Below are 57,671 nucleotides of genomic sequence, written 5' to 3' on the forward strand. Positions count from 1 at the left end.
GGTGCACATGATCATCTATGGGCACAAGGGATAGGGCGTATGGACTTTCACGAGCTTGCTAGGCTGAGGGGGCCGGGCCATCCCACCGAGGATGGCCTTCGTCGCGCCAGACCACGATAGGGCGGGGCAGCGATAGCGAACGGGGCGCACCCCGCGGCCGGAGACCGCCCGCACAGCGAATCGTCCCATCCATATGAGGAGACGGGACGCGCTCGCCGAGTGAGCAAACGAATGGACCAGAAGTGAACAGTGATAACGGGCGCGACGACGCGGGCCGAGGCCAAGAAGGCGAAAGCCGCGGATCTGGCGGTCAAGGAGGCCAGCGCGGCGACCGCGCAGGTAGCGACAGGGGGCGGCCAGGCGATGGCCCCCGATATGGCGAGCGCCGCGAAGGGAATTCGGGCGGTTCGTATGGGTCTCGCGATCGGGGCGAAAGGCCGCCGTTCAACCGCGACAACCGTGGTGGGGATCGTCCGCCGTTCAACCGCGACAACCGTGGTGGGGATCGTCCGCCGTTCAACCGCGACAACCGCGGTGGTGACCGGCCGGCGTTCAACCGTGATGACCGTCCCAGCGGCGGGCAGAGGCCCCCGTTCAACCGGGACGACCGTTCCGGTGGTGGCCAGAGGTCTTCTGGGCCGCGTTACGGTGACCGTGATCAGTCCCGTAGCCAGTACGGCGGCGGCACCGGCGGTGACAGGCCCAGCGGTGGTGGCCAGAGGCCTCCGTTCAACCGCGACAATCGTGGCGGTGACCGTCCGCCGTTCAACCGTGATCGTCCCAGCGGGGGTGACCGTCCCCCGTTCAACCGGGATAGCCGTGGTGGGGATCGTCCGCCGTTCAACCGGGATAACCGCGGTGGTGACCGGCCGGCGTTCAACCGTGATGACCGTCCCAGCGGCGGTGACCGTCCCCCGTTCAACCGCGACAATCGTGGTGGGGATCGTCCGCCGTTCAACCGTGACAACCGCGGTGGTGACCGGCCGGCGTTCAACCGTGATGACCGTTCCAGTGGTGGCCAGAGGACCCCGTTCAACCGTGATGACCGTTCCAGCGGCGGGCAGAGGCCCCCGTTCAACCGCGATCGTCCCAGCGGGGGTGACCGTCCGCCGTTCAATCGGGATAATCGTGGTGGGGATCGTCCGCCGTTCAACCGGGATAACCGTGGTGGGGATCGTCCCCCGTTCAACCGCGACAATCGCGGGGGTGACCGTCCCCCGTTCAACCGCGACAATCGTGGCGGGGATCGGCCTGCGTTCAATCGCGATCGTCCTAGCGGCGGTGACCGTCCCCCGTTCAATCGCGACAATCGTGGTGGGGATCGTCCCCCGTTCAACCGCGACGACCGTTCCAGTGGTGACCGGCCCGCGTTCAATCGCGACGACCGTTCCAGCGGCGGGCAGAGGCCCCCGTTCAACCGCGATCGTCCCAGCGGGGGTGACCGTCCCCCGTTCAACCGTGACAATCGTGGTGGGGATCGGCCGCCGTTCAACCGTGATCGTCCTAGCGGTGGGGATCGTCCCCCGTTCAACCGGGATAACCGTGGCGGTGACCGTCCCCCGTTCAATCGCGACAATCGTGGTGGGGATCGTCCCCCGTTCAACCGCGACGACCGTCCCGGTGGTGGCCAGAGGTCTTCTGGGCCGCGTTACGGTGACCGTGATCAGTCCCGTAGCCAGTACGGTGGCGCCGGTGGTGACCGGCCGGCGTTCAACCGTGATGACCGTCCCAGCGGCGGGCAGAGGCCCCCGTTCAACCGGGATAACCGTGGTGGGGATCGTCCGCCGTTCAATCGCGACAACCGTGGCGGTGATCGGCCCGCGTTCAACCGCGACGATCGTTCCAGCGGCGGGCAGAGGCCCCCGTTCAACCGTGACGACCGCGGCGGGCGCCCTTTCGGCGACCGCGACGGTGGATTCCGCGGCGAGGGCGATGGTTCTCGCACCCGCTACAGCCGGGACGAACGGCCCAGCAACCGTGATGAGGCCCCGAGCCGAGAGCGTGAGGAGCTGCCTCCTCTCGCCCCGGACATCACCGCGGAGGAGCTCGACAAGGAGATCCGTGACGAGCTGCGTTCCCTGCCGCTCGACCTTGCCGACCTGATCTCCCGTCACCTTGTGGCGGCCGAGCGGGCCCTTGGCGACGGCAATGCGGAAGAGGCGTACGAGCACACCAAGGTAGCCCGTCGCTTCGCGGCCAGGATCGGTGTGATCCGCGAGGCCGTGGGCATCGCCGCCTACCATTCGGGACACTTCGCCGAGGCACTCAGCGATCTGCGCGCTGCCCGCCGTATGACGGGTTCCGACTCGTTCCTCCCGGTCATGGCGGACTGCGAGCGCGGCCTCGGACGTCCTGAGCGCGCCCTCGATCTGGTCCGCTCCAAGGAGGCCGAGCACCTCGACCGCCTGGGCAAGATCGAGCTCGCCATCGTGGAGTCCGGTGCTCGCCGGGACCTCGGGCAGAAGGACGCCGCGGTCATCACCCTCCAGCGCCTGCCCGAGCTGCGTGACACCCGTCCGCAGCCCTGGTCGGCCCGTCTCGCCTTCGCCTACGCCGATGCTCTGGCGGAAGCGGGCCACGAAGGTCCTGCCACCGAGTGGTTCGGTCGTTCGATGGCCTTCGATGAGGACGGCGAGACCGACGCGGCCGAGCGTTATGCGGAGCTGACCGGTACCGTGATCGAGGACCTCGAAGAAGACGAGGACGACGAGAGCGACGAGAGCGACGAGGCCGTCGACGACGAGCTCCCCGGCGAGGATGACGCCGATGAGGGTACGGATATCGATGACGAGACGCACCTCGACGCCGACATCGACGACGTTGCCGTTCTCGACGCGCAGATCGAAGACGATGACGAGCTCGACGACGAGGACTTCGACGAAGACGAGCCCGTCGTCGACAGCACTCCGGAAGACCAGGCTCCCTCCGTCGAGCAGAAGACCGAGGAGAAGCCCGAAAGGGTCGAGGCCGGCGTCGGCCCAGCCTTCATCGAGCCTGACTTCGGCGACATTCTCAGCGATCCCGCCAATATCGACGACGACCTCGATGACGAGGACGACGACGATGATGACGACGAGGACGAGGACCGGAGCAAGGTCGAGAAGAAGTAGTCACGCGTCCGTCTTGGGTGAATGAACCGTTCACCCAAGACGGGCAGCCGGGCCCTCTACGGCTGGACTCGATCCAGCCAGTGCAGGATTCCGGCCACGTTGGACGGGGCGCCGCTGAGCAGCTCAAACTGCTCGGCGGTGGCCTCGTCGGCTTTCATCGCCGCGTAACGCTCTTGTGTGCGTTCCCTGACCATGGCTACCGTGTGGTCCAGGTCCATTCCCTGCGAACGGGCCTGACGGGTCAGGTCGACCCAGATGCGTAGCTCCTCCGCGGAGCGCCCCAGGATCTCCTCCACGTCCGTGACCGGTCCGTAGTGGCTGAAGAGCAGTCGCTGCGGGCCCAGCGCCTCGAACAGGGCGATCGAGTCCAGCGCGGTCTGCAGGTCGAAGTCCGGCGGCGGCGTGGCGGGGCGCAGATCGCCCGTCTGCGGCAGGTAGACCCCGGCGGCGTCGCCGACATAGAGGTCGCCGGTGCCCGAGTCGATCAGTCCCACGTGATGCTTGGCGTGTCCGGGAGAGTAGTAGCTGCTCAGCGTGCGCCCATTGCCGAGATCGATGGCCCCGGTGTCGCCCAGCGCGCGGATTCGTGCGGGTTCGGTGGGGGAGAGTTCGCCGAACAGGGTGTCCAGCTTGTCGCCCCAGACCATCCGGGCGCTGGACATCAACCGGGACGGGTCGGCGAGGTGCCGGGCGCCCTTCTCATGGACCACGATCTCCGCCTCCGGGTAGAACCCGGCGATGTCGCCGACCCCGCCCGCGTGGTCCAGATGGATATGCGTCACAACGACCGTGGCGAGGTCACCCGCACCGACGCCCAGGGCGGTCAGGGCGTCGCGCACCACGGGGGCGGAAGTGGAGGTACCGGTCTCCACCAGGCAGGGGCGGTCTCCGAGAATCAGATAACCCGCCGTGATACCGGAGTATCCGGCCATCCTTGTGTCGATCTCATAGACGTCTCCGCCGAGAGCGGTGATGTTGTCCACAGGCCACCTCAGAACTGGAACCGGCGTCCCCAGAACGGCATTCGGCCATTCCGGCACAGCTCACATCGTAGAGAGTCTTCCTCGATTGGCAGAGATCGAAGGAGGATTCGATGGATCGCAACGAGGTCACCCTGGTGGGCCGCCTGCCTGAAGCGGCGCACCTCAGGTTGCTGCAGAGCGGAAGCACTCTCGGCACCTGGCGATTGATCGTCCGGCGGCAGCCCCGTGGCCGCGGCGGCCGGGTGGACACCATTCCCTGCGTGTCGTTCGAGCCCGAGGTCACTGCGGCCGTGACCGACTGGTTGCCGGATGACATGATCGAAGTGGCGGGTTCGCTGCGTCGCCGCTGGTGGGGGAGCGAGGGTTCCAAAGCGTCCGGCTACGAGGTCGAGGTGAGCTCGGTGAGACGCCTCGAACGCCAGGTCACCCCGGTCCCGACCGGCGATGAGGCCGGCCCGGTTCCAACGCCGGCCCCGCCCAGGCGGGTGAGTTCGCTCCTGCGCACCGGGAGCGCCCTCGCCGAGGGCGACGGAGCGTCCGCGCTCGTCAGTTCGGAGCCGGGCCGTCGCGGCCGGGGATGACGGGCTGGAGTCCGTCTCGCGATGCCTGCGAGCCTCGGCCCCCGGGTGACGAATGTCCATGGCCGCTCAGTCGATGATCGCCAATTCCCGGGTGTTCGGCTGGAGAGTTCACATGGTTTTGAGGATCCACGCGTTCAGGTGGCCCGCGGTTCCCGGGTCTCCGGCTTGAGAGTTCAAGAGGCGTGAGGGGCCAGGTGTTCAGCGGCGGCCCCTCACGCCCTGAGGGCTCAGTCGAAAGTGAACGTGCGCAGGACCAGTCCGGTGCGAGGTTTGGGGCCGAAGGAGGTGGACTTGCGTGGCACCCGTTCCCCGTGAGCCGCGACCAGGAGCACGTCGTCGACCGCCAGGGGGTTCATCAGCACCGCCGTTCCCCCGGACTCCTGCGCCAGCCGTACCGCGGTCTTCGGGTCATGGTGCACGATCCGCACCGCCTGCTCGTCGTCGCGCATTCCCCAGACCTTGGGAAGCAGGAACTCCGCGAGGATCGAGGTGTTCAGCGCGCGCCACCCCGCTGAGCGCTCGGACGGCATGGCGTGCTCGAGCTGGGCCGGATCCGGTTGGGTGAGCAGATGCGCGGAGTCGCCGGCGGACAGCAGGTAGGCCGGTCCTGGGGCCTCCTCCAACGCGATCAGCCCCTCGGCGAGATCCGTGAGATCGTGCACCTGCCACGAGCCCCTGGCCCTGGCCAGCGCCTCTTCGAGGGGTAGCCCGGGGATAACCCGGTGGATGGCCTTGAGGTCCGGCGGATAGGAGCTGGAGTCCACCAGGAGGGCGAGACCGAAATCCCACGGCCCTGGTTCCACGGGGCGGTCAGGCGTAATCTCGGTGCTGTCGCCGTCGGTCGCGGCGTGATGTTCACGCTGAAGGGCGAGGTAGGTGGCGTAGCGGTGGTGGCCGTCCGCGATGAGGGCCTGACGGGGACGGAGGTCGGCATCGAGGGAGGCGAGTTCGCCGGAGTCGGTGATGGCCCACAGCCGGTGCCTGATCCCGTCGCGGGTCTCCGTCTCCATCAGCGGAGGACGAGAGCCGGCGACCTGATCGACGAGGCGGGTGGCGGCGCCGTCCGTGCCGTCGTAGAGCAGGAAGATGGGTTCCAGGTTGGCCTCGGTCGTGCGCATGAGGGCCAGTCGGTCGGCGACCGGCCCCGGCATCACGTTCTCGTGAGGCAGGATGATGCGCAGTTCGGGACCGGCCAGGCCGACGTCGCCGATGAGACCACGTTGCAGGACTCCCGGGCCGGACTGTTCGTAGACGTAAATCGCGGGTGTTTCGTCGGCGGCGAGAACCCCGGAGGAGAGCCATTGATCAAGGGTTTTCCGCGCTTCGGCGTACCGGTGACGGTCGGCGCCGGGAAGGATCAGACGCACCACGTTGTTGGGATGAGCATCGAGCAGAGCTCGCACATCGGCTTCTCCGATGAGGTCGTAAGGCGGGGAAGTCACCTCGGCCAGATCGTTGACCGTGAACCGTACGCCGTGAAACGGGCGTAGCACCAGCCCATCGGGCACCGGCAGTTCAGGATTCGCCATAGGGGGCATGCTGCCATAAAGGCCTGAAACGTCTAGGGGCCACCCCGAAGGTGCGGTGGCGCCTGGTCCGTCAGGGAATCGGTCAGATCTGTCGTCTGTCGATGAAGGAGGCCTCACATAATGGTCCAAGGACGTGGTGGTCCGTCTGATTCCCCCAGCCCTGAGACGGGCGCTCCGGTCGGGGACGTATACGAATGGTTCCAACGAGGGATGAAACTTCTGGCGGAGGGTAGTCCGGCGGCGGCTGCCGCGCTGCTGGAGCGCGCGGTCGAGGCCGAGCCGGAATCGCGGAGCGTCCGTGAGGCGCTGGCCCGTGCCCAGTTCAACTCGCGGCAGTACGCCGACGCCGCCGACAGCTTTCGCCGGATCATCGACGCCAATCCGACCGAGGATTATGCCTATTTCGGGCTCGGCCTCGCCCTGTGGCGGACCGGAGACATGAAGGGGGCCCAGGAGCCCCTGGCCATCGCCGTCGCCATGCGGCCCGACCACCGACATTACGTGTCGGCGCTGAGAAGCGTCCGCGCCACGTTACGCGCCCGGCGGATGTGATCCGGGTGGGTGATGGAATGGGTCAGTGGACATACATGCGCTGATCTACCCGTATGACACCCTTCTCCTCGATCTAGATGGGGTGGTCTATCTCGGGCGCAACGCCGTACCAGGAGCTCCAGAGGCACTGCGCCGGGCGGCGGAGAGCGGTGTACGGCTTGCCTACGTCACCAACAACGCCTCACGCACCCCCGGCGCCATCGCCCAGCACCTGAGCGCGCTCGGCGCCCCGGCGACCCCCGACGACGTGGTCACCTCGGCCCAGGCAGCCGCACGGCTGGTGGCCGAGCGGGTCGAGCCGGGGGCGGCGGTGCTGGTGGTCGGCGGGATGGGGCTGCGCAGCGCTCTGCGTGCTCACGGCCTGCGCCCGGTCAGCACCGCGATGGACGCGCCTGTCGCGGTGGTTCAGGGCATCGCGTCCGATCTTTCGTACGGCCTGCTGGCCGAGGGCACGCTCGCCGTGCGGCAGGGTGCCCTCTTCGTGGCCGCGAACGCGGATCTGACCATGCCGACGGGTCGGGGCGAGCTGCCCGGCAACGGCGCCATGACCAAGGTCATCGCCGCGGCGACCGGTGTGGAGCCGATCGTCGCGGGAAAGCCCGAACCGCCCCTGCACCGCGAGTCGATCCTGCGGACCGGGTCGAAACGACCGCTGGTGATCGGCGATCGGCTCGACACCGACATCGAAGGGGCGACCAACGCGGGAGTGGACAGCCTGCTGGTGCTGACCGGAGTGGCGAGCCCGCTGGACGTGCTGACCGCCGCTCCCCGGCACCGGCCCACCTACGTCTCCGATGATCTTTCGGCTCTGCGGCTGCCGTACCCGCAGGTGCGGCGTGGTGAGAGCGGATGGACCTGTGAGGGGTGGACGGCTCGCTGGGAAGAGGGCCGTCTCCGTCTTGACGGCGGGGGAAAGCCACTCGACGGGCTCCGGGCGGCCGCCGCGGCGACCTGGGAGGCCGCCGGCGACGGGCAGGCGGAGGAGGACGCGGTGAAGGCGGTGCTTGACTCCTCGCTTTCAGAGCGGGCGTTCCTTTAGCTCCTTCAGAGCGGGCGTTCCTTTAGGTAACGGGTATCTCAAGTACACGTTTCACCGTTCGCGGACGAAAACGTGGTCGGCAGAGGCAGAGGCAGAGGCAGCGAAAAGCGAGGAAGACGCGGTCGGCGAGGGGCGTGCACCAGGTCCCGCGCCGACCGCGTGGAGCCTTTAAAGGAGCTTGCGGAGGCGGAGAAGGTCGCCGAAGCTGGCGTCGACCTTGATCCGGCCGCCGAACACGGCCCTCCCCATGTCGAGCTCGCCGTTGACCAGAGAGATCAGGTCGTCGCTGCCGATGGTCAGCTTCACATCGGCCGATTTGCCATCAGGCGAAGGCAGATCGTCGAATGGGCCGAGACCGCCGTGGTGGATGCGGCCGTAGAAGGTGACGCCGAGATCGCTGATGTGGCAGCTGATACTGCGTTCGACCACGTGCTTGGCGCGACTCTCCTGATCAACCTCGTCGTACTGCTCGCCGAGCTTGCGTAGTGCCGCCCGGCACTCGTCGACGGTCGCCATCGCGTGGCACTCCCTTCCGTTCAGGACCGGTCCGAATCCCCTGCATCTACGGACGGTAGCGTTTCACATGGGTAGGACACGTAATCCGGCACGCGGGGGTGTGCCGGAAAGGGGGCGTCTGCCATGGCGTTTGAAGCATTGCGGGGGTATGTGCGAGAGGTTACCGGCCTTACGGAGATGACAACGAACAGGGCACATGCGATAGTTCGCGATTTGCTCACTTCTGGAGAAGCAGGTCTGTCCCAGATGTCCGACCAGGTCGACAAGCTGGCCGGAGAGCTCGTCGCGGTGAGCAAGGCCAATCGGAGGGAGATCGAGGAGATCGTCAAGGCCGAGGTGAGCCGCCTGTTCGGCGTGCTCGATCTGGCTCGTGCCGAGGAGGTCGACCGCCTGCGGAGCCGCGTGGCGGAGCTGGAGGCCAGGCTTGCCGCCGTCGAGGCGACGAGCGCCTCGGGTTCCGATACGGTCAGGGAATCTACGGGCAAGGCGGCTCGCGCGCCGCGTGCCCGTGGGACGACCAAGACAGCGAAGAGCACCTCCGGAGGGGGCGCATGACAGACCTGCCGGAAGAGACAGGCGACGAGCGGGCGGACGCCGCGCTGGGCGGGCTCGCCCAGCTCGGGACTCTGCCCGTGTCGGCGCACGTGGGCGTGTTCGAGGAGGTGTTCACCGGGCTGGAGCAGGCGCTCGCCTCGGTGGACGACACCCCGGACCGGCGCCGGTGAGCCGGCGGATCCGTCTCGACAGCGAGCTTGTGCGCCGGAGGCTGGCCCGATCCAGGGAACAGGCCGCCCAGCTCATCGAGGCCGGTCGGGTCAGTGTCGGCGGTCAGCTGGCGGCGAAGCCCGCGACCCAGGTGGACACGGCCTCGGCGATCGTGGTCTCAGAAGCCGCCGAAGGGCCCGACTACGTGTCGCGGGGAGCGCACAAGCTCCTCGGCGCGCTGAAGGCCTTCGGGCCGCGGGGCCTCACCGTCGCGGGGCGTCGCTGCCTGGACGCCGGAGCCTCGACCGGCGGCTTCACCGACGTGCTGCTGCGCAACGACGCGGCGCACGTGCTCGCCGTCGACGTCGGGCGCGGCCAGCTCGCGTGGTCGCTGCAGACCGACGAGAGGGTCACGGTGATGGATCAGGTCAATGTCAGGAACCTGACCCCTGACATGGTCGGCGAGCCGCCCACACTGATCGTCGGCGACCTCTCCTTCATCTCGCTGCGCCTGGTGCTGCCCGCCCTGGCCGAGTGCGCCGCCGAGCATGCCGACTTCGCGATGCTGGTCAAGCCCCAGTTTGAGGTCGGCAAGAAGCGGGTCGGCGCCGGCGGGGTGGTCCGGGATCCCGAGCTGCGGGCGCAAGCCGTACAGGATGTGGCCGAAGCCGCGCAGACGCTCGGCCTGACCGTGCGGGGTGTCACCGCGAGCCCGCTGCCGGGTCCGGCGGGGAACGTGGAGTACGTCATCTGGCTGGGCAAGGGAGAAGGCGCTCCTCCGGTTGCGGATCTCGCCGCCGAGGTCGAGCGAGCGGTAGCGGAAGGCCCCCAGTAGTTGTGGCTACCAGGAGTGGAATATGACTGCTAAGCGCACGGTGCTGGTCACCGCCCACACCGGGCGGGGGGCGGCCGTCGACAGCGCTCGCATGGTGATCGGCAGGCTTCTGAAGGCGGGGCTGGCCGTCCGGGTTCTGAAGGCCGAGGCCGAGGAGATCGCGTGCGCGGGCGTCGACGTGGTGCCCACGGGGTCGGCGGCGGTCGAGGACACGGAGATGATGATCGTGCTCGGCGGCGACGGGAGCCTCCTGCGGGCCGCCGAGCTCGCCCGTCCGGCCGGGGTGCCGCTGCTGGGCGTCAATCTGGGACACGTCGGCTTCCTGGCCGAGGCCGAGGTGGAGGATCTGGCCGACGCGGTCGACTCCGTGGTCGACGGCCGCTACGACGTCGAGGAGCGGATGACCATCGAGGTCACCGCCCGTCTCAACGGTCAGGTGCTGGCCGACACCTGGGCGCTCAACGAGGCCACCGTGGAGAAGCGTGAGCGGATGCTCGAGGTGGTCGCCGAGATCGACGGGCGGCCGCTGTCGCGCTGGGGATGCGACGGGGTGATCTGCGCCACGCCGACCGGCTCGACCGCGTACGCCTTCTCAGCCGGAGGGCCGGTCGTCTGGCCCGAGGTGGAGGCGCTGCTGCTGGTCCCGATCAGTGCTCACGCGCTGTTCGCCCGGCCGCTGGTGGTCTCCCCCCGCTCCAGGCTCGCGCTGGAGGTTCAGCCGCACACGGCGGGGGCAGTGCTGTGGTGTGACGGTCGCCGCAGGTACGACCTGCCGGCCGGGGCGCGGGTCGAGGTCCGCCGGGCCGAGGTGCCCGTACGGCTGGCGCGGCTGCACGGCCTGGAGGACACCGGAGCGCCGTTCACCGACAGGCTGGTCGCCAAGTTCAACCTTCCGGTCCAGGGATGGCATGGCCGTGTGAGGCAGTAGTGTGTCCGGCGATCCGCGCCTCAAGAGCGTAGGATCGTGCCCGCGCACCGCACTGATGTTCGGTGAATTCGATGTGACGGGAGGGACCAGTGCGACCCAGAGTCGAGGAGGTCCGCATCCAAGGGCTCGGCGTGATCGACGAGGCCGTCCTGGTGCTATCACCGGGATTCACCGTGGTCACGGGTGAAACAGGTGCGGGAAAGACCATGGTGGTGACCGGTCTGGGGCTGCTGTTCGGCGGCCGGGCCGACCCCGCCCGCGTTCGCCCCGGCTCGGACAAGACCACCGTCGAGGGCACACTCCTGGTCGACCCGGCTGGCCGGGTGGCCCAGCAGGTCCAGGATGTGGGCGGTGAGATCGAGAACGGCGAGCTGATCATCTCGCGCACGATCTCCGCCGAGGGGCGCAGCCGCGCCTGGCTGGGCGGGCGTACGGTCCCCGTCGGGACACTCACCTACCTGGCTGAGGATCTTGTCGCCGTGCACGGTCAGATGGACCAGCAGCGGCTGCTCCAGCCCAGTCGCCAGCGTGCGGCCCTCGACCGTTACGCGGGCGAGGAGCTGGTCAAGCCGCTGCGCGCCTACGAGCAGGCCTACAAACGGCACAAGAAGATCGCAGACCAGCTGGCCGAGCTCACGACCAAGGCCAGGGAGCGGGCTCAGGAGGCCGACCAGCTCAGGTTCGGGCTCGGCGAGGTCGAGAAGGCCGACCCCAAGCCGGGTGAGGAGGCCGAGCTCCGCGAGGAGCAGGAGCGGCTCTCTCACGCCGACTCCCTCAGAAACGCGGCGGAGACGGCGCACCGGGCGCTGCTCGGCGATCCGATGTCCGGTGAGCAGGCCATGCAGGACGCCATCGCGCTGGTGGGCGAGGCGCGCACGGCCGTGGAGGCGGTGCGCGAATTCGACCCGACGCTCGGCGGAATCGCCGACCGGCTCGCCGAGGCGGGATACCTGATCTCCGATGTCGCCACCGATCTGGCCGCCTACGCCGAGTCGGTCGAGGCCGATCCGGGCAGGCTCGCGGTGGTGCAGGAGCGTCAGGCCGTGCTCACCCACGTCATCCGCAGATATGGCGAGGACACCGGCGTGGTGCTCGCCTGGGCCGCGAAGGCCGCGCTGCGCATCGCCGAGCTCGAGGGCGACGACGAGCGCATCGGCGAGCTCACCCGTGAGTACGAGGAGCTCACCGTACGGCTCACCGAGCTGGCCGCCGAGCTGACCAGGATCAGGACGGCCGCCGCCGAGCGGTTCGGGCAGGCCGTCACCGAGGAGCTCACGGCGCTGGCCATGCCGCACGCTCGGGTGGTGGTCATCGTGGCCGCCGCCGCCGACTTCGCCGCGCACGGCGTCGACGAGATCGAGCTGCGCATGGCGCCGCATCCCGCCTCGCCCCTCCTGCAGCTGAACAAGGGCGCCTCCGGCGGTGAGCTGAGCCGGGTGATGCTCGCCATCGAGGTGGTGTTCGCCGGGGCGGACCCGGTGCCGACGTTCGTGTTCGACGAGGTCGACGCGGGTGTGGGCGGTAAGGCCGCGGTGGAGATCGGCCGTCGGCTGGCCCGCCTGGCCCGCACCGCCCAGGTGATAGTCGTCACCCACCTGCCCCAGGTCGCGGCCTTCGCCGACCAGCATCTGGTCGTGGAGAAGGCGGATGACGGCAGCGTGGTGCGCAGCGGGGTGATCGCGCTCGACAAGGACAGCCGGGCGCGGGAGCTCTCACGCATGTTCGCCGGCCTTGAGGATTCGGAGCTGGGCCGGGCGCACGCGGAGGAGCTCCTCGCGATCGCGGCCGCCGACAAGGCGTGATTGGCAGGGTGTGACGGTAAGGACTATTTGGGCCGCTCTGGGGGAGCAGGATCGCTGGGGGATCTCGGTGACGAATCTGACACGCCGCCGAGTGCTTGGCTTCCCCGGTCGTTCACTCTGGCAGGATGGTCGTAATGAAGGTGCCGATTGAAGGGCTTCAACGCAAGCTCAACGGTTACCTCCGCCGTAGGAAGGTCACGGACCTTCCCGGGGTGACGGCAGTGGCGAGAATCGATCGGCGGACCAAGGGGCTGACCAAGCGTCTCAGGTCGGGGGAAGTCGCGATTATCGATCACGTTGACGTTGACCGGGTGAGCGCGGAGGCGCTTGTCGCGTGCGGAGTGGCAGGCGTGGTCAACGTCGCCGCGGGTATCAGCGGCCGTTACCCCAACCTGGGCCCGCAGATCATCGTCGACGCCGGGGTGCCGTTCGTCGACAACGCCACCGCCGAGCTGTTCGAGCGGATCAAGGACGGCGACCTGGTCAGAGTGCACGAGGGCGTCATCTACCTCGACGACGAGGCGGTCGGCAAGGGCGACGTGCAGACGGTCGAGTCCATCGAGGCCGCGATGATCGAGGCGCGGGCCGGGCTGACCGTCCAGATCGAGGCGTTCGCCGCGAACACGATGGAATACATCAAACGCGAGCGTGACCTCCTCATCGACGGAGTCGGCGTGCCCGACATCCGGACCGTGATGGAAGGGCGTCACGTCCTCATCGTGGTGCGTGGTTACCACTATAAGGAGGACATCGCCGCCCTTCGCCCTTATATCCGGGAGTACCGCCCGATCATGATCGGGGTGGACGGAGGTGCCGACGCGCTGATGGAGGCCGGTTACATGCCGGACATCATCGTGGGCGACTTCGACTCGGTCTCCACCAAGGTGCTCCTCTCGGGCGCAGAGCTGGTCGTGCACGCCTACCGGGACGGCAGGGCGCCGGGCCTGGAGCGGGTCCAGCAACTAGGCCGCACCGCCGTGCTCTTCCCCGCGATCGGCACCAGCGAGGACATCGCCATGTTGCTCGCCGACGACAAGGGCGCCGATCTGATCGTCGCCGTCGGCACCCACGCGACCCTGGTGGAGTTTCTCGACAAGGGCCGCTCGGGGATGGCCAGCACCTTCCTCACCCGGCTGAGGGTGGGCAGCAAGCTTGTCGACGCCAAGGGCGTCAGCCGGCTCTATCGCAGCCGGATCTCCACTCCGTCCCTGCTCCTGCTCGTCGCCACCACGCTGATCACCATGGGGGTGGCGATCATCGTCTCTCCGGTGGGCAAGATCTGGCTGGACAGTGTCCGCGACGTCTGGAACGGCTTCATCTTCTGGTTGGTCGGACTCTTCTCGTGATCGATTTCCGCTATCACCTCGTCTCCATCGTTGCGATCTTTCTTGCGCTCTCGGTGGGCATCGTGCTGGGCACCACCCTGCTGAAGGAGCCGGCCATAGACGCGGCCGAGACCCTTGCCAACCAGCTGCGCGAGGGAAACACCGCGCTCCGCGACGATTTGCAGGTGTTACAGAAGCGCGGGGCGGCCAATGACGCCCTCATCCTCGCCGACACCCCCAAACTCGTGAAGGACGAGCTCATCGGCAAGCGCGTCGTGATCGTGGAGTCCCCGGGCACCACGGCGACCATGCGCGAGGCCGTGCAGCAGGTGATCCTGGAGGCAGGGGCGACCGTGACCGGCCGGGTCGCCCTGGCCGACAGATACGTCGACGTCAGCCAGTCGGCCTTCGTCGACAAGCTGGCCACCGCGGCCAAGCCCGCAGAGATGATCTTCCCTGTCGCGGGCACGGCGTACGACAAGGCGGCCGCGGTGCTCGCCAGCGCGATTCTGACCAGCGACCCCGCGCAGGTGGGCAAGGAAGATCCGGCCGCCGCCGAGGTCCTTGACGCCTTCCAGCGTGGCGGGCTGCTCACCGTCACCGACAAACCCGCCGAACACGCGGATCTGGCCGTGCTGACCGCTCCGGCCGAGCCGTACGTGGGGGAGACCGCCGCCGAGCAGGCGATCGCGGCCGAGCAGGCGGGTGCGATCGTGGCGATGGCCCTCGGCCTCGACGAGGCCGGTCAGGGGGCCGTGCTGGTCGGTCCGCAGAGCGCCGCCGCGGCCGGTGGGACCATCACCGCACTCCGCGAGGACACCTCCTTCGAGGAGAGGGTCTCCACCGTCGACACCGCCGATATGCCCGCAGGCCGGGTCGTTGTGGTCTACGCTCTGCGGGAGCAACTGTCCGGACTCGCCGGTCAGTACGGCATCGGCCCCGGTGCCTCGGGCGTCGAGCCCAGTGCAACCCCGGCCCCCACGGCCACTACGGCCACCTCCGGAGGATGACCCGATGGCTCGTCGCGCTTTTTTCGGTGCCCTGGCCGGCGCCCTCCTCGGAGCGGCGGCCGCACGTGCCGCGTATACGGCATTCACCCGAAAGCCGCCGGTCGGTGACGTGGAGACCTGGACCCGGACCAACCACCGGGGTGAGCCGATCACCCTGCTCGAAGGTCCGGCCTTCGTCGCTGGCGCCGGTGCGGCCGCCGCGGTGATCCCCGGTCTGCCCGCCAGGGTCCGGGCGGCCGTGCTGCTGGCCGTGGCCGGCAGCGGCGGTCTCGGCGCCTACGACGACCTGTACGGCGCGACGTCGTCCAAGGGTTTCAAGGGACACCTGAGCGCTCTGGCCAAGGGCGAGGTCACCAGCGGCGCGGTGAAGATCCTCGGCATCGGCGTGACGGGCCTGGCCGCCGCCGCCCTCACCTCCCGCGGCCCCGTCGACACCGTGATCAACGGTGCGCTGGTCGCCGGCGGCGCGAACCTGGCCAACCTCTTCGACCTGCGGCCCGGCCGTGCCGTCAAGGTCGGCCTGCTCACCGGTGCGCCCGTGCTCGCGATGGGTCTCTACCGCGACGACCCGGTCTCGGCCGCCCTGGCCGCGCTTCCGATGGGCGCCGCGGCCGCGCTCCTGCCCGAGGATCTCGGGGAGCGGGCGATGCTGGGCGACGCGGGGGCCAACGCGCTGGGCGCGCTTGTCGGCCTGGCGGCCACCATCACCCTGGGCCGCCCCGGACGCCTGGCCGTGCTCGGCACCGTGGTCGCGCTGACCGCCGCCTCGGAGAAAATCAGCTTCACCCGGGTCATCGCCGGTAACCCGGTGCTCAATCGCATCGACATGCTAGGCCGTCGCCCTGTGGAGCAGGCCCCCGTAAAGCGATGATCACCAAGGTCGGGCAGGGGGTCGCGGGGGCGGCACTCCTCATCGGAATCGTGACCATGGTGGCCCGAATTGTCGGATTTAGCCGCTATCTCTTCCAGTCGCAGAATGTCGGCAACCTCTGCCTGAGCACCGCCTACAACACCGCCAACTACGTGCCCAACATCGTCTTCGAGCTGGTGGCGGGCGGTGCGCTGGCCGGGATGGTGGTGCCGGTGCTGGCCTCGGCGGCGTCCCGGGCGGATTCGGATCCCGAGGCCAGGGCCGAGGTCAGCCGGACCACCTCGGCGCTGCTCACCTGGGTGGTGCTCGCCCTGGTGCCGCTGACCCTGCTCATCATGGTGTTCGCCGGGCCGATCGTCGCGCTGCTCGTGGGCGACCCGAACCCGTGCGGCCTGGCCGAGGTCGTCAAGGTCGGTACAGGCATGCTCGTCGTGTTCGCCCCTCGAATGATCTTCTTCGGGCTCGCGGTGGTCCTGTACGGCGTGCTCCAGGCCCACCGGCGTTTCATGGGTCCCGCCCTGGCACCACTGGTCTCCAGCCTGCTCATCATCGTCTCCTACCTGGTGTTCGATCAGATCGGTGACGGCGGGGCCCACGATCTGGCGGATCTCACCACTCCGGGACAGCTGGCGCTCTCGCTCGGCGCCACGATCGCCGCCGCCGCGATGGTGCTCACCGTGATCGGTCCGGTGACCGGGCTCGGCCTGCGCCTGCGGCCCTCACTGTCCTTCCCGCCGGGCGTCGCCGCCCGGGCGCGGGGGCTCGCGACCGCGGGCATCGCCGTACTGATCGCGCAACAACTGGCGTTGATCATCGTGGTCCGCCTGGCCAACGATCTGGGCGGGAAGGGGGCGGTGGGCGTCTACACCTACTCCTGGGCGCTGTACCAGCTTCCCCTCGCGGTGCTCGTGGTGCCGATCGCCACCAGTTCCTTCCCTCTGCTGTCCACCCGGGCCACCGACGGGGACACGGCCGGCTTCGACGGCCTGACCTCCTCCACCACGCGGGTCGTCCTGCTGGTGACGGGACTCGCGGCCGGGGTGATGGCGGCGGTCGCCGGGCCCGTGTCCCGGGTTTTCCTGGAGGGCACGCCCGGCGGAGGGGCAGTGGAGGTGGCGGAGATGGCCAGGGCCGTCACGCTTTTCGCGCCCGGTCTGATCGGATACGCCCTTCTGTTTCACCTCGCTCGGGTCCTGTACGCCTGCGGAAGGGGCCGGTCGGCCGCCGCGGCCTCGGTGATCGGATGGGGGATCGCGCTCGCAGCCCAGGTCCTGCTCACCCACGTCGCGGACCGTCCGTCGGAGGTGGTGGGGCAACTGGCGCTGGGCAGCACGATCGGCATGACAGTGGGCGGCGTGCTGCTGGGTTTCGCCGTGTTCCGGGCCAGGGGGGCGACCGCGCTGTACGGGACGTGGCGCGCCCTGCTCGCCGCCGTGGTCGGTGGCGTCGCAGCCTGGGGAGCCGGGCTGGCCGTGACGACGGTCTTCAGTGAAGTGTCCAAATGGGAGTGCGTGGTGGTCGGGGTAGGCGCGGCGGTGGTCGGCATGGCCGTGTTCGCGGCCGTGGCCGTCCTGATCGACGGACCCGACGCCCGGGTGATGCTGGGGCGGCTGCGGCGGGTGTCCACTTCAGAAGGGAATCGGTCGGATGGCTGACCAGGGATCGCGCGTGGCGTTCGTGCTGGGGACGAGCGCGGGCGGGGTCGGGCGGCACGTGGCCATGCTGGCCGGGGGGCTGGTGCGCGGGGGACATCGCGTGGTCGTGGCCGGACCTCCGAGCACCGAGGAGGCATTCGGGTTCGGCGGTCTCGGGGCCCGGTTCGTGCCCGTGCCGATCTCCGACCGGCCTCATCCACTCAACGACCTGCGGGCGGTGCGAGCACTCAGGGCGTTGCGCGGGGCTCATGCCGTGCATGCCCACGGGCTGAGGGCCGGAGCCCTGGCCGCGCTCGCCCTGACCGGGACCCAGACCGGCCTGGTGGTGACTCTGCACAACGCCGCCACCGCGAGCGGTGCGATCGGCGCGATCTACGGCGTCCTCGAACGGATCGTCGCCCATCAGGCTGACCGGATTCTGGTGGTCTCTCCCGATCTGGGGGAGCGAATGACCGCGCTGGGCGCGAGACACGTCGAGGCCGCCGTCGTCCCCGCGCCCGCGCCGGCCCTGCCGGACCGCGAGCCGCGCGAGATCAGGGAGGAACTCGGCACGGGCGACAGGGCCGTCTTCCTCACGGTGGCCAGGCTTGCCCAGCAGAAGGGCCTGGAGACCCTTCTCGACGCCGCCGCCGCTCTCGCCTCGGGTCGGCCCCCCGGGGAGCTCGCGCGGCGGCTCGTGTTTCTGGTCGCGGGGGAGGGGCCGCTGCGGGAGGCGTTGCAGGGGCGGATCGACGGGGAGAACCTGCCGGTGCGGCTGCTGGGCAACCGGAACGACGTCGAGGATCTGCTCCGGGTGAGCAGGGCCCTGCTGGTGCCCAGCCGCTGGGAAGGGCAGCCGCTCAACGTGCAGGAGGCGCTGCGGGCGGGGACACCGATCATCGCCACCGCGGTGGGCGGGATCCCCGGGATGGTGGGCGACGCCGGGCTGCTGGTGCCGTACGGAGACGTCGGCGCGATGTGCGACGCGATCGGAAGGGTGCTCGCCGACGACGACCTCACCCGAGCCCTGGCCGAGGCGGCCGCCAGGCGGGGCCGAGAGCTACCGGGAGAGGAGAGGGCGCTGGAGGCCGTACTGGCGGTTTACGGCGCTCTGTAGTGGCGGTTCGAAGATTCCAACGTGCTCTCTCGCGAGCGGTATGGCAAGCGGAACAAGGGATTGCGTCGCGGAGTTGGATTAGGCGAGACCATGCCGGACGCCTATACTGGCATAGTTGAGGAGGGGAGTATCCCTTCGTGACAGTCTCGTCATCACGGTGCTGCCTCGCCCCACGAGGCCCCCGGGGCTGTCGGTCCACGCAGATGTCGCGCGGGCGGGAGAGACCTCCGGCAGTCTGTCATGCATTCCGCCGGAGGGTTGTTAATTGTGACTGTTCCTGTCTGGGCATGGTTCGCCGTCATCGGCGGCCTGCTTGTCGTCCTTGCCTTCGACCTCTGGATCGTCGATCGGGGTGAGCCTCGAGAGTTCTCCTTGAAGCAGGCCGGCTTCTGGGTTGGCTTCTACGTTGCGCTCGCCATAATTTTCGGCATCATTCTCTGGGTTTTTGACGGGCCGACTCCAGCGGGTCAGTTTTTCGCCGGTTATCTCACCGAGTACAGCCTGAGCATCGACAACCTCTTCGTCTTCTACATCATCATGACCCGCTTCGCGGTGCCGAAGATCCATCAGCACAAGGTGCTGCTGGTAGGCATCCTGATGGCCCTGGTCATGCGAGGCATCTTCATCGCCATCGGCGCCGCGGCGCTGGCGAACTTCGGCTGGCTGTTCTACGTCTTCGGCCTGTTCCTGATCTACACCGCCGTGCAGCTCGTCCGCCAGCACGGCCGTGACGAGGAAGAGGTCGCGGAGAACGCGGTCCTGCGCTGGGCCCGGCGGGTGCTGCCCCACACCGACGACTACGTGGGTTCCAAGGTCATCGTCAAGGTCAACGGCAGGCGCATGGTGACCCCGCTGCTGATCGTGATGATCGCGATCGGCACCACCGATCTGCTGTTCGCGCTCGACTCGATTCCGGCGATCTTCGGCCTGACCACCGACGCCTTCATCGTCTTCACCGCGAACGCGTTCGCCCTGATGGGCCTGCGTCAGCTCTACTTCCTCCTGGGCGGCCTGCTCCAGCGCCTGGTCTACCTGAGCTACGGTCTTGCGTTCATCCTTGGTTTCATCGGGGTTAAGCTGATTGCGGAGGCGCTGCACACCAGCGGCGTCTCGTGGGCGCCTGAAGTGCCGATCTGGATGTCGCTGTCGGTCATTGGTGTCACCATGGTGATCACCACCGTGGCCAGCCTGATCAAGGCCCGGCGTGACGTACGTGTAAGCAAGGGAAACACCACCCCCGCGAGTGCCAAACAGGGCTAGCGGATTGGCGCGTGAGACGCTTTGCTTGTCTCGTTCCGCCATATAAGGGCTGAGAGATAGGTAGCATCCTGCCCCAGCGCGGGTAGACATACCGGTCTAATGCCGCAAGACATCACAAAGGTTCCCTGTGTCCCACGATTCAGCAAGCCACCAGTCAGGCCGGGTACGGCTGGCACGTGGCGTCTCCCCGTGGTTGCTTCCTACCGCGGCCGCTGCCGCTGTGACATCGCTGCTCAGCCGCCGTGACCGGCGCTGGGCGCTGGCGGCGGTCCCGCTGACCGCGCTTACCGGCGGCATGCTCTGGTTCTTCCGCGACCCCGAGCGCACGCCCGGCACCGGGCGGATCCTGTCGCCCGCGGACGGCGTGGTGCAGAGCATCGACCCATGGCCGGACGGCCGTACGAGGGTGGCCATCTTCATGAGCCCACTCGACGTGCACGTCAACCGCGCACCGCTGGCCGGTACGGTCACCTCGATGAAGCACATGCCCGGGGGGTTCCTGCCCGCCTTCAACAAGGACAGCGACACGAACGAGCGGGTCGTGTGGCATCTGGACACCGCGCTCGGCGACATCGAGCTGGTCCAGATAGCCGGCGCGGTCGCGCGCCGCATCGTGCCGTACGTGACCGTCGGTGCGAAGGTGGGCAGGGCGGAGCGGATTGGGCTCATCAGGCTCGGCTCGCGCGTGGACGTCTACCTTCCCCAGGGGATCGCTCCCGCGGTGTCCGTCGGCGATAAGACCGTTGCGGGGGTGACCGGTCTTGACCACGGCTGACGCCAGCTGGCCGATGGACGAGACCGACGACGAACCCCGGGGACCCGTCGGTAAGGCCTTTCGTCTCTCCGCCGCTGACTCTCTCTCGCTCGGCAACGCTCTCTGCGGATTCCTGGCCGTCTGCATACTCGCCTGGTCGGCCATCAGCTCGCTGCAGGAGGGCAAGGGCTTCGCGGCAGACCCCCGCTTCTTCGGCACCGCCGTGGTGCTGCTGCTGATCGGTGCCATCTGCGACCTGTTCGACGGCCTGGTCGCCCGCAAGTTCCGCGCCTCGGCCATGGGCGCCGAGCTGGACAACCTGGCCGACGTGATCAGCTTCGGCTTCGCGCCCGCCTTCATGGTGGTCATCTGGGCTGGATTCAACCAGCAGATCCCGTTTCTGCTGGTCATGGTCGCGGCGGCGTCGGTGCTGCTGGCCGGGGTCATCCGGCTCGCGCGTTTCGCCTGCGTCAAGACCACGAGCGGCGACTTCATGGGCCTGCCCATCCCGATGGGCGCCATGACCGTGGTCTCCGTCGTATTGCTGTTCCCGCCGTCGATCTGGACCGTGCTGCCGATCTTCGGCGTGGCCTACCTGATGGTGAGCCGGATCGAATATCCCAAGCCCAAGGGCAACCTGGCCGCGGCCGTGCTCGCCTGGATGATGATCAACGTCGCCTGCCTGACGATCTGGGCCGCGGGCCTGGCCGGCGGTGACACTTTGATCAAGGTCGGGGCCATCATGCAGATGACCATCGTGGCCACGATTCCGTTGCGCGTCCTGATGTTCAAGCGGGAGAAGCGCAAGGAGCGTAAGGAATCCGAGAGCATCACCTGATGCCGGACGGGCCGCGTGAGCACACCCGCACCTACTTCCTCGGCAGGCTCGCCCGCGAGCTGGAGCTGAGGGGAATCAGCGTGACGCTCAGGCAGAGCCCGCCGTCGCTGCGGGTCGCCGATCCCGACGCGGCGATGTTCAGCGAGACCGTGGACTGCGTGTCGCTACCCGGGGGCTGGTTCTACCGGTGGTCCTGGGGCGACGTCTTTGAGCGGGTGGAGGATCCGTCCGGCGCGGCGGATCGGATCCTCCGGATGTTCGGCGGCCGGACGCACGGCTGACGCCTCCAGGCGCCGGCCGTGCTCGGAGAAGAGCAGGCCGTACGCGAAGAGCCGACGCCCTGACGCGGAACGTATCCGTCCCCCGGGGCCCGGAAAAGAGCCGATGACCGTGCACGAGGACTCTCCGTGCACGGGAAGGGTCACCAGCCGCGTTCGCGCCACTCGGGCAGGGACGGGCGTTCGACGCCGAGCGTGGTGTCCTTGCCGTGGCCCGGATAGACCCAGGTGTCGTCGGGCAGCCGGTCGAAGATCCGCTCCGACACATCCGTGAAAAGCTGGGCGAACCGCTCGGAATCCTTGTTGGTGTTGCCGACCCCGCCGGGGAAGAGCGAGTCGCCGGTGAACAGGTGGCCGGAGTGGTACAGGGCGATCGAACCCGGCGTGTGCCCGCGCAGGTGGATCACGTTCAGGGTGACCGCGCCGACGGTGATCTCGTCGCCGTGTTCGACCTGCAGGTCCACCGGCACCGGCAGAGCCGGGGCGTCGAGCGGATGGGCGATCACCGTGGCGCCGGTCTCCCCGGCGACCTCCTGCAGGGCCTGCCAGTGGTCGCCGTGCTGGTGGGTTGTGACGATCTTGCTGATCGGCTGTTCGCCGATGAGCGCCAGCAGCCGGTCGGCCTCGGCGGCGGCGTCGATGAGCAGGCCGTCGCCGGTCGCGGTGCACCGGAGCAGATAGGCGTTGTTGTCGAACGGGCCGACCGCCAGCTTGGCGATCGTCAGGGCGGGCAGTTCGCGCACGTCGGCGGGGCCGCCGACCTGCACGTCACCTGTGTACGTCACGGATACTCCTCGGGCGGATTGGCGGGAAGGCGAGGGGGCGCGAGCATGACCGGCCGGGGCGGGCGGCGCGGGCAGCGGCCCGTGTCGGCCGCGGCGGGCCGGTTGCCCATGGTCCCCGTGCATCACCCTAAGCCCGGCCGGTGGCCGATGGTCGTTCGGCCGTGCTCCGCGGCGGCGGCGAGCCCTCGGCGAGTTCGCCCGCGAGGCGGAGCCGAGGGGAGCCGGCGTGGCGCTGGGACGGCCGGTGGAGGTGGCTGGTCCGGCCGGGAGCGTGTCCGGGACATCCGCCTTCACACTTCGTGATCCCGTCCAAGGCCGGGTGGCAGGGTGTGTTCAGGCGTCGGCCAGGGCATATCCGGACGTTCAACGCGGGCAGTATGTGACAGTTGTGCCAGGGTGTGGGGGGTGTGCCGGGCATAAACGGCGGTGTTCACGTGGTTGAAACCACGAACGCCCCGTCGCGCTCCGGGGAGGACCGTAGTCTGGAGATGGCGGGGAAATCCTGAGCCCCGACGAGGCTCCGGAAAATGTCGGACCCCATCGCTATCCTTCCCGCGACTGCTTTTGACCCTTCTACATCGACGTCGGGACTGCCGTGGCTGACCGCCTCATCGTGCGTGGCGCACGTGAACACAACCTCAAAGACGTCTCGCTGGACCTGCCGCGAGACTCTCTGATCGTCTTCACCGGACTGTCCGGCTCGGGCAAGTCCAGCCTGGCCTTCGACACTATTTTCGCCGAGGGGCAGCGTCGCTATGTCGAATCGCTGTCGGCCTACGCCAGGCAATTCCTCGGGCAGATGGACAAGCCCGACGTCGACTTCATCGAGGGGCTCTCGCCCGCGGTGTCGATCGACCAGAAGTCGACGAGCCGTAACCCTCGCTCGACCGTCGGCACGATCACCGAGGTCTACGACTACCTCCGCCTGCTCTGGGCGCGCATCGGCAAGCCGCACTGCCCGCAGTGCGGGCGCACGATCGCCAGGCAGAGCCCGGAGCAGATCGTCGACCGGGTGATGGAGCTTCCCGAGGGCACCCGCTTCCAGGTGCTCGCCCCTGTGGTCCGGGGCCGCAAGGGCGAATACGCCGAACTCTTCGGTCAACTGCAGGCCAAGGGCTTCGCGCGGGCCCGCGTCGACGGCACGGTGGTCCGGCTGGACGAGCCGCCGACGCTGAAGAAGCAGGAGAAGCACGACATCGAGGTGATCGTCGACCGGCTCGCGGTGAAGGAGAGCGCGAGCAGTCGCCTCACCGGCTCGGTGGAGACCGCCCTGCAACTGTCGGGCGGCACGATCACGCTGGAGTTCGTCGACCTCCCCGAGGACGACCCGAACCGCGAGCGCTTCTACTCCGAGCACCTCTACTGCCCCTACGACGACCTGTCGTTCGAGGAGCTGGAGCCCCGCTCGTTCTCCTTCAACTCGCCCTTCGGCGCCTGTCCCGAGTGCACGGGTCTGGGCGTCCGGATGGAGGTCGACCCCGACCTGATCGTGCCCGACCCGGAGAAGACCCTGAGCGAGGGCGCGATCTCCCCGTGGGCGGGAGGTCACACCAGCGATTACTTCATCCGCCTCGTCGAGGCACTCGGCCTCGCGATGGGATTCAAGATCGACGCTCCGTGGGAGCGGCTCCCCAAGAAGGCGCAGAACGCGCTGCTGCACGGGCACGACGAGCAGGTCCACGTTCGCTACAGCAACCGCTACGGCCGCCAGCGCTCCTACTACACCACCTTCGAGGGGGCGATCCCCTGGGTGCAGCGCCGTCATTCCGAGTCCGAGAGCGACGGCACGCGCGAGAAATACGAAGGCTACATGCGGGAGATCCCGTGCCCGGCCTGCAAGGGGGCCAGGCTCAAGCCGGTCTCGCTGGCCGTCACGGTGGACGACCGCTCGATCGCGGACGTCTCGGCCATGTCGATCGGTGACTGCGCGGCGTTCCTGTCGAAGCTGAAGCTGTCCGACCGTGACATGCACATCGCCGAGCGGGTGGTCAAGGAGATCAACGCCCGGATGAGCTTCCTGCTCGACGTCGGCCTGGACTACCTGACCATGAACCGCGCCTCGGGCACCCTCGCCGGTGGCGAGGCCCAGCGCATCCGGCTGGCCACCCAGATCGGCTCCGGCCTGGTCGGCGTGCTCTACGTGCTCGACGAGCCGTCCATCGGCCTGCACCAGCGGGACAACCATCGGTTGCTGGAGACCCTGATCAGGCTGCGGGACATGGGCAACACGCTCATCGTGGTCGAGCACGACGAGGACACCATCGCCGCCGCCGACTGGGTGGTGGACATCGGCCCCGGCGCGGGTGAGCACGGGGGCCAGGTCGTCGTCTCCGGCACGGTGGCGGACCTGCTGGCCTCCGAGGACTCACTGACCGGCGCCTACCTGTCCGGCCGAAAGAACATCGTCATCCCCGCCCACCGTCGCAAGCGCGACAAGAAGCGGCAGATCACGGTAAAGGGCGCCCGCGAGCACAACCTCAAGGGCGTTGACGTGGAGTTCCCCCTCGGGGTGTTCACCGCGGTCACCGGCGTGTCCGGATCCGGCAAGTCCACGCTGGTCAACGACATCCTCTACAACGCCCTGGCCAAGGAGCTGAACGGCGCGCGCACCGTTCCCGGCCGCCACTCGCGGGTCAACGGGATGGACCAGGTCGACAAGGTCGTGCACGTGGACCAGTCGCCCATCGGCCGCACGCCCCGCTCGAACCCGGCGACCTACACCGGGGTCTTCGACAAGGTGCGTGATCTGTTCGCGCAGACCACCGAGGCCAAGGTCCGCGGTTACCAGAAGGGCCGGTTCAGCTTCAACATCAAGGGCGGCCGCTGCGAGGCCTGCTCGGGAGACGGCACCCTCAAGATCGAGATGAACTTCCTGCCGGACGTTTACGTGCCGTGTGAGATCTGTCACGGAGCGCGATACAACCGGGAGACCCTGGAGGTCCACTACAAGGGCAAGACGATCTCCGAGGTGCTCGACATGCCGATCGAGGAGGCCCTCGACTTCTTCGACGCGATCCCGGCCATCAAGCGCTTCCTGAAGACGCTCAACGACGTCGGCCTGGGCTACGTCCGGCTCGGCCAGCCCGCCACGACCCTGTCCGGCGGCGAGGCCCAGCGGGTCAAGCTCGCCTCCGAGCTGCAGCGCCGCTCCACCGGCCGGACGATCTACGTGCTGGACGAGCCGACCACCGGCCTGCACTTCGAGGACATCCGGCGGCTGCTGAGCGTGCTCGGCAAGCTCGTGGACGGCGGCAACACGGTCATCGTCATCGAGCACAACCTCGACGTGATCAAGACCGCCGACTGGGTGATCGACATGGGCCCCGAGGGCGGTTCCCGGGGCGGCAGCGTGCTCGCCGTGGGCACGCCCGAGGAGGTCGCCCTGGTCGAGGAGAGTCACACCGGTCGCTTCCTGCGCAAGATTCTCGGCAGCTGAGACCGGATTCGGGACCGGGTTCCCAGGTCAAATACCCTTGACGTGGGAACCCGTCCCCGACGGGGAGACCTTGCGAGAAAAGCTGCGGTGAGCAGCGAAGACGGTTCCGGCCTGCCCGCACGAGGGCATGTGACCGGCGCTGCGGAGGGCCGTGGTGTGCCGAGGGGCGCTCACCGGGTGCGGCGGGCCGGGGGTCCCTGCGTGCGGTGGCGGGCAGCCGGCGCAGACCGGGGCACGGGCACGAGGGCCCGGGGATGCGAGCCCGGTCACCGCCAGGGACAGCGGCCGAAGGCGTAATTCTTCATAGTCACCCAACAAGCCTTGCGACAGGCTGAACCGTCATCGGGGGTTTGGCCGTACTAAATGATGATGAACCTGGGAGGGTGACCATGACAGATACAACACGTCGTGCGGTAATGCTGGGCGCTGGAGGCGTCGGGATGGCCGCTGTGCTGACCGCATGCACGGGCTACGGCGATACGTCCGCGAGCAGTGGGAATGACGGTGCCGCGGCACCTGCGACCTCGGACGCGCCCAAGGCCGACTCGGGCGCGGGAGACGCCGCGGCGGAGGGTTTCGCCAAGACCGGTGACATTCCGGAGGGCGGCGGCAAGATCTTCAAGAGCGAGAAGGTCGTGGTGACCCAGCCGAAGGCCGGGGAGTTCAAGTGCTTCACCTCCGTCTGCACTCACCAGGGATGCGACGTCGAGGCCGTCGAGGGCGGAACGATCAACTGCCCGTGTCACGGCAGCAAGTTCAACATCGCCGACGGCTCCGTGGCGAACGGCCCGGCCAGCAAGCCGCTCGCCGAGAAGCCGATCAAGGTCACCGGCGAGTCGATCAGCCTCGCCTGAGGACGGCCGTGCTACCGCCGCCGGGCTGTGATCCCGGCGGCGGTGCCGTGCGGATCTCGTGAAACGCGGTGCCGTTGGATCTCGTGAAACGAGGAAGGGATCCTGTCGGTGAAGGCCGATAGGCTTGCAGGGTGGCGAGATCTATGGGTGGCCCGGTGGGTTTCCGGCCGAAGTCGGGGTCGATCCCCGAATCGCCCGGTGTCTACCGGTTCAAGGATGCCGATGGCCGGGTCATCTATGTGGGCAAGGCCAAAAGCCTGCGCCAGCGGCTCAACTCCTACTTCGCGGACTTCGCCGGGCTGCATCCCCGCACCCAGACCATGCTCACGACCGCCGCCGCCGTCGACTGGACGGTCGTCGGCACCGAGGTCGAGGCCCTTCAGCTCGAATACTCCTGGATCAAGGAGTACGACCCGCGGTTCAACGTCAAATACCGCGATGACAAGTCCTACCCCTACCTCGCGGTGACCATGGGGGAGGAGTTTCCCCGGGTCCAGGTGCTGCGCGGAGCCAAGCGCAAGGGCACCCGTTACTTCGGCCCCTACTCCCATGCCTGGGCGATCAGGGAGACGGTCGACCTGCTGCTGCGGGTGTTCCCGATCAGGAGCTGCTCGTCGGGGGTGTTCAAGCGGGCCGCGCAGATCGGCCGGCCGTGCCTGCTGGGTTACATCGACAAGTGCTCCGCGCCCTGCGTCAGCCGCGTGACCGCCGAGGAGCACAGGGCGCTGGCCGAGGACTTCAGCGACTTCATGGCGGGCAACACGGGCCGCTTCATCAAGCGGCTGGAGCGCGAGATGCGCGAGGCCGCCGTCGAGCAGGAGTACGAGAAGGCCGCCAGGCTGCGCGACGACCTCCAGGCCCTGCAACGGGCGATGGAGAAGCAGGCCGTGGTGCTGAGCGACAACACCGACTGCGACGTGATCGCGCTGGCGGAGGACCCGCTGGAGGCGGCCGTCCAGGTGTTCTACGTCCGCGGCGGGCGGATCAGGGGCCAGCGCGGATGGGTGGTCGACAAGGTCGAGGAGGCCGGCCCAGGCGAGCTGGTCGAGCATTTCCTGCTGCAGATGTACGGCGACGCGAGCGCCGAGACGCTGCCCAAGGAGGTGCTGGTGCCCGTCCCGCTGCCCGAGGTCGAGGCGGTCACGGAGCTGCTCAGCGAGCACCGCAAGGCACGGGTGGAGATCCGTGTTCCGCAGCGCGGCGACAAGAAGGCGCTGATGGAGACCGTCGAGCGCAATGCCAAGGAATCCCTCAAGCAGCACAAGCTCAAGCGCGCCAGCGACCTGACAGCGCGGAGCAAGGCGCTGCAGGAGGTCGCCGACGCGCTCGAGCTGGACCAGGTGCCGCTCCGCATCGAGTGCTACGACGTCTCCCACATCCAGGGCACCAACGTGGTGGCCTCCATGGTGGTGTTCGAGGACGGCCTGGCCCGTAAGAGCGAATACCGCAGGTTCGCCGTGCGGTCCACCGAGGGCGACGTCGCCTCGATCCACGAGGTGATCTCGCGCCGGTTCAAGCGCTATCTGGAGGAGCGCTCCGCCACCGGGGAGCTCGATGCCGAGGCCGAACCCGGGCTTGACGCCGGATTCGGACCCGAACCCGACGCGGAGGCCGGGCCCAGGCCTGATGCGGAGGCCGGACCGGTGCTTGACGGCGGGCTTGACGCTGAGGCCGGACCGGTGCTTGACGCTGAGGCCGGACCCGGGCCGAACGTCGAGGCCGGACCCAAGGTTGACGTCGAGGTTGGAGCCGAGTTCGACGTCCAGCCGGGCATCGACCCGGAGACCGGCCGGCCACGTAAGTTCGCGTATCCACCCAACCTGGTTGTCGTGGACGGTGGACCCGCGCAGGCGGCGGCGGCTCGGAGGGCACTGGACGAGCTGGGCGTGGACGACGTGGCGGTCTGCGGTCTGGCCAAGCGGCTGGAGGAGGTCTGGCTTCCCGGTGAAGATCTGCCGGTGATCCTCGCCCGGTCCAGCGAGGCCCTTTACCTCCTTCAGCGGGTGCGTGACGAGGCTCATCGCTTCGCCATCACCTACCATCGTTCCAAGCGGTCGAAGAGCGTGAAGGAAAGCGCTCTGGACGAGGTCCCCGGCCTTGGTCCGGCCCGCAGGCAGGCGCTGATCAAGCATTTCGGGTCGGTAAAACGGCTGCGGGAGGCGACCGCGGCGCAGATCTGCGAGGTTCCCGGGATCGGCCCATCGACGGCCGAGACGATCGTGTCGGCCTTGAAAGGGCAGAGCACATGAGCGAAAGAGAGCCTGCGTTCGTCCTCGTCACCGGAATGTCGGGGGCAGGACGGAGCACCGCCGCAAAGGCCCTGGAAGACCTGGGCTGGTTTGTCATCGACAACCTGCCACCGGGTCTGCTGTTCGCCATGGCCGAGGAGGCCGGGCGGGTCAAGCTGGCCGCCGACAAGGTGGCCGCCGTGGTCGACGTGCGCAGCCTGGCCTTCACCACCGACCTCAACGCCGCGATCGAGGAGCTGGAAGGGCGCGGCGTCGCCGTGCGAGTGGTCTTCCTCGAGGCCAGCGACGAGGAGCTGGTCCGCCGGTTCGAGAACGTCCGCCGCCCGCACCCGCTTCAGGGAGACGGCCGCCTGGTCGACGGGATCGCCCGCGAGCGCGGCATCCTGCGCGAGGTCCGGGCGAACGCCGATCTGGTCATCGACACCTCCAACCTCAACGTCCACGAGCTCCGCGGCAAGATCGTCGCCTTCTTCGGCGGCGAGGACCGGCCTGGCCTGCGCGTCAACGTGGTCTCCTTCGGTTACAAGTACGGCCTGCCCGTCGACGCGGACCTGGTCGTCGACTGCCGGTTCCTGCCCAATCCCCACTGGGTTCCCGAACTTCGCCCCATGAACGGTCTCGACGCCCCCGTTCGGGAGTACGTTCTCAACCAAGCGGGTGCAAAGGAGCTCCTCGACGCCTACGACGAGGTGTTCGGCATCATCGCCTCCGGCTACACCCGCGAGGGCAAGAGCTACGCCACGCTCGCCGTCGGCTGCACCGGCGGTAAGCACCGCAGTGTCGCCATGGCCGAGCAGATCGGCGGCCGGCTGCGGGACCGGGGTGGCATGGAGGTGCAGGTGAGTCATCGGGATGTGGGCCGGGAGTGAATGAAGGTCTCAAGATCGTCGCGCTGGGTGGCGGACATGGGTTGTACGTCTCGCTGACCGCGCTTCGGAGGGTCACCTCCCAACTGACGGCGGTGGTCACCGTCGCCGACGACGGGGGATCGAGCGGGCGGCTCCGCCGAGAGCTCGGCGTGTTGCCTCCGGGAGACCTGAGGATGGCCCTGGCCGCGCTCTGCGGTGACGACGAGTGGGGACGGACCTGGAGCGAGGTCGTCCAGCACCGTTTCCGCAGCGAGGGCGACCTGCACGGGCACGCGGTCGGCAACCTGCTGATCGTGGCGCTGTGGGAACGGCTGGGTGACACGGTCGCCGGGCTCGACTGGGTCGGGCGACTGCTCGGCGCCCACGGAAGAGTGCTGCCGATGGCCTCCGTACCGCTCGACATCGCCGCCGAGGTGGAGCTGGACGGCCAGGTGAGCACGGTGCGCGGTCAGGTGGCCTGCGCGCTCACCCCGGGCCGGGTCCAGGCCATCTCGCTGGTCCCCGAAGATCCGCCCGCCTGTCCCGAGGCGGTCCAGGCGGTCCTGGACGCCGACTGGGTGATCTTCGGCCCGGGATCCTGGTTCACCAGCGTGCTGCCCCACCTCAAGGTGCCCGAGCTGGCCGAGGCGCTGCACAGCACCCGCGCGCGCCGCCTGGTGGCACTGAACCTGGCGCCCCAGGCAGGGGAGACGGACGGTTTCTCCCCCCAGAAGCACCTGGAGGTGCTGCGGCAGCACGCCCCCGGCCTGGAGATCGACGTGGTGCTCGCCGACACCGGGGTGGCCGACGACCAGGAAGAACTCGAGAAGGCCGCGGCCGAGCTCGGCGGGCGGCTCGTCGTGGCCTCCGTTGCGGACGAGGACGGTTCGCCGCGACATGATGCACAACGTCTTGCCTCCGTCCTGGACGAGATTTTCCGTGAGAAGCGTTGATCCTGGTCAGCGGTGCTCAGGAGTGCGAGAAACTTCTGTGAGCCTGATTTTTATCTCGGGCCGCATGGGGGTCTGTATGGGGGAGGACGAACGCACATGGCGATGACAGGTGTGGTGAAGGACGAGCTGAGCCGGCTGCCGGTCCTGAAGCCTTGCTGCCGTAAGGCCGAGGTGTCGACACTCCTTCGGTTCGCGAGCGGGTTGCACCTCGTGAGCGGACGGATTGTGATCGAGGCGGAGCTGGACACCAATGTCACGGCCCGGCGGCTCATCAAGGACATCAACGAGGTGTTCGGGCACAAGGCCGAAGTGCTCGTCCTGGCCCCTGCGGGACTGCGCAAGGGGTCGCGTTACCTGGTGCGCGTCTATCGCGACGGGGAGGCGCTGGCACGGCAGACCGGGTTGATCGACAACCACGGACGTCCGGTCCGCGGGCTGCCCCGCCAGGTCGTCGCGGGAGCCACCTGCGATGCCGAGGCCGCGTGGCGTGGGGCTTTCCTGGCGCACGGCTCCCTCACCGAGCCGGGGCGTTCGATGTCGCTGGAGGTCACCTGCCCGGGACCGGAGGCGGCGCTCGCGCTGGTCGGGTCGGCTCGGAGGTTGAAGATCCACGCCAAGGCCCGCGAGGTCCGCGGTGTCGACCGGGTGGTGGTCCGTGACGGCGACGCCATCGGCGCGTTGCTGACCCGGCTGGGCGCCCACGACAGCGTGCTGGCCTGGGAGGAGCGGCGGATGCGCCGTGAGGTGCGGGCGACGGCCAATCGCCTGGCCAACTTCGACGACGCCAACCTGCGCCGTTCGGCTCGTGCCGCGGTCGCCGCGGGTGCCAGGGTCCAGCGAGCCCTGGAGATCCTCGGTGAGGAGGCTCCCGAGCATCTGGTGATCGCCGGTCGTCTCCGGGTGGAGCACAAGCAGGCCTCCCTGGAGGAGCTCGGCCAGCTGGCCGACCCGCCGCTGACCAAGGACGCCATCGCCGGCCGTATACGCCGCCTGCTCGCCATGGCCGACAAGCGCGCCCAGGACATCGGCATCCCCAACACCGAGGCCAACCTCACGGTGGACATGCTGGCGCCGTAGGCGGGAGACCGCAGGCGAAGCCGGTGAACGACGGAGAGCCGGCGCCCCTTCCGGGCGCCGGCTCTCCGCTCGTAGGGGCCACACACCTGGTCGGCCGGTGGTTTGGCCGGAGGGCTACGCCTGCTTCCTCGGGGCGAAGTTGTCCACATACTCGGTCTCGTCCCGCTGCGGGAGGGACGAGACGGCGAGGGCCTGGCGGGCGGACTTGACGCGGCTGTTCACGAAGCCGAAGCCCACGTAGGCGGCGATCACCCAGAACAGGATCCAGACGGGCTGCTCCCTGAGCTGCTGGGGGAAGGGCCCGAGCACCTCGCCGGCGGCCGTGCCGTAGTCGACGCCGGACGCCTGGGCCCAGCGGATGGTGTCTCCGGCGATCTGTCCGAGCACGGCGCCGGCCAGAGAGAAGAAGGCGGCCAGCGGGGGCAGCACCCGGCTCGTGGGCCTGACCGCGATCATGGCGAGCCCGACGAGGACGCCGACGCCGACGGTGGCGTATCCGAGCCCGTAGCCGCTGAAGCCGAGGAAGGCGCCGTAGGCGGCGGCGCCGACGACCATGGCGACGAGACCTGAGAGGACGCCCGGTAAGAGCCTGTTCGTTGAGTGAGGATCGTTGTCCGTCATGGCTGGTCCTTGAGGTAATGGAGGCGTTTACAGTGACGAGTCGGGCACTTTACTTGAATGGTGCGATACCTGTCCGTGGGTTAAGGAAGAACCGACCCGACCCTCCCAGTGGTCTAAACCAATTTGGGTCCGATAAGGTTTGTGGTTGAGGTTTCAGCCTGCTCTCAAGACGCCGGTCCTGTGGACCGGCGCATCGACGTACGAGGAGATCTGCACGTGAGCATCCGCGTAGGCGTCAATGGATTTGGCCGTATCGGCCGTAACTTCTGGCGTGCGGTCGCTGCCAGCGGCAAGGACATCGAGATCGTTGCCGTCAACGACCTGACCGACAACGCCACGCTCGCCCACCTGCTCAAGTACGACAGCATTCTGGGTCGCCTGCCGTACGAGGTGAAGAGCACCGCCGACGAGATCATCGTGGACGGTAAGACGATCAAGGCCTTCGCCGAGCGCGACCCCGCCAAGCTGCCCTGGGGCGACCTGGGAGTGGACGTCGTGGTGGAGTCCACCGGCTTCTTCACCGACGCCAACAAGGCCCGGGCACACGCCGAGAACGGCGCCAAGAAGGTCATCATCTCGGCTCCGGCCAAGAATGAGGACGTCACCATCGTGATGGGCGTCAACCACGACAAGTACGACCCGGCCAATCACACGATCATCTCCAACGCGTCCTGCACCACCAACTGCCTGGCGCCGATGGCCAAGGTCATCAACGACACCTTCGGTATCGAGAAGGGTCTGATGACCACGATCCACGCCTACACGCAGGACCAGAACCTGCAGGACGCCCCGCACGCCGACCTGCGCCGCGCCCGCGCCGCCGCGATCAACATCGTGCCGACCTCGACCGGTGCGGCCAAGGCCATCGGCCTGGTGCTGCCCGAGCTCAAGGGCAAGCTCGACGGCTTCGCGCTGCGCGTGCCGATCCCCACCGGCTCGGCCACCGACCTGACCGTCGAGGTCGGCCGCAACACCACGGTCGAGGAGGTCAACGCCGCGCTCAAGGCCGCGTCCGAGGGCTACCTCAAGGGCTACCTCAGCTACACCGAGGACCCGATCGTCTCCAGTGACATCGTCACCGACCCGTCGTCCTGCATCTTCGACTCCGGTCTCACCAAGGTGATCGACAACCAGGTCAAGGTCATCGGCTGGTACGACAACGAGTGGGGCTACTCCAACCGCCTCGCGGACCTCATCGAGCTGGTCGGCGCCGACCTCTGATGAAGGACATCTCCGAGTTCGACGTGGACGGTCGGCGCGTTCTCGTGCGCGCCGACCTCAACGTCCCCCTCGAAGGGGACGTCATCACCGACGACGGCCGGATCCGCGCCTCGGTGCCGGCGATCGAAGAACTTGTCGGCAAGGGCGCGCGGGTGATCGTCGTGGCGCACCTGGGACGCCCCAAGGGGCAGCCGAACCCGAAGTACTCCCTCGCTCCCGTCGCCAAGCGGCTGGGTGAGCTCCTGGGCGCCGATGTCGCCTTCGCGACCGATGTCATCGGGGAATCGGCGCAGGCCGTCGTGGAGGCCCTGCAGGGCGGCCAGGTGGCACTGCTGGAGAACCTTCGCTTCGAGCCGGGCGAGGAGTCCAAGGACGACGCCGAGCGTGCGGAGTTCGCGGCGAAACTGGCCGCCTTCGGCGACGTCTACGTCGGCGACGGCTTCGGTGCGGTGCACCGCAAGCACGCCAGCGTCTACGACGTGCCGAAGCTCCTGCCGCACGCGGCGGGCCCGCTGGTCCTGGCCGAGGTCACGGTGCTGAAGAAGCTGACCGAGGATCCCCCCAGGCCGTACGTCGTGGTGCTGGGCGGCGCCAAGGTCTCCGACAAGCTCGGCGTCATCGGCAACCTGCTCACCAAGGTCGACCGCCTCCTCATCGGCGGCGGCATGGCCTACACCTTCCTCAAGGCACAGGGCTACGAGGTCGGCAAGTCATTGCTCCAGGAAGACCAGCTCGACCAGGTGCGCGGCTTCCTCTCCGAGGCGGCCAAGCGCGGCGTGGAGCTCGTTCTGCCGGTCGACGTGCTGGCGGCCACGCACTTCGCCGAGGACGCCGAGTACGAGGTGGTCGACGCCACCGCGATCCCGGCCGACAGGGAGGGCCTCGACATCGGCCCGCGGACCCGCGAGCTGTTCGCGAGCAGGCTGGCCGACGCCAAGACCGTGTTCTGGAACGGCCCGATGGGCGTCTTCGAATTCGAGGCGTTCTCCGGCGGAACACGCGCGGTCGCCGAGGCGTTGATCCGGTCGGAGGCGTTCACGGTCGTCGGCGGGGGAGACTCCGCCGCCGCGGTGCGACGGCTCGGTCTGCCCGAGGACGGGTTCTCCCACATCTCCACCGGTGGCGGGGCCAGTCTGGAATACCTGGAGGGCAAGACCCTGCCCGGACTCGTCGCCTTGGAGGAATAGGTGCGCAAGCCGCTCATAGCCGGTAACTGGAAGATGAACCTCAACCACCTTGAGGCCATCGCCACCACCCAGAAACTGGCGTTCGGACTGAACGACAAGGACTTCGACAGGGTCGAGGTGGCGGTGCTCCCGCCGTTCACGGATCTGCGCAGCGTGCAGACCCTGGTGGACGGCGACAAGCTGCGAATCGAGTACGGCGGGCAGGACCTGTCACCGTACGACGGCGGCGCCTACACCGGAGACATCTCCGGGACGATGCTCGCCAAGCTCGGCTGCACCTTCGTCCTGGCCGGGCACTCGGAGCGGCGGCAGTACCACCACGAAGACGACGATCTCGTCAACGCGAAGGTGCAGGCCGCCTACCGTAACTCGCTCACGCCGATCCTGTGCGTGGGGGAGGGACTGGCGATCCGTCAGGCCGGTGGCCAGGTGGCCCACGCCGTCTCGCAGCTCGACGGGGCGCTCCGTAAGGTCACGGCCGAGCAGGCCGCGTCCATCGTGCTCGCCTATGAGCCGGTCTGGGCGATCGGTACCGGCGAGGTGGCCACTCCGGCCGACGCGCAGGAGGTCTGCGGAGCATTGCGTGTCCGACTCGCCGAGCTGTATGACAGCGAGGTGGCCGCCGCTGTCCGTATCCTTTACGGTGGGTCGGTCAAGTCTGACAACATCGCAGGCATCATGGCTCAGACTGATGTCGACGGTGCTCTGGTCGGTGGCGCGAGCCTCGACCCGGGAGAGTTCGTCAAGATCTGTCGTTTTGGCGAAATGTCTGCCTGAGTCGGCTATTCGGGGGGTGTGACTTGACAACAGGTCATACCCTCGTAGAGCAAGTTTGAATCGTCACGCCGTAGGCGTCATAACAAGGGTCGCGCCCGGACGCGGGCCGCGCGAAATAGGGAACAGGTCAACCGTGACAATCGGAATTTCCATCGCCCTCATGTTGTCGAGCTTGCTGATGATGCTGCTCGTCCTGCTCCACAAGGGCAAGGGCGGCGGTCTGTCGGACCTCTTCGGTGGCGGTTTCTCGTCGTCGTTCGGAGGCTCCTCCGTCGTGGAGCGCAACCTCGACCGACTCACGATCATCACCGGTGTGGTCTGGTTTGTCTGCATCATCGCGCTGGGCCTGCTCCTGAGGCCCTGACCCGGCTTCAACAGGCGTGACAGTGGTTCAGCCCCCCGCATCCATCCTGAGCGGCGGGGCCATCGAGCAAGGAGTTCATCCGTGGGTAGTGGCAACGCGATCCGTGGCAGCCGTGTCGGCGCCGGCCCTATGGGGGAGGCGGAGCGCGGCGAGGCGGCTCCCCGTGTAAGGGTCCCCTTCTGGTGCGCGAACATGCACGAGACGCGCCCCAGTTTCGCCAGTGACGCGGCCGTCCCGGAATTCTGGGACTGCCCCCGGTGTGGTCTCCCTGCCGGTCAGGACGAGGCCAATCCACCCGCGCCGCCGCGCAACGAGCCGTACAAGACGCACCTCGCCTATGTGAAGGAGCGTCGTAGCGACAAGGACGGCGCGCAGATTCTGGCTGAGGCACTGGAGCGCCTGCGCTCCTCCTCGCGCCCGATCTACTAGGTACGGCCACGTCACAGGGGCCCTCGTGGAACTCGTCCACGGGGGCCTTCCGTATGTCCGTGTCCGGTCTGTCGTGATCGATCCTGGGCGACGGCGGCGTGTTCCGCCGAGGCCGGCCTCAGGTGTCGGCGATGCCGCGGCGGTAGGCGTAGGTGACCGCCTGGGCGCGGTCGCGGACCCCGATCTTGGCGAAGAGATTGTTGATGTGGGTCTTGACCGTGGCCTCGCTGATGAACAGGCCGGCGGAGATCTCGGCGTTGGAGTCGCCCCGGGCGATGAGACGCAGGACCTCGGTCTCGCGCCGGGTCAGCCCGTCGGGCAGCTCGCCCTCCGGCCGCCCCGGATCCCTGCCCCGACCGGGTGAGGCCGGCGGGATCATGGTCTCGAGGAGACGGCGCTGGACCGTGGGGTCGAGCTGGGCGTCGCCTCTCATCACGGTGGCGATGGCCCGGGAGATCTCCTCCGCGCCGGCGCTCTTGGTGAGGAACCCCCTGGCCCCGGCCTGCAGAGCGGCGAACACCGACTCGTCGTCGGAGTAGGTGGTCAGGACGACGACCTGGGTGCCCGGATACGCGGCGCGGATCCGCCTGGTGGCCTCGACGCCGTCCATCCTGGGCATCCGCAGGTCCATCAGGACCACGTCCGGCCGCTCGGCCTCGATCAGCCGCAGAGCGGCTTCGCCGTCGCCCGCCGAGCCGACCACCTCGATGCCCGGCAGCAGCCCGAGCAGCAGCGTGAGCCCCTCGCGCACGACCGTCTGGTCGTCGACCACGAGCACCCGGGCGGTCATACGGGCCACCCCGCCGCGGTCCGGCCGCCGGCCATGACGGTACCTTCCCCGCGTGCCGGGTCAACCGTCACGGGCAGTCTCAGTCGGACCCGGAACCCTCCGTCCGCGTCTCCGGCCTCCAGGACCCCGCCGAGCAACTCGGCCCGCTCCGCCATTCCCACGAGTCCGTATCCTCCGCCCGGCGTCCCGGGGCCGTCACCGGCGGGGTTGGTCACCTCCAGCTCGCACGCTCCTTCTTCGAAGCTCAGCCGTACGGAGGCGGCCGCTCCCGGGGCGTGGCGGCCGACGTTGGTGAGGGCCTCCTGCGCGGTACGGATCATCGTCAGCTCGGCCTTGGGGGTCAGGCGGCGTTCGGGGCCCGTCACGGTGAGCGCGCACGCCCGGCCGTTCGTGGAGCGGAACTCCTCGGCCAGCGTCCTGAGCGCCACGGGCAGTGGCGGGCTGTCCTCGCGCAGCGCGGACACGGCCCTGCGGACTTCCTCCAGGCCGGTCTTGGCCAGGTCCCTGGCGCGTTCGACCCGGTCCAGAGCCTCCTCGGAGCGGTCGGCCTGGAGCAGCAGGCGCGCGCCCTCCAGGTGAACGATCTGCGCGGACAGGGAGTGGGCCAGGATGTCGTGGATCTCCCTGGCGATCCGTGCCCGCTCGGCGAGCACGGCCTCCTTCTCCTCGGCGTTCCTGACCGCTCTGCGCTGCCGGACCGAGTAGAGGACCAGGAAGACCATGCAGACGCTGAAGCCGAGGCTGAGCTCCTGATCCCAGCGGCGGTCGGCCACGCCGACCAGCAGCAGACCGGCCAGGGAGAGCAATCCCACCGGCAGCGCGCGGACCAGTGAATATCTGAGGGCCGCCGTGCCGATGGCGACGAGCATGGCGACGATGGCGGGACTGCCCTCGGGGGAGACGGCGAGGAGCCCGACCGAGGCCAGCACGGCGACGCCGAGCCTGACCGGGATCCCCAGGAACGTGACCGGGGGCCGCACCTCGGACGTTCTGAGCAGTGGCGCGACGGCCAGGGATCCGACGGTGATCACGCTCAGCCCCGCGATGAGGAGTCGATGCCTGATCGGGGTCGAGCCGGCCCCCTGCGTGACCTGGGCTGCCACGAATACCGTGATGACCGCGAGGCGCACGGCGACCTGGACGATCGCGTCTTTTCTGCGAATCGCGGTCATGTCAGAAAGATACCGAGAAGGCGGGGCGCCTTCCGCCCCGGGCCGTTCTCCGTACGGCGAGGCCGGGGCGGGACGGGTGGCGGACGGCGGCCGTGAGGGGGCGTGGCGGTACGGGGACGGAGACCTGAGTCGCGATCACGCGCCGACCGGGGTGACGGGGGAGGGGGCGAGCGGCAGGGCGTGGGCACGCCGGGCGACGAAGAGGGACTGGGTGCCGATGGTCAGACCGACGAAGACCAGGAGGGCGGTGGGGGTGAAGGCGAGGTCGACGCCGAGGAGGGGGCCGACGCCGAGCAGGGCGAAGCGGGTGGCGAGCGAGGCCAGCCAGCCCACCAGGGTCCAGCCGGTGGCCCTGGACCACGGCACTCCCGTCTCGTCCCGCCAGACCCGTACGGTCGCGGCGCGGACGATGCCGAAGCCCACGGCCAGCGCGGCCTCCACGACCAGCAGCGTCACGCTGAGGGCCGGATTGTGCGGGTCGACGAGGCCCCCGGAGAGCAGGCCGATCGCGATCATGGCTATGGCGGTGTAGCGGAGGCCGTATCCGGTGGCGATCCGGGTCTTCATCTGGCGGTAGAGAACGAAGGCGGTCAGGACGATGGCGAGGGCTGCGGTCTGTATCGGGTCCATGCGTCAGACGGTAGAAAAACGCGGGTCGGAGCGGATCGGCGCGGCGGTGGAGATTCGCTTCTCCACCCCCGGATGGAGTTCGCGGGTGGGGACCGCGCTTTCAGGGCGTCCGGCTCCGTCCGGCGAGTGGTCAGGGGCGGCCGATCCCGGTCATCAGGTTTCTGACGAGAGCTTCGGCGAACTCGTCGGTCAGCGGCTGGTCGGGGATGAGGAGCCGGTGGTAGCAGGCGCCCCAGAGCTGGTCGACGATCACTTCGAGGTCGAGGTCCTCGCGTAGCTCGCCGCGCTGCCTGGCCCGCTCCAGGATCTCGACGGCGAGCGCTCTGCGCGGGGCCGAGTAACGCTCGCGGAAGGCGGCCATGAGCTCGGGGTCGGTCTGACCCTGTCCGACGAGTTCGGGCATGACGCGCCCGGCCTGGGTATGACTCATAAGGTGGACGAAGGCCCGCAGTTGCGCGGTGAGGTCGGCGGCGATGTCACCGGTGTCGGGGAACGCCAGGGTGGGGCCGACGACGCTGAAGTAGCCGTCGAGCGCCAGCGCGCCCTTGGACGGCCACCACTTGTGGAGCGTCACCCTGCTCGCGCCCGCGAGAGCCGCGACCTTCTCGATGGTGAAGGCGGCCATTCCCTCCGCGAGTAGAAGCTCCCCGGCCGCTCGCAGGACCTCCCGGCGCACCTCGTCGGCCGGGCGGCGTCCACGCCCGCGGCGGACCGGCTCCGTGGGCTGGGTCACCGTCTACCTCCAGAATTTATATGGACACTGTGTTCATATTCGTGTATATGTACATAGGGTACACATATTTGCGAAGGAGCACCTCATCATGAGCACCACAACAGCTCGCGTCGCCATCGTCACCGGAGGTTCGCGCGGGATCGGACGCCAGGTCGTGAGGCGGCTCGCCGACGACGGATACGCCGTCGTGGTCAACTACGCGAGCAACGACGCCGAGGGCAGGGCGGCCGCCGAGGAGGTCATCGCCAAGGGCGGGCAGGCGCTCGCCATCCGGGCCGACGTCAGCGACGAGGCGGCGATCTCCGCGCTCTTCGACGCCACCGAGGAGGCCTTCGGCGGCGTCGACGTCGTCGTCAACGCGGCCGGGGTCATGATCCCGGGCACCCCGCTCGTCGATCTCGACCTGAACGTGCTGGACCGCGTGATGCGGGTCAACATGCGCGGGGCCTTCGTCGTGGCCCAGCAGGCCGCCCGCCGCCTGCGCCGGGGAGGCGCCCTGATCACCTTCTCGACCTCGGTCACAAAGCTGGCCCACCCCGGCTACACCGCCTACAACGCATCCAAAAGCGCCGTCGAGGGAATGACCCTCATCCTGGCCCGCGAGCTGCGCGGCAGGGACGTCACGGTCAACACCGTCGCACCCGGGCCCACCGCCACCGACCTCTTCCTGGGGGCCAACACCGAGGAGGCCATCGCCAGGCTGGCGGCCCAGCCGCCGCTGGAGCGATTGGGTCAGCCCGAGGACATCGCAGAGGTCGTGGCCTTCCTCGCGGGTCCGGCCCGCTGGGTCAACGGACAGGTGCTGTACCCCAACGGCGGAATCATCTGAGGGCCGGACATGAACAAGATCATTCTCATTACCGGTGCGTCCAGCGGGTTCGGCGCGCTCACCGCGCGCGCCCTGTCCGACGCCGGGCACACCGTCTACGCGAGCATGCGCCAGACCGAGGGCCGTGGTGCGCCCCACGTCGCCGAGGTGGCCGCCTACGCCGCCGAGCACGGCACCGACCTGCGCGCGATCGAGCTGAACGTCCTGTCCCAGGAGTCGGCGGACGCCGCGGTCGCCGCGATCATCGCGGAGCACGGACGCATCGACGTGATCGTGCACAACGCCGGGCACATGGTGCTCGGTCCCACGGAGGCCTTCACCCCCGAGGAGATCGCCCACGTCTACGACGTCAACGTGCTGGGCACCCAGCGGGTCAACAGGGCCGCACTGCCACACCTGCGGGCCAGGGGACACGGCCTGCTGGTATGGAACTCCAGCTCCAGCGCCAGGGGTGGCACCCCGCCCTACCTCGGGCCCTACTTCGCGGCCAAGGCCGCGATGGACTCGCTCGCGGTCGGTTACGCCGCGGAGCTGGCCCGTTTCGGCATCGAGACCTCCATCGTCGTGCCCGGCGCGTTCACCTCGGGGACCAACCACTTCGCACACGCCGGGCACCCGGCGGACAAGGAGACGGCCGAGGCCTACGAGGAGCACTACGCGGGACTGCTCGACCAGGTGGGACAGAGCCTGGCCGCGCTCTCCCCGCCTGACGCCGACGTCTCGGAGGTGGCCGAGGAGATCGTGCGGATCGTGGACCTGCCCCATGGCAAGAGGCCGTTCCGCGTCCACATCGACCCGGCCGACGACGGCGCCGAGGTGGTCAACGCCGTCGGCGACCGGATCCGCGCCGAGTTCTACCGCAGGATCGGGATGGAGGATCTGCTCAGCCCCCGGTAGGAGACGGCGGGCGCCCGGCCGGGCGCCCGCCGGTCGGCTCCGGCCGTTGATCGATGCCGCCCGATCCGCGGTGGTCGGATCGATGCCGCCCGACCCATGATGATCGGGCGGGGTCGGACGGACGTCGGCATAGCCTGGATCTCCGCGTTACGTGTATCGGTTACCTGTATAAGGTATTTCTTACTCATGCCAGCAAAAAGCTCCGCGGATCCCGAGAGCCGTTCGTTCACGGCCTCGGCCCGTCGCGCCCAGATCGTGGCGGCCACGATCGAGACGATCGCCGAACTCGGCTACCGGCAGGCGTCGTTCGCGCGGATCGCGGAGCGGGCGGGGCTGTCCAGCACACGGCTGATCTCGTACCACTTCGCCGGAAAGAACGATCTGATACGTGCGGTGCTCGCCGACGTGTATGCCACGATGGGCCGGTTCATGGCGGAGCGCATGCGGGATCAACCGGATGCGGGGAGTGCCCTGCGCGCCTACATCCGGGCGCTGGTCGAGTTCATCTCGGCCCACGGGGTGCAGATGCAGGTGTTGATGGCGATCTTCCTCGACTTCCGCGACCAGGACGACAGCCGCTCCTACGACTCGGACACCGAGCGCGACGTGCTCAGCCACGTGCAGGACATCCTGCGAGCCGGACAGCGCAGCGGCGAGTTCCGCGATTTCGACACCTATGTGATGGCCACGACCATCCAGCGGGCCGTCGACGCGCTGCCCTTCCTGCTGCAGACCCGCTCGGACCTCGATCTTGCCGCCTACGGTGAAGAACTCGTGACCCTGTTCGACCTCGCCACCCGGAAGCACGCGTAAGCGGCGGTCACGGGCCTGTCCGGGGAGTCCGCCGGATGACCTGAGGCGCCTGGCCGGGGTGAAAGTTTCAGGGTCCGCGGCTCGGGGCGTCGACGGTATCGCGGGCCGACGTGCGGGGGCAGGCGTCTGCCCGGAGCGGGCGGAGCGGAGAGGGTTGGCGCTGGCAAGCGCTCTCCGTACGATGCGGTCAGTCCACTACATGCATCGTAATTCCATGTTAAGAAACATGGTAGGGCGACGTTACCGAACATCACAGGGCCGATGGTGCTCGCGGGTCCCGGTTCGACCGCCGCTGCGCCCGGCAGCCGGCACGCCCCCGCCCGGCGGCGGCGGTAGGGCGCTCGGCCTGGTGAACCGCGCTGCGCGCACCTCCGGCCACGGAGCCGGCCGGACGGCCTCCGCCGGTGGTCCCGTCTGGCCACGAGCCGACCCGGCCTGTCTTCCACCGGCCCGGTCCCGTCTGGCCACGAGCTGAGTCCGGCCCGCCTCTCTCCGAGCCGGGGAACGGTATACCAAGTCAAGATCAGGATGTGATGACATGAAACGTCCGGCCCGAGGACTGATCATGGCGTGCGTGCTCGCCGTCGCCACACTGGGAACCCTGCGACCCGCGGCCGCGGGTCCTTCGGCGGACGCGGCCGTCGCTCAAGACTCCGGTGGTCCGGCGTCACGGCGGCTACTACTACCTGTTCGTCTCCTTCGACCTGTGCTACAGGGGCGCTCAGAGCACCTACCGCACCATGGTCGGCCGTTCGGCGTCGATCACGGGCCCCTTTGCCGACCGGAACGGGACCCGGATGACATCGGGCGGGGGCACAGAGATCCTCGCGGGCCACGGCGGCATCCATGGCCCCGGACACAACGCCGTACTGTCCGATTCCGATGGCGACGTCCTCGTCTATCACTACTACGCGGACAACGGCTCAGCCCGGCTCGGCATCAACCTGCTCGGCTGGGACTCCAGCGGCTGGCCGTACGTCTACTGAGAACCGACACGACGATCGTCGGCCTCGTGGCCGCCGAGGCGCGGGCCGGCGCTCCGGTTTCACGCCGGTGGTGACGGCCCGGGGGAGTGCCCCATGAGCGCGATCGTGTTTTCGACGAAACCCCTTGAAGGGGAACGGCCGCCGTCTTTGTCATGCTTCGTCGTGCGAGACGGCGGCCGTACGTCATTCGGGGGCGTCCTGCTCTCCGAGGCCGACGGGGAAGGCGTCGAAGTGGACGATGACGCGGGCGGTGTCCGGCGTCTTCTCGTCTCGATCCCTGGCCCTCTCGTGGTGCGCGTTCAGGACCTGGGAGACCTCCCGCGTCAGGTCGGCGAGTTCCTCCCGGGTGAGGCGCAGTGCCGTGTGCGATTGGACCCCGGCCTCGACCCACGGCCGGGGGGTGGTCCGTGACTCCTCCAGCCAGCGGGCGAGTTCGGCGCCTCGCTGGCGGACCATCTCCGAGAGCAGGAACTCGGCGGCGTCGGCGGTCTCCGGATCGCGGCGGAACCGGTCGCCGTCGAAGCCGAAAGAGCGGCTGCGCCACCAGCGCTCCTTGCCCTTGCCGCGCTCCGGTATGTCCTCGATGAGTCCGTGCCGGGCGAGCCGGCGCAGGTGATAGCTCGTCGAGCCGGTGTTCTCGCCGATCTGGGTGGCGAGCTGGGTCGCCGTCGCGGGGCCGTGGTGCTCGAGCAGCTCCAACAGGCGGAGACGTACGGGATGGGCGAGCCCCTTGAGCGCCGAAGCATCTAGCTCGTTGGTCTTGTCATGCATCGCGTGCAGCCATATCTTTGCAAAGGAAGGTTTGCATACTTTCCTTTACACGATACCGGAGGCATGGCAATGGGACGATCGTTTCGCTGGTTGTGGACGGCCTCGGGCCTGTCCAACGTCGGGGACGGCGTCGCGATCGTCGGCGTGGCACTCATCGCGGTGACCCTGACACGCTCACCGCTGCTGATCTCGCTGGTCAGCGCGGCGGCGGCACTGCCGTGGCTGCTGCTGACGCTGCACGCGGGCGCGCTCGCCGACCGGTACGACCGACGGCGGATCATGGTCATGGCCAACTGGACGCGTGCGGGCGTGCTGGCCGCGGTGGCCCTGACCGCGTGGCTGGGGGTGCTGAACCTGCCGGTGCTGGTGGCCGGAGCGTTCCTGATCGGCATCGCCGAGGTCTTCGCCGACACCTCGGCGCAGTCCGTGCTGCCGATGGCGGTACCGCGTGACCGGCTCGCCAGCGCCAACGGCAGGCTCATCGCGGTGCAGACGGTCGGCAACAACTTCCTCGGGGCACCGCTGGCCGGGCTTCTCATCGGATTCGGCGCCGCCGCCACGCTGGGGGCGCCCGCCCTGCTTTACGCGGTGGCGGGACTCGCCCTGCTTGGCATGCGCGGGCGTTTCCGCGTCGAAAACCCGTCCACGCGGCCTCTGCGCGCCGACATCGTCGACGGCCTGCGTTACCTGTGGAGCCATCGGGTCCTGCGCGCGCTCTCCGTCTTCGCGGGTGTGCTCAACTTCGCGAACGCGGCCTACTTCGCGGTCTTCGTCCTGTGGGTCGTCGGCGAGGACTCACGGGTGGGGCTCTCGCCCGGCGGCTACGGCGTTCTTGCGGCGACGCTGGCCTTCGGGGCGGTGACGGGCTCCCTGCTGGCCGAACGCCTGGCCCGGCGCGCCGGTCAGGTGCGGGTGCTGATCACCGCCGACCTGGCCAACAGCATTCTCCTGCTCGTGCCCGTTCTTGTCCCCAACGTCGCCGCCATCGGTGTAACCGCGGTGCTCCTCGGCGCGACCAACGCCGCCTCCAACGTCCTCCTGGTCTCGCTGAGGCAGCGGCTCGTCCCGGAGGAACTGCTCGGCCGCGTCCACGCGACCAACAGGCTGATCGCCATGGGGGCCACGCCCCTGGGGGCGGCGGCCGGAGGGCTCCTCGGCGCGGTTGCCGGACTGCCCGCCGTGTTCTGCGCCGCCGCCGCCCTCTGCATCGTCGCCGTCGCGGTCGTCTCCCGGCCCGTCACGACGCGCTCGGTTTCCGCCGCGGAGGCCGCGGCCCAGCCCATGACGGCCTCGACCCCGGCCTCGACGCCGATCCCGGCCTCGGCCCCAGCCCCGATCCTGACCTCGACCTCGACCTCGACCTCGGACCGGGGCTGAACTCGGCTGACCGAACCGAACGTGGATACGGGAGCCGCTCTCGCGCCGTTGGTGCTCAGTCAGATGCTCACACTGGCGCGTGCCACCGGGACACCCGGCAGCCTGATCATGCGATCCGTGACCCGACGGATCGACCCGGCCACCGGATGGCCCGTCAAAATCGTTCGCGGCTGGTTCATCGGGAACGGTGAGATTTCTCCGCTGAGCGGTAAGGAGATTCGTACGGCGTCCTGCATCGACCATCGGACCGGAGACACGTTGCCTCCGGAGCCCGCTGTCGAGTATGCCGACGCTCCACATTATCGACCGTGACAGCCGTGACCCTGATCGCGACCGCCGACGGCTCTCACCGGCGTCACCATCAACCCGCCGCCGGCCTGCCGCCGGATCTGTGGGTCACCGGGAAGCGAAGGACGGCGACCCGCCGCCGCTGGTCATGCGGCTTCTCCCTTACCCGTTCCTCTCCTGTCCGTGCGTCTACCCCGCCAGCCTCAGCGTCCAGCGGCGGGAGGGGTGGGTATCGCAGTTGTACTGGAGTGCGGTGACGTTGTTGTCGGTGCTCACTCCTCCGGCGATGGTCAGGCACTTCCGGGTCTGTGCATTTCGTATTTGGTAGAGGCCGGTGCCGGTTACGTCGGTCAGTGTCCAGCGGCGGGAGCGGTGATTGTCGCAGTTGTACTGGAGTGCGGTGACGTTGTTGTCGGTGCTCACGCCTCCGGCGATGGTCAGGCACTTCCGGGTCTGTACGTTTCGTATTTGGTAGAGGCCGGTGCCGGTTACGTCGGTCAGTGTCCAGCGGCGGGAGGGGTGGGTGTCGCAGTTGTACTGGAGTGCGGTGACGTTGTTGTCGGTGCTCACGCCTCCGGCGATGGTCAGGCACTTGCCGGTCTGCACGTTCGTCAGCATGAACGCGCGGGGAAACGGGGCCCGCGTGCGGTGTGCGGTGCCCTCCGAGAGTGAGGTCTTGCCTGCGTCTGTCGTCGCGTAAGCCCCGGTCGGAGAGAGGATGCCGGGCACGCCCACCGTGATGACGGTGGAAGCGACTGCGAGGCTGAGCAGATGGCGGAGGGAGCGGTTCATGGGGTTCTCCTTCTGATCGGCCCCGGCTTTCTGCGCCGTTCCGGGGCTTATGGCCGAATGAAACGGTCGAATGAAATTAATGCCATTCTCGACATATTAACGATTTGCCCGAATTTGGTTTATTTTGTGGTATCGAGAAGGCGGCGACGGCTAGTTGAATTTATCAAATGGAGCGGCTCTTGGAAATTGACGATATTGGTATTATTCGATCTCAAGGGAGGCCATCTCCATGATCCAGTCGTTTTTGTCCTGGATTTTTCGCGATCCTGATGTAATCCACGTGAGAAACGTGAGCCTTCGCGCGGGACCGGGGCGTCGAGGGGCATGCCGAACCGCCCGCCGTGTTCACCCGCCGCGAGGAGGAGAGGCGCCCGGCTGACGCGGTACGCCGCTCCTCGGTCAGATGGCGGGCGCGATGGCCTCGCGGTCGACGGTCGACCTCATGCCGGGTTACTTTTGAATGCCGGGTTGCTTCTGAGGCGGAGATCGCGGGGGGGGGGGAGGCGGGTGGTGGCTTCGGCGGCTCCGAGGAGCATTCCTGCGGGGGCCGTTCAGAACGGATCGTTCCCGTGGGAAGTCGTCGGGGGGATCATTCCCGCAGGGGTCGGTCGTCCAGGGCGGATCATTCCTGCGGGGAGTCGTCCAGGGCGAAGGTCAGGTAGCGGTCGGCGGAGCGGCGGACGGCTTCGGCGCCGTCGGTGTGCACGACCCGCTTCCACCAGCCGCCGTAGACGCGTTCGAAGGAGTACGGCTCCAGAAGGGACAGGGCGCGGCGGACCGTCCGAGGGCGCTCGGGGATGAGGTTCGGGTAGCTGTACATGAAGCCGACCCAGCGCCGGTCCTGCACCACCTGGAGGATGTCGCCGGAGAACAGGGCGCCCCGGCCCTCCTCGCCGTCGCGCCAGTGCATCACCTGGCCGCCGTCGAAGTGCACGCCCGCGTTGATCAGCGTCAGTCCCTCGAGGATCTCGTGAGTGTCGCCCTCCCAGAACACGACGGACTCGTCGGGGCGGGCCACCCACTCGCGGTCGGCCGCGTGAATGTGGATCGGGGCGTCGAAGGCGTGCGCCCACTCGACCATCGAGCCGTAGAAGTGCGGGTGGCTGATCGCGATGGCGTCGATCCCGCCGAGCTCCCTGACCTCTTTGATCACGTCGTCGTCGAGGTGGGTGACCATGTCCCACAGCACGTTGCCCGCGGGCGTGCGGACCAGCAGCGCGCGCTGCCCGATGGCCGTGGCGGGGTCGGTGCCGACCCCCACCACTCCGGCGCCCTCTTCGGCGATCTTCATCTTGTGCCCGGTCCGGCGCAGCTCGTCAAGGGAGGTCCATCGCTGGCCCTCCCACCCGACATACTGCCGCTCGTCATCGCAGATAGGGCAGTTCTCCCGCGGGCCGGCGTACTGGACGCCGCAGGTGACGCAGATGGGCAGATCGTTCACGGCGTTCTCCATCGGTCATCGGGTGGTCAGCGTGGCTCAGGGCAGTGGGCGTCCCGAGGCGGGCCTCACGGGGGAGGGACCACCCGAGACGATCCGGGTTTCGCGGGAGCGATGCTACTGGTCGGTGAGCAGCGCGTGGCCGGTGCGGAGCAGGCCTCGCAGCTCGTCGCGGGAGGCGATCCCGAGCCGGGGAAAGGCCTTGTACAGATGGTTCCCCACGGTCCGGGGGCTGATGCCGAGCCGGGTGGCGATCTCACGGTTGCTGGCTCCGCCCGCGGCCAGCCGTATGACGCGCAGTTGCTGCGGGGGCAGCCCGGGCGGCTTCCGGCCGGTGACCGGTTCGCCGGCGGCGCGCAACTCGGCGAGCGCGCGTTCCGCCCACGGCCGCGCGCCCAGGTCCTCGAAGACGGCGAGTGCGACGCGCAGCCGTTCACGTGCCTCGGCGGGGCGTCTGGCGCGGCGCAGCCACTCGCCGTGCAGGAGTGCGGTCCTGGCGTGGTCGTACGGCCGTGCGGTCAGCAGCCGGGTGGCGGCGGCGTAGAGCCGTTCCGGATCACGGCCTCCGAGCAGCGCCCGGCAGCGTATGACGAGCCCCGCGGGCTCCGGACGGCCCGTGCCCGCCGCCCATCGTTCGAATCGGGCCAGGTGCTCGAGCCCGGCCTCGGGGACGCCCGCCCGGACGGCCGCCTCGACCAGGTCGGGGGTCGCCCGCGGGTGCGGGGCCCCCTCCAGCAGACGCTCCAGGGAGAGGGCCGCCCGGGCCAGCCCGAGGTGGAGCAGTCCGGCCGCCCATACGCCGAGAGGTGTCGGGTCGTCGCCGCACCGGCGCTCGCCTTTCCCATCCCTTTCGGGCAGGTCGTCACCTTCGGGGAGATCACCGCGGACGGCGGCGAGCCAGGCGAGTACGGCGTTCAGATGATGGGCGATATGCGGTTGCCCCGCTTCTCGGGCGGCGGCCAGGCCCTCTTCGGCGGACGTCGCCGCGAGGTGATGATCACCGAGATGCAGCCGGGCCTCACTCAGCGCGAGCAGGGCGTACGGCAGGCGTCCCGGCATGCCCCTGACCCGCGCGTCGGTCACCAGCGCCGTGGCCAGCGCGAGTGCTCCCGGGTCGTCGCCGGCCAGCAGCAGCCCTTCGACGGGCCCGGACGGGCGCATGCTCGCCATCCGGGCGCGGACCGCCATCAGATTGCCCCGAACCCCGGGAGATCGGGGCAGCGCCTCCGCGCGGGCCGCCAGCCGGTGCGCCTGCGCGGTCAGCCCGAGGTCGGCGGCGCCCGCCGCGGCCGCGGCCAGCCGGCGGGCCCGTGCCCGAGGATCGGTGCTCAGCCGGGCGGAGTCCTCCATGGCGGCGGTGGCGGCGGCGCGGTCGGTCAGTCGTACGGCGGAATGATCCAGAAGGTCGGCGATCGCGGCGTCCGGGTAGGTGGCTCCGGCGGCCAGGTGCCGGGCGCCCCGCTCCGGTCCGAGGGAGTCGGCCAGCGCCCGATGGACCGCGACACGGTCGGCGATGGCCGATCTCTGGTAGATGGCCGGGCGGAGCAGCGGATGGGTGAATGTCACGCCGTCGCGACCGAGCCGTACGATCCCCGCCCGTTCGGCCGGGTAGAGGTCCGACGGGTGCAGTTCGAGCCGCCGGGCCGCCGCGTCCAGCACCGCCGCGTCCTTCGTGTCGTCCGCCGCGCAGAGCAGGAGCATCCGCTCCGTCGCGAGGGGTGTCTCGTCGTACTGCTCCAGGAGCCGTTCGGCGGTCTCGGGCCAGACTGTAATCGTTTTCAACATGGACGCGGCGGGGTCCTGCCTGGTCGTCGCGGAGAATTCCAGGAGGGCCAGGGGGTTGCCCTCGGCCGCCTTGCGGATCCGGTCCCGGGTGTGCGCGGGCAGGTCGCCCGCCGTCTCCGCCAGGAGCAGGCCGGCCGCCACCGTGCCAAGGGACCGGAGCGGCAGCTCGGGCAGCCCTTCCGCCGACAGCGGCGACGGCGCGTCCCCCGGGCCGGAGCGGACGGTGAACAGCAGCGCCATGGGCGCGTCGCCGAGCCGGCGGGCGGCGAAGGCCAGTGCCTCGGCCGAATGCCGGTCAATCCACTGAGCGTCGTCGACGAGGCAGACCAACGGCCGGGCGGCGGCGGCCCGGCGCAGCAGTTCCAGCATGGCGAGACCTGCCTGGAGCCGGTCGCCGCCCAGATCGGGGGCGTCGAGCACGGCCGGCAACAGCAGGCTGAGCCCGGCGAACGGCAGGTCCCGTTCACGTTCGAGCGCGCGCGCCCGCAGCACTCGCATCCCGGCCGCCGCGGCGCTCTCGGCGGCATGGTCGAGGAGGGCCGTCCTGCCCGCGCCGATGTCGCCGCGGATGACGAGCGCCCCGCCTTGGGAGGACCGTGCCCCTGCCAGCAGCAGGTCCAGGGCCCGTAACTCCGAGGTTCGGCCGTGCAACACGGGAGGAGATTACTGAATCGTGCTGATCTTTTCCGGTCCGGTCGGTGAACAGCGAATGAAAGATCAACCGTGAGGGAAGTTCGCCGGTTTTACTGTGGTTCGTGATGGCTGGTTCTGGTAATTCGGCAATGTCATGCGAACGTGGCTCCGGTCCGATGCTTCACGGCAGGGAACGGGAGCTGGCGCGGCTCAGCGGCCTGGCCGCCGACGTGCGGGCTGGTGGACGCGAGGTGCTGACCCTGCGGGGCGAGCCGGGAATCGGCCTGTCCGCCCTGCTCGACCGTGTCGCCCTGGAACGGATGCCGGTGATCAGAGGGCACGGCGTGCGGCAGGAGGCGAATCTGGAGCTCGCCGGTCTCCACCGCATTCTGGGAATCGAGGCGGGCGCCGACCGGCTCCGCACCGGCACGCGCGTCGCGGCCCTCCTGGCCGAGCGCGCCCGGGACACGGGACTGCTGGTACTGGTCGACGACGCTCAGTGGATCGACGATTCGACGGCCGACGCCCTGCTGTTCGCCGCCCGGAGGACCGTCGGCGCGGGCGTGGGCCTGATCTTCGCGGTGGCCGACACTCCCGTCCACCCCCGGCGGGACCGCCTCGGATCCTCCATGGTTCTCGGCGGAGGGCTGCCCCGGATGCGTCCCGGACGGCTCGGCGAGGCGGAGGCGGGCCGGATCGTGGACGACCGCGTCCCGGAGCTGCCGCCGCGCGTGCGGGCGCACCTCGTGGAAATCGCCGGGGGCAATCCGGGCGCGCTGGTGGCCCTGACCCAGGCCCTCACCGCCGAGCAGCGAGCGGGCCGGCTCGTCTCGCCGTGGGCCCCGCTGGAGTCGATCGCGGTGTCCCCGCCACCGGTCTCGGCGGGTACCCGAGCCGTGCTCGCGATACTCGCCGTGCTCGGCACGGCCGACCTGACGGAGATCATGCCCGTCGCCGCCCGGATCGGCGGGTCGATGTCGAATCTGGCGGAGGCCGAGCGGGCGGCCCTGGTCACCGTCACCGGGACGACGGTCGTCTTCAGCCATCCGCTGGCGCGGATCGCCGCCTACGCCGCCGCGCCGCTGGCCGTACGCGCCGCCGCCCACCTGGCCGTCGCCGAGGGATCGGACAGCAGGAAGGACACGCTCGGCTGGCACCGGGCCACCGCGGCGCTCGCTCCCGAGGAGGCGACGGCCGCCGTACTGGCGGCCGCGGCCGGCGGCCTGGGCGCGGAGGAGGCGGCCGACGCCCTCCAGCGGGCCGCCGAGCTCACCCCGGACCCGGATCGGCGGGCCGTCCGGCTGGGTCTGGCCGCCGCCGCGGCCCGTGAGGCCGGACAGCGCACCCGGGCCGTCGCCCTCGCCTACGAGTCGCGTCTGCCCGCCATGGCATGGCCCGCGGCGCGGGCGGTCGCCGAGGGACTGGAGGAGGTACGGCTGAGGGTGCTGGCGGGGCAGTGCGTCCCGGCACGGACGCAGGCGGAGCGTCTGGCGCGCGACTGCCGGCGAGGCGAGCTGTACGGCCGGCTGCCCGAGGCCCTGGAGGTCATCGCGGCCTGTCACATCGGTGCGGGCCGTTACCGTGACGCCGACATGTGCGCACGGGAGGGCCTGAGCTGGGCCGCGAGATCGGGCGACGGGGTGGGCGCGGCGCGGCTGAGCGCCGTCCGCGCCTGGGTCGCCGCCGTGACCGGCGAGGATGTCCCGCCCGGCACCGGCGAGGACGAGAGCTCGTCCGGAGCGGAGGCCGCGGCCCTGCGGGAGTGGGCGAGGTCGGCCGGGTACGCGGCGTCGGGGGAGTGGGAGAGGGTGCTGGAGCGGCCGTTGCCGGACGGGGTGCTCGCCGTACTCGCCGCTCCCGATCACGTCGAGGCGGCGGTCCGTCTGGGAGACCGGGCCGGGGCCATCGCCGTGTCGCTCCGCCTGGAGAAGGCCGCCGCGCTGATCGGCGCTCCGTGGGCGGACACGCTGGTGACGCGGTCTCGGATGCTGATCGCGGGTGGCTCGGCGGAGCCACCGCCGCGGGAGGGACATCCGTTCGACCGGGCACGGGCCGCGCTGTCGTACGGCGAGCTGCTGAGGAAGGCGCGGCGGCGAGGCGAGGCACGCCCCTGGCTGACCGAGGCGCTGGAGTGCTTCGAACGGCTGGGGGCGGCGCCGTGGGCCGCCCGCGCGGCGGCGGAGCTGGCGGCGTGCGGCTCCCCGGCGTCCACCGCCGCCCGGGGGACCGGGAGCGGCGACGACGTCGTGGCCAGGGCGGGGCTCACCCCGCAGGAGCTGCGGATCGTCCGGCTCGCGGCGCGGGGAGCCGTCAACCGGGAGATCGCCGTGACACTGGCGCTGAGCCCCAGGACCATCGGCTTTCATCTGTACCGGGCCTTTCGCAAGCTCGGGGTCTCCACGCGGGCGGAGCTCGCCGGTCTGATCCTTCCCGATCACCTTTGACCCGGGGTCCTCGCCGGTCTCATCCCATCCGGCCACCTTTGACCCGGGGTCCTCGCCGGTCTCATCCCATCCGGCCACCTTTGACTCGGAGTTCTCATCGGTCTCGTTCCATCCGATCACTTTTGCTCGGGGTCCTCGCCGGTCTCGTTCCATCCGATCACTTTTGCTCGGGGTCCTCGCCGGTCTCGTTCCATCCGACCACTTTTGGCTCGGGGTCCCGCCGGCCTCACTCCGCTCGATCACCTCTGGCTCAGGGCTTCACCGGCGTTGCGTTACCTGATCATCTCTGGACGATGACTCATGCCGTGCCGCCGCGTCGGCGGCGGGCACCTGGACGGTGACTCATGCCGCGTCCCCGCCTGGGCCATATGCGCCGGTACGGCGACCTACGTCGCGCTGCCGTGGGGGCTCCAGGTACCTGTACGGCGACTGATTCGACGCGGACCCGACGCGATCTACGTTTCTGAGCGGTGTGTGCGCATGCCAACTTTCGCGTGTCCAGCTGTGAGCGGTAGGGAGTCGGGATCATGGGCGTGGCGCATCAACGATGGAAGGTGGGCCTGGCCTCGGCGCTTGCCCTGGCGGTCGTGGGCGGGGGACCGGCGCCGATGGCCGCGTTCGCCGACCCCGCCCCGACGGGGGGTCCGGTGCGTGTGGACGGACAGCCCACGGGGGCCGAGAGGGCGGCGCAGGCCACGGCGGGCGAGCAGGCGGCACTGGCCGCGGCGCGCAGTTCGAGGCAGCCGGTCGAGGTCGCCGAACTGCTGACCGAGACCAGCGAGGTGATCGCCAACCCGGTGGGAAGCCTGACGTTGCGTCAGCATCTGAGGCCGGTCAGGACGAAGGTGAGCGGGCAGTGGCAGCCGATTGACGAGACGCTGCGGCGCAACCCCGACGGCACGGTCTCTCCGGGGGCGACGACGTTCGGCATGACGTTCTCGGGGGGCGGTACGGCCCCGCTGGCGACGATGGTCAAAGACGGCAAGACCCTCTCCCTGAACTGGCCCGACCCGCTGCCGGCTCCAGTTCTCGAGGGCGACACCGCCACCTACCCCGAGGTGCTGCCCGGCGTCGACCTGAAGGTCGTCGCCGACGCGGACGGTTTTGTCCACCACTTGATCGTCAAGAATCGCGAGGCGGCGAGGAACCCTCGCCTGCGGACCCTGAACTTCGGGATGAGCGGTCAGGGCCTCAGCGTGGCCACCGATGAGACCGGAGGTGTGAGGGCCACCGACGAGGCCGGAAACGAGGTCTTCGGCGCTCCGGCCCCGCGCATGTGGGACTCCTCCGACGCCTCCGCCACCCCGGGAGACGCCTCCGCCGCTTCGGGGCGGGCGCGGAACCTCGCATCCGGATCCGTCGCCTCGGGGCAGGAGCGGGCCCCCGGCGGTGAGCGGGAGAACGGGCCGCTCCGCAACGTCCGCATGGAGGCCCGGGTCACGCAGGACCGGCTGGAGATCGTCCCCGACGGCGCGATGCTCGACGACCCCGCGACGGTCTATCCGGTGACGATCGACCCGATCTTCAACGGCGGCTACAAGAACCACTGGGCGGTCGCCTACAAGAAGTCGGGCTCTCCCTCGCTCGCCGACACCTCCTTCTACGACGGCGGCAACAAGATCGGCAGCGAGAGCCCGCCGGAGGCGCGGGTCGGCTACGAGGGTGACACCGGCGGCACGGCCCGCTCCTACTTCGAGATGAACATCGCCGCGCTCAAGGGCTCCACGATCCTGTCGTCGACGTTCAACGTGTTCAACACCTACTCCTGGAGCTGCACCAAGACCGGTGTGGAGCTCGGCCTGACCGGGGGGATCAACTCCTCCACCGACTGGAACCACCAGCCCTCGTGGAGCCGTACGCTCCAGACCAAGTCCTTCGCCCACGGCTGGTCCACCAGCTGCGCCGACGCCGGTGAGGACTTCGCGGCCGCGGCGCTGAAGGATGCCGTCCAGGACGCCGCGGACCGGAACGCGGCCAGCATCACCCTCGGGCTGCGGGCGGACGACGAGGGCTCCAGCTCCGGGTGGAAGAGGTTCCGGGTCAACGGCACCAACCCGGTGCTGGAGGTCACCTACAACCACACCCCGGTGGTCGTCTCCAAGGCCGCGTTCAGGGGCCCGTGGAGCAACAACGGCAGCGACAACCCGATCGCCTGCAACAACGACCCCGCGACCTGGCCGCTGGTGGGCAACACGAGCGTCTCCCTGATCGCGAAGCTCAGCGACTCCGACGGCGGCAACCTCACCGCGAAGTTCAGCGTCTGGCAGGCGGGGGCGAGCACCGTCGCGACGCCGTCCGACGCCGTCGCCAGCGGGGGCACGGCGAGCGTCAACGTCGCGGCGGCCACGTTCAAGGACGGTCTCGGCTACCGCTGGACCGTGCAGGCGGCCGACGGCACCGCCACCACCGGCGGATCGGGTGACTGCGGTTTCACCGTCGACAAGACCGCGCCGACCAAACCGACCGTCACCGCCGTCGACGGCCACCCGCTGGACGTCGCGGAGGTCGCCGCCCGCAAGCCCCGTACGATCAAGTTCGCCTCCACGGACGCCCACCTGGACGGGTTCTGCTACTCCCTCAACCGCCCGATCTCGGTCGGCGGCAAGTGCGTCACCGGCACCTGGGTCGACGCGGCCAACGGCAGCGCCACGGTCACGATCGCCCCGCCGCGCTGGCCGAACAACCGCCTGCACGTCGCCGCGATCGACCTCGCGGGCAACACCTCGCCGTACGACGGCAGCGCCGGGGCGGTCAACACCAACACCACCCTGATCGTCACCGCCGCGCCCGAGTTCGTGCGCGACGCCGACGGGAGCGTCTCCGGCGACCGGGACGGCGACCTCGACGGCGACGGTTACGTGGACTTCCTCGCCGTCGCCAAGGACGCCCGCCTGCGGCTCTACCGGGGCAGGGGAGACGGCTCGATCCAGCCCGGCATCTGGTACGGCACCGGCTGGGGCGGCGCGCTGCTGGCCCACCGCGGTGACCTCATCGGGCCGGAGAGCGGGATGGGCAAGGACGGCTACGAGGACGTCTTCGCCCGGCTGTCCGACGGCAAGCTCTGGCTCTACCCCGGCAACGGCCTCGGCGAGCCGCAGGTGACGGGGCGCAGGGAGCTCAAGCACCCCGGCGGCACGACCTGGGCGTCCATCACCGGGCTGGTCGCGCCCGGCGACATCGACAACCAGCCGGGCGCCGACCTGATCGTCAACGAGGGCGGCAACCTCTACCTCTACACCGGCACCGCCGCCGGACCCCTGGCCACCGCCGCCAACGGGGAGCTGGCGACCCCGAAAATGATCGGCAACGGCGCCTGGGCGGACTACGACGTGATCGCACCCGGTGACGTGACCGTCGACGTCAACGGCGACGGCGTTCCCGACCCCGCCAACGCCGCCGACCTGATCGCCCGCCAGCGCTCCAACGGCAACGTGTGGATCTATCCCGGCGAGTTCGACGAGACCGGTTCCTACCGCCTCGCCCTCCGCAGGGCGTACGGCCCCGCGGGATGGACCCCGGCGAGCCGACCGGCGTTCACCTCCAACGGCAACGTCCAGGGCACGGTCGTCGCGGTCGACGGCGGCAGGCAGTTCCAGTCGACCGCGGGCCAGGAGACGCCCGACATCTGGTCGACGGCCCCCGGCGGGACCGACGACTCGGGCGTCCTCTACTTCTATGCCGCCACCCCCGTCGATCGCGGCCCGGTCACCACCGTGGGCCTCGACAGGTGGACCGCCGACGTCGCAGCGATCTTCTGATGGGAGCTCCCACGATGTTTCGCAGAAAACCCCTGACCTCACTCATGGTGGTCGCGGCGCTCACGGCGGGGATGTTCGTCCCCGCCCAGGCGACGGCGGCACCGCTCGACTTCAAGCTCCGCCCGGTCCAGAAGGAAGCATCGGTCGCGGTCGGGAAGGTCGCGGTGGACGCCCCGGCTCCCGCCGCCGACTCCCAGCTCCGGCCGTGGAAGCCCGCGCCCCCGGCGCGGTGGCCGGACGCCGGCGCGGCCGAGGTCGCCCTGGACGCCCAGCCCGCTCAGCGCGACCGGGCGGCCCGAGGGCCCGGCCGGGTGCCCGCCGGTGACCTGCCGGTACGACTCGGCGCACCGGCCGACAAGGCCCGGACCCTCGCCGGGACGGGTCCCGCCCGCGCGAGGGTCGAGCTGGCGGACAGGACCGCCACCGCCAAGGCGGGCGTGGACGGGCTGCTGCTGGCCCTGCGCCCCGACCGGGCGGGGCGCCTCTCGGTCCAGGTCGACTACACGGAGCTGAAGGAGTCCCACGGCGCCGACTGGGCCTCGCGCCTGTCGCTCGTCCGGCTTCCCGAATGCGCGCTCACCACTCCCGAGCTGGACGAGTGTCGTAAGCAGACCCCGATCGCGGCGGCCAACGACACCTCGGCCGCCACGCTCACGGCCGACGTCGAGGCGGCGCCCGCGACGATCCTGGCCGCCGCCGCGGCCCCCCAGGGCGCGAACGGCTCCTACAAGGCCACCTCGCTCTCCCCCGAGGGGGAGTGGTCGGCGGGAAGCAACTCGGGAACCTTCGCCTACGACTACGACATCGACGTGCCGGCCGTCCCCGGCGAGCTCACCCCACCGGTCAAGCTCTCCTACTCCTCCTCCGCCGTGGACGGGCGGATGGCCTCCACCAACAACCAGCCCTCCTGGATCGGCGAGGGCTGGGACTACAAGCCCGGATTCATCGAGCGCAGCTACATGGCCTGCCTCGACGACAAGGGCGACGGCGCCAACAACACCGCCAAGACCGGCGACATGTGCTGGAAGTCCGACAACGCCGTCCTGTCGCTGAACGGCACGAACACC

General features: G+C 69.3%; 51 protein-coding genes (1 of these 51 cut by a window edge). 37 read left to right on the plus strand and 14 right to left on the minus strand.

The features are described 5' to 3' along the window. Positions 1-47 precede the first annotated feature (47 nt). The gene (locus tag DKM19_RS50620) at positions 48-2,243 is read right to left on the minus strand and encodes a hypothetical protein (protein ID WP_204358798.1); all 2,196 of its coding nucleotides are present in this window, start codon (positions 2,241-2,243) and stop codon (positions 48-50) included. Here DKM19_RS50620 and DKM19_RS14480 point away from each other — a divergent pair. Then, positions 2,208-3,110, plus strand: coding sequence for a hypothetical protein (locus DKM19_RS14480; RefSeq protein ID WP_204358799.1), 903 nt, complete (start codon positions 2,208-2,210; stop codon positions 3,108-3,110). The genes DKM19_RS50620 and DKM19_RS14480 overlap by 36 nt on opposite strands. A 56-nt stretch (positions 3,111-3,166) precedes the next feature. On the opposite strand, the gene DKM19_RS14485 is transcribed toward DKM19_RS14480, so the two are convergent. After that, positions 3,167-4,093, minus strand: coding sequence for an MBL fold metallo-hydrolase (locus tag DKM19_RS14485; protein WP_110696139.1), 927 nt, complete (start codon positions 4,091-4,093; stop codon positions 3,167-3,169). Positions 4,094-4,203: 110 nt separating this feature from the next. Between DKM19_RS14485 and DKM19_RS14490 the strand changes: the two genes are divergently transcribed. After that, positions 4,204-4,674, plus strand: a complete 471-nt coding sequence (locus tag DKM19_RS14490; RefSeq protein WP_110696140.1) for a single-stranded DNA-binding protein — start codon at positions 4,204-4,206, stop codon at positions 4,672-4,674. Positions 4,675-4,901: 227 nt separating this feature from the next. On the opposite strand, the gene DKM19_RS14495 is transcribed toward DKM19_RS14490, so the two are convergent. Continuing rightward, complete coding sequence (locus DKM19_RS14495; protein ID WP_239514254.1) at positions 4,902-6,203, minus strand: DUF1015 family protein; 1,302 nt, start codon at positions 6,201-6,203, stop codon at positions 4,902-4,904. A 120-nt stretch (positions 6,204-6,323) separates the two neighbouring features. Here DKM19_RS14495 and DKM19_RS14500 point away from each other — a divergent pair, with 120 nt between their 5' ends. Both DKM19_RS14500 and DKM19_RS14505 read left to right on the plus strand, forming a co-directional pair. Beyond that, positions 6,324-6,755: a M48 family metallopeptidase gene (locus DKM19_RS14500; protein ID WP_110696142.1), complete on the plus strand. Its 432-nt coding sequence runs from the start codon at positions 6,324-6,326 to the stop codon at positions 6,753-6,755. A 25-nt stretch (positions 6,756-6,780) separates the two neighbouring features. Beyond that, complete coding sequence (locus DKM19_RS14505) at positions 6,781-7,794, plus strand: HAD-IIA family hydrolase (RefSeq protein ID WP_110696143.1); 1,014 nt, start codon at positions 6,781-6,783, stop codon at positions 7,792-7,794. 168 nt (positions 7,795-7,962) lie between these two features. Here DKM19_RS14505 and DKM19_RS14510 read toward each other — a convergent pair whose 3' ends face one another. After that, positions 7,963-8,310, minus strand: coding sequence for an SCP2 sterol-binding domain-containing protein (locus DKM19_RS14510; RefSeq protein ID WP_110696144.1), 348 nt, complete (start codon positions 8,308-8,310; stop codon positions 7,963-7,965). A gap of 246 nt (positions 8,311-8,556) precedes the next feature. Here DKM19_RS14510 and DKM19_RS14515 point away from each other — a divergent pair, with 246 nt between their 5' ends. The 14 genes from DKM19_RS14515 (at position 8,557) to DKM19_RS14575 (ending at position 21,670) form a co-directional block, all read left to right on the plus strand. Further along, positions 8,557-8,865, plus strand: coding sequence for an accessory factor UbiK family protein (locus DKM19_RS14515; RefSeq protein WP_110696145.1), 309 nt, complete (start codon positions 8,557-8,559; stop codon positions 8,863-8,865). Beyond that, entirely contained in the window at positions 8,862-9,035 is a 174-nt protein-coding gene (locus tag DKM19_RS50625; RefSeq protein WP_204358800.1) for a hypothetical protein, read from the plus strand. The genes DKM19_RS14515 and DKM19_RS50625 overlap by 4 nt, the downstream gene beginning before the upstream one ends. After that, the gene (locus tag DKM19_RS14520) at positions 9,032-9,850 is read left to right on the plus strand and encodes a TlyA family RNA methyltransferase (RefSeq protein WP_110696146.1); all 819 of its coding nucleotides are present in this window, start codon (positions 9,032-9,034) and stop codon (positions 9,848-9,850) included. The genes DKM19_RS50625 and DKM19_RS14520 overlap by 4 nt, the downstream gene beginning before the upstream one ends. A 22-nt stretch (positions 9,851-9,872) precedes the next feature. Next, positions 9,873-10,778, plus strand: a complete 906-nt coding sequence (locus DKM19_RS14525; protein WP_089212715.1) for an NAD kinase — start codon at positions 9,873-9,875, stop codon at positions 10,776-10,778. 89 nt (positions 10,779-10,867) lie between these two features. Next, complete coding sequence (gene recN / locus DKM19_RS14530; RefSeq protein ID WP_110696147.1) at positions 10,868-12,580, plus strand: DNA repair protein RecN; 1,713 nt, start codon at positions 10,868-10,870, stop codon at positions 12,578-12,580. Between the two features lie 134 nt (positions 12,581-12,714). Continuing rightward, positions 12,715-13,926: a putative cytokinetic ring protein SteA gene (gene steA / locus DKM19_RS14535; RefSeq protein WP_110696148.1), complete on the plus strand. Its 1,212-nt coding sequence runs from the start codon at positions 12,715-12,717 to the stop codon at positions 13,924-13,926. Then, positions 13,923-14,915 (plus strand): copper transporter, encoded by a 993-nt coding sequence (locus tag DKM19_RS14540; protein ID WP_110696149.1) that lies wholly within the window; start codon positions 13,923-13,925, stop codon positions 14,913-14,915. The genes steA and DKM19_RS14540 overlap by 4 nt, the downstream gene beginning before the upstream one ends. A 4-nt stretch (positions 14,916-14,919) precedes the next feature. Continuing rightward, positions 14,920-15,786: a hypothetical protein gene (locus DKM19_RS14545; protein ID WP_110696150.1), complete on the plus strand. Its 867-nt coding sequence runs from the start codon at positions 14,920-14,922 to the stop codon at positions 15,784-15,786. Beyond that, positions 15,783-17,441 (plus strand): murein biosynthesis integral membrane protein MurJ, encoded by a 1,659-nt coding sequence (gene murJ, locus DKM19_RS14550; RefSeq protein WP_110696151.1) that lies wholly within the window; start codon positions 15,783-15,785, stop codon positions 17,439-17,441. The genes DKM19_RS14545 and murJ overlap by 4 nt, the downstream gene beginning before the upstream one ends. After that, positions 17,434-18,537 (plus strand): glycosyltransferase family 4 protein, encoded by a 1,104-nt coding sequence (locus tag DKM19_RS14555; protein ID WP_110696152.1) that lies wholly within the window; start codon positions 17,434-17,436, stop codon positions 18,535-18,537. The genes murJ and DKM19_RS14555 overlap by 8 nt, the downstream gene beginning before the upstream one ends. Before the next feature lie 267 nt (positions 18,538-18,804). Beyond that, positions 18,805-19,797 carry a TerC family protein gene (locus DKM19_RS14560; RefSeq protein ID WP_204358801.1) on the plus strand — a complete coding sequence of 331 codons (993 nt, stop codon included), beginning with the start codon at positions 18,805-18,807 and terminating at the stop codon, positions 19,795-19,797. A gap of 127 nt (positions 19,798-19,924) precedes the next feature. Then, the gene (locus DKM19_RS14565) at positions 19,925-20,572 is read left to right on the plus strand and encodes a phosphatidylserine decarboxylase (RefSeq protein WP_110696154.1); all 648 of its coding nucleotides are present in this window, start codon (positions 19,925-19,927) and stop codon (positions 20,570-20,572) included. Further along, the gene (gene pssA / locus DKM19_RS14570) at positions 20,559-21,389 is read left to right on the plus strand and encodes a CDP-diacylglycerol--serine O-phosphatidyltransferase (protein WP_089212706.1); all 831 of its coding nucleotides are present in this window, start codon (positions 20,559-20,561) and stop codon (positions 21,387-21,389) included. The genes DKM19_RS14565 and pssA overlap by 14 nt, the downstream gene beginning before the upstream one ends. Beyond that, positions 21,389-21,670, plus strand: a complete 282-nt coding sequence (locus DKM19_RS14575; protein ID WP_110696155.1) for a hypothetical protein — start codon at positions 21,389-21,391, stop codon at positions 21,668-21,670. Before pssA ends, DKM19_RS14575 begins: the two co-directional genes overlap by 1 nt. Positions 21,671-21,810: 140 nt before the next feature. On the opposite strand, the gene DKM19_RS14580 is transcribed toward DKM19_RS14575, so the two are convergent. After that, a complete protein-coding gene (locus DKM19_RS14580) occupies positions 21,811-22,452 on the minus strand; it encodes an MBL fold metallo-hydrolase (protein WP_110696156.1) in 642 nt (213 codons plus the stop codon). A gap of 595 nt (positions 22,453-23,047) precedes the next feature. Between DKM19_RS14580 and uvrA the strand changes: the two genes are divergently transcribed. The 6 genes from uvrA to whiA all read left to right on the plus strand — a co-directional run bounded on the left by uvrA (position 23,048) and on the right by whiA (position 31,869). Further along, a complete protein-coding gene (uvrA, locus tag DKM19_RS14585; RefSeq protein ID WP_110696157.1) occupies positions 23,048-25,888 on the plus strand; it encodes an excinuclease ABC subunit UvrA in 2,841 nt (946 codons plus the stop codon). 440 nt (positions 25,889-26,328) lie between these two features. Next, positions 26,329-26,742, plus strand: coding sequence for a Rieske (2Fe-2S) protein (locus DKM19_RS14590; RefSeq protein ID WP_239514256.1), 414 nt, complete (start codon positions 26,329-26,331; stop codon positions 26,740-26,742). A gap of 143 nt (positions 26,743-26,885) precedes the next feature. Continuing rightward, positions 26,886-28,991 carry an excinuclease ABC subunit UvrC gene (gene uvrC / locus DKM19_RS14595; RefSeq protein WP_110696158.1) on the plus strand — a complete coding sequence of 702 codons (2,106 nt, stop codon included), beginning with the start codon at positions 26,886-26,888 and terminating at the stop codon, positions 28,989-28,991. Beyond that, positions 28,988-29,860, plus strand: coding sequence for an RNase adapter RapZ (rapZ, locus tag DKM19_RS14600; RefSeq protein ID WP_089212701.1), 873 nt, complete (start codon positions 28,988-28,990; stop codon positions 29,858-29,860). Before uvrC ends, rapZ begins: the two co-directional genes overlap by 4 nt. A gap of 14 nt (positions 29,861-29,874) precedes the next feature. After that, positions 29,875-30,792 (plus strand): uridine diphosphate-N-acetylglucosamine-binding protein YvcK, encoded by a 918-nt coding sequence (gene yvcK / locus DKM19_RS14605; RefSeq protein WP_110705719.1) that lies wholly within the window; start codon positions 29,875-29,877, stop codon positions 30,790-30,792. 96 nt (positions 30,793-30,888) lie between these two features. Beyond that, positions 30,889-31,869, plus strand: a complete 981-nt coding sequence (gene whiA / locus DKM19_RS14610) for a DNA-binding protein WhiA (protein WP_089212700.1) — start codon at positions 30,889-30,891, stop codon at positions 31,867-31,869. Between the two features lie 114 nt (positions 31,870-31,983). Here whiA and DKM19_RS14615 read toward each other — a convergent pair whose 3' ends face one another. After that, positions 31,984-32,490: a hypothetical protein gene (locus tag DKM19_RS14615; RefSeq protein WP_110696159.1), complete on the minus strand. Its 507-nt coding sequence runs from the start codon at positions 32,488-32,490 to the stop codon at positions 31,984-31,986. Between the two features lie 216 nt (positions 32,491-32,706). Here DKM19_RS14615 and gap point away from each other — a divergent pair, with 216 nt between their 5' ends. The 5 genes from gap (at position 32,707) to DKM19_RS14640 (ending at position 36,468) form a co-directional block, all read left to right on the plus strand. Beyond that, positions 32,707-33,711: a type I glyceraldehyde-3-phosphate dehydrogenase gene (gap, locus tag DKM19_RS14620; RefSeq protein ID WP_110705720.1), complete on the plus strand. Its 1,005-nt coding sequence runs from the start codon at positions 32,707-32,709 to the stop codon at positions 33,709-33,711. After that, the gene (pgk, locus tag DKM19_RS14625) at positions 33,711-34,898 is read left to right on the plus strand and encodes a phosphoglycerate kinase (RefSeq protein ID WP_110696160.1); all 1,188 of its coding nucleotides are present in this window, start codon (positions 33,711-33,713) and stop codon (positions 34,896-34,898) included. Before gap ends, pgk begins: the two co-directional genes overlap by 1 nt. Continuing rightward, the gene (tpiA, locus tag DKM19_RS14630; RefSeq protein WP_275937241.1) at positions 34,899-35,675 is read left to right on the plus strand and encodes a triose-phosphate isomerase; all 777 of its coding nucleotides are present in this window, start codon (positions 34,899-34,901) and stop codon (positions 35,673-35,675) included. Between the two features lie 133 nt (positions 35,676-35,808). Then, positions 35,809-36,039, plus strand: coding sequence for a preprotein translocase subunit SecG (gene secG, locus DKM19_RS14635; RefSeq protein ID WP_089212697.1), 231 nt, complete (start codon positions 35,809-35,811; stop codon positions 36,037-36,039). 81 nt (positions 36,040-36,120) lie between these two features. Further along, positions 36,121-36,468 (plus strand): RNA polymerase-binding protein RbpA, encoded by a 348-nt coding sequence (locus DKM19_RS14640; RefSeq protein ID WP_012892502.1) that lies wholly within the window; start codon positions 36,121-36,123, stop codon positions 36,466-36,468. Positions 36,469-36,586: 118 nt separating this feature from the next. Here DKM19_RS14640 and DKM19_RS14645 read toward each other — a convergent pair whose 3' ends face one another. The 4 genes from DKM19_RS14645 to DKM19_RS14660 form a co-directional block, all read right to left on the minus strand. Further along, positions 36,587-37,258: a response regulator transcription factor gene (locus tag DKM19_RS14645; protein ID WP_110705721.1), complete on the minus strand. Its 672-nt coding sequence runs from the start codon at positions 37,256-37,258 to the stop codon at positions 36,587-36,589. Beyond that, entirely contained in the window at positions 37,255-38,430 is a 1,176-nt protein-coding gene (locus DKM19_RS14650; RefSeq protein WP_110696161.1) for a sensor histidine kinase, read from the minus strand. Before DKM19_RS14650 ends, DKM19_RS14645 begins: the two co-directional genes overlap by 4 nt. A 135-nt stretch (positions 38,431-38,565) precedes the next feature. Next, positions 38,566-39,060, minus strand: coding sequence for a hypothetical protein (locus DKM19_RS14655; protein WP_110696162.1), 495 nt, complete (start codon positions 39,058-39,060; stop codon positions 38,566-38,568). A 130-nt stretch (positions 39,061-39,190) separates the two neighbouring features. Beyond that, the gene (locus DKM19_RS14660) at positions 39,191-39,793 is read right to left on the minus strand and encodes a TetR-like C-terminal domain-containing protein (protein ID WP_110696163.1); all 603 of its coding nucleotides are present in this window, start codon (positions 39,791-39,793) and stop codon (positions 39,191-39,193) included. 88 nt (positions 39,794-39,881) lie between these two features. On the opposite strand from DKM19_RS14660, the gene DKM19_RS14665 reads away from it, so the two are divergent. The 4 genes from DKM19_RS14665 to DKM19_RS14680 all read left to right on the plus strand — a co-directional run bounded on the left by DKM19_RS14665 (position 39,882) and on the right by DKM19_RS14680 (position 43,318). Next, complete coding sequence (locus DKM19_RS14665) at positions 39,882-40,622, plus strand: SDR family oxidoreductase (RefSeq protein WP_110696164.1); 741 nt, start codon at positions 39,882-39,884, stop codon at positions 40,620-40,622. Between the two features lie 9 nt (positions 40,623-40,631). Continuing rightward, positions 40,632-41,519 (plus strand): SDR family oxidoreductase, encoded by an 888-nt coding sequence (locus DKM19_RS14670; protein ID WP_110696165.1) that lies wholly within the window; start codon positions 40,632-40,634, stop codon positions 41,517-41,519. A gap of 186 nt (positions 41,520-41,705) precedes the next feature. Next, positions 41,706-42,332, plus strand: a complete 627-nt coding sequence (locus DKM19_RS14675; RefSeq protein WP_204358802.1) for a TetR/AcrR family transcriptional regulator — start codon at positions 41,706-41,708, stop codon at positions 42,330-42,332. A 656-nt stretch (positions 42,333-42,988) separates the two neighbouring features. After that, positions 42,989-43,318 carry a family 43 glycosylhydrolase gene (locus DKM19_RS14680; protein WP_110696166.1) on the plus strand — a complete coding sequence of 110 codons (330 nt, stop codon included), beginning with the start codon at positions 42,989-42,991 and terminating at the stop codon, positions 43,316-43,318. Between the two features lie 183 nt (positions 43,319-43,501). Here DKM19_RS14680 and DKM19_RS14685 read toward each other — a convergent pair whose 3' ends face one another. Beyond that, on the minus strand, positions 43,502-44,089 hold the full coding sequence (locus tag DKM19_RS14685) for a helix-turn-helix domain-containing protein (protein WP_110696167.1): 588 nt from the start codon (positions 44,087-44,089) through the stop codon (positions 43,502-43,504). Positions 44,090-44,158: 69 nt separating this feature from the next. On the opposite strand from DKM19_RS14685, the gene DKM19_RS14690 reads away from it, so the two are divergent. Further along, positions 44,159-45,466, plus strand: coding sequence for an MFS transporter (locus DKM19_RS14690; protein WP_239514258.1), 1,308 nt, complete (start codon positions 44,159-44,161; stop codon positions 45,464-45,466). A 477-nt stretch (positions 45,467-45,943) separates the two neighbouring features. On the opposite strand, the gene DKM19_RS14700 is transcribed toward DKM19_RS14690, so the two are convergent. From DKM19_RS14700 to DKM19_RS14710, 3 genes are all read right to left on the minus strand, one after another. Continuing rightward, entirely contained in the window at positions 45,944-46,546 is a 603-nt protein-coding gene (locus DKM19_RS14700) for an RICIN domain-containing protein (protein ID WP_204358803.1), read from the minus strand. A 622-nt stretch (positions 46,547-47,168) separates the two neighbouring features. Continuing rightward, positions 47,169-47,987, minus strand: a complete 819-nt coding sequence (locus DKM19_RS14705; RefSeq protein WP_204358804.1) for an MBL fold metallo-hydrolase — start codon at positions 47,985-47,987, stop codon at positions 47,169-47,171. A gap of 114 nt (positions 47,988-48,101) precedes the next feature. Next, positions 48,102-50,423: an AAA family ATPase gene (locus DKM19_RS14710; protein ID WP_110696171.1), complete on the minus strand. Its 2,322-nt coding sequence runs from the start codon at positions 50,421-50,423 to the stop codon at positions 48,102-48,104. 155 nt (positions 50,424-50,578) lie between these two features. Here DKM19_RS14710 and DKM19_RS14715 point away from each other — a divergent pair, with 155 nt between their 5' ends. The 3 genes from DKM19_RS14715 to DKM19_RS52720 form a co-directional block, all read left to right on the plus strand. After that, positions 50,579-52,846 (plus strand): LuxR family transcriptional regulator, encoded by a 2,268-nt coding sequence (locus DKM19_RS14715; RefSeq protein ID WP_110696172.1) that lies wholly within the window; start codon positions 50,579-50,581, stop codon positions 52,844-52,846. Positions 52,847-53,373: 527 nt separating this feature from the next. After that, on the plus strand, positions 53,374-56,604 hold the full coding sequence (locus tag DKM19_RS14725) for a DNRLRE domain-containing protein (RefSeq protein WP_162641486.1): 3,231 nt from the start codon (positions 53,374-53,376) through the stop codon (positions 56,602-56,604). Positions 56,605-56,618: 14 nt separating this feature from the next. Then, a protein-coding gene (locus DKM19_RS52720) for an RHS repeat-associated core domain-containing protein (protein ID WP_162641488.1) crosses the window boundary here: on the plus strand, positions 56,619-57,671 show its beginning. The gene runs 5,082 nt beyond the window's last position; only the first 1,053 of its 6,135 coding nucleotides appear in the window; it begins with the start codon at positions 56,619-56,621; the stop codon falls past the right edge of the window.

It is taken from the genome of Streptosporangium sp. 'caverna' (genome assembly GCF_003203775.1).
GTDB lineage: Bacteria > Actinomycetota > Actinomycetes > Streptosporangiales > Streptosporangiaceae > Streptosporangium > Streptosporangium subroseum.

Coding starts and splice junctions, on each gene's coding strand:
- DKM19_RS50620 (WP_204358798.1), bottom strand. CDS start 2,243: ATGGTAGGCGGCGATGCCCACGGCCTCGCGGATCACACCGATCCTGGC.
- DKM19_RS14490 (WP_110696140.1), top strand. CDS start 4,204: ATGGATCGCAACGAGGTCACCCTGGTGGGCCGCCTGCCTGAAGCGGCG.
- DKM19_RS14495 (WP_239514254.1), bottom strand. CDS start 6,203: ATGGCGAATCCTGAACTGCCGGTGCCCGATGGGCTGGTGCTACGCCCG.
- DKM19_RS14500 (WP_110696142.1), top strand. CDS start 6,324: ATGGTCCAAGGACGTGGTGGTCCGTCTGATTCCCCCAGCCCTGAGACG.
- DKM19_RS14510 (WP_110696144.1), bottom strand. CDS start 8,310: ATGGCGACCGTCGACGAGTGCCGGGCGGCACTACGCAAGCTCGGCGAG.
- DKM19_RS14515 (WP_110696145.1), top strand. CDS start 8,557: ATGTCCGACCAGGTCGACAAGCTGGCCGGAGAGCTCGTCGCGGTGAGC.
- DKM19_RS50625 (WP_204358800.1), top strand. CDS start 8,862: ATGACAGACCTGCCGGAAGAGACAGGCGACGAGCGGGCGGACGCCGCG.
- DKM19_RS14525 (WP_089212715.1), top strand. CDS start 9,873: ATGACTGCTAAGCGCACGGTGCTGGTCACCGCCCACACCGGGCGGGGG.
- steA (WP_110696148.1), top strand. CDS start 12,715: ATGAAGGTGCCGATTGAAGGGCTTCAACGCAAGCTCAACGGTTACCTC.
- DKM19_RS14545 (WP_110696150.1), top strand. CDS start 14,920: ATGGCTCGTCGCGCTTTTTTCGGTGCCCTGGCCGGCGCCCTCCTCGGA.
- murJ (WP_110696151.1), top strand. CDS start 15,783: ATGATCACCAAGGTCGGGCAGGGGGTCGCGGGGGCGGCACTCCTCATC.
- DKM19_RS14555 (WP_110696152.1), top strand. CDS start 17,434: ATGGCTGACCAGGGATCGCGCGTGGCGTTCGTGCTGGGGACGAGCGCG.
- DKM19_RS14575 (WP_110696155.1), top strand. CDS start 21,389: ATGCCGGACGGGCCGCGTGAGCACACCCGCACCTACTTCCTCGGCAGG.
- DKM19_RS14590 (WP_239514256.1), top strand. CDS start 26,329: ATGGCCGCTGTGCTGACCGCATGCACGGGCTACGGCGATACGTCCGCG.
- uvrC (WP_110696158.1), top strand. CDS start 26,886: ATGGGTGGCCCGGTGGGTTTCCGGCCGAAGTCGGGGTCGATCCCCGAA.
- rapZ (WP_089212701.1), top strand. CDS start 28,988: ATGAGCGAAAGAGAGCCTGCGTTCGTCCTCGTCACCGGAATGTCGGGG.
- whiA (WP_089212700.1), top strand. CDS start 30,889: ATGGCGATGACAGGTGTGGTGAAGGACGAGCTGAGCCGGCTGCCGGTC.
- DKM19_RS14615 (WP_110696159.1), bottom strand. CDS start 32,490: ATGACGGACAACGATCCTCACTCAACGAACAGGCTCTTACCGGGCGTC.
- pgk (WP_110696160.1), top strand. CDS start 33,711: ATGAAGGACATCTCCGAGTTCGACGTGGACGGTCGGCGCGTTCTCGTG.
- DKM19_RS14645 (WP_110705721.1), bottom strand. CDS start 37,258: ATGACCGCCCGGGTGCTCGTGGTCGACGACCAGACGGTCGTGCGCGAG.
- DKM19_RS14650 (WP_110696161.1), bottom strand. CDS start 38,430: ATGACCGCGATTCGCAGAAAAGACGCGATCGTCCAGGTCGCCGTGCGC.
- DKM19_RS14655 (WP_110696162.1), bottom strand. CDS start 39,060: ATGGACCCGATACAGACCGCAGCCCTCGCCATCGTCCTGACCGCCTTC.
- DKM19_RS14665 (WP_110696164.1), top strand. CDS start 39,882: ATGAGCACCACAACAGCTCGCGTCGCCATCGTCACCGGAGGTTCGCGC.
- DKM19_RS14670 (WP_110696165.1), top strand. CDS start 40,632: ATGAACAAGATCATTCTCATTACCGGTGCGTCCAGCGGGTTCGGCGCG.
- DKM19_RS14675 (WP_204358802.1), top strand. CDS start 41,706: ATGCCAGCAAAAAGCTCCGCGGATCCCGAGAGCCGTTCGTTCACGGCC.
- DKM19_RS14685 (WP_110696167.1), bottom strand. CDS start 44,089: ATGCATGACAAGACCAACGAGCTAGATGCTTCGGCGCTCAAGGGGCTC.
- DKM19_RS14690 (WP_239514258.1), top strand. CDS start 44,159: ATGGGACGATCGTTTCGCTGGTTGTGGACGGCCTCGGGCCTGTCCAAC.
- DKM19_RS14700 (WP_204358803.1), bottom strand. CDS start 46,546: ATGAACCGCTCCCTCCGCCATCTGCTCAGCCTCGCAGTCGCTTCCACC.
- DKM19_RS14715 (WP_110696172.1), top strand. CDS start 50,579: ATGCTTCACGGCAGGGAACGGGAGCTGGCGCGGCTCAGCGGCCTGGCC.
- DKM19_RS14725 (WP_162641486.1), top strand. CDS start 53,374: ATGGGCGTGGCGCATCAACGATGGAAGGTGGGCCTGGCCTCGGCGCTT.